A 55,988-nucleotide genomic window follows, 5' to 3' on the forward strand; every position below is an offset into this window, starting at 1 on the left:
ACACCGGGCAAGGTGGTGTTTCAGAACCGGCTGTTCCAACTGATCCAGTACAGCCCGACGACGGAAACGGTGTTCGAAACGCCACTGCTGATCTTCCCGCCATGGATCAACAAATTCTACATCCTCGATCTGACGGCGGAGAAAAGCTTCATCCGCTGGTGTGTCGAACAGGGCATCACCGTGTTCATGGTCAGTTGGAAGAACGCCGACGAGACGCTGGCTGATGCCACGCTCGACACCTATGTCGATGAAGGCATGTTCACGGCGCTGCGGATCGTGCGCGAGATCTGCGATGCGCCGGCCGTGCACACGATCGGTTACTGCGTGGCCGGCACCACGCTGGCGGCGGCGCTGGCGGTGCTGGCGGCGAAGGGCGAGGCCGACAGGATCGCCAGCGCGACCTTCTTCACCGCGCAGGTGGATTTTGCCGATGCCGGTGAATTGAAGATCTTCATCGATGATGCCGGGCTCGACACGATGGCGCGCATCAAGGGCGACAGGTCGGTGATGGACGGCCGCTATCTGGCCAGCACCTTCAACCTGCTGCGATCGAACGACCTGATCTGGAATTATGTGGTGAACAACTACATGCTGGGCAAGGATTATTTCCCGTTCGATCTGCTCTATTGGAACAGCGACGCCACCAACGTGCCGGCGAAATGGCACAGCGCCTATATCCAGCAGATGTACCGCGACAATCTGCTGGTGGTGCCGGGCGCGATCCAAGTGGGCGGCGTGGGCATTGATCTGTCGCTGGTGCAGACGCCTTCCTACATCCAGGGCGGCAAGGAAGACCATATTGCGCCGGCCCGCAGCGCCTTCAAACTCACCAAGGCCTTCAGCGGCGAGACGCGCTTCGTGCTGGCCGGCAGCGGGCATATCGCCGGCGTGGTCAACCCGCCGTCATCGGGCAAATATCAATATTGGACGAATGAGGCCGGCGCAGACTCGCTCGATGCGTTCGTGGCCGGCGCCAAGGAGACCAAGGGCAGTTGGTGGCCGGATTGGCTGGCGTGGCTGACGCCCCGCTCGGGCAGCCAGGTGAAGGCGCGGGTGCCGGGTGCAGGGGCATACAAGGCGATCGAGGATGCGCCTGGGCGGTATGTGAAAGAGCGGATTTGAGCGAGCCATCGGGGGGACGACATGCTGACACGCCGTGACTCATTCGGGGCCGCGGCGGCGTTTGCGCTGCTGCCCGGCTCTGCAGTCGAAGCTGCATCCACGGCCGCGGCCGATGCGGTTTCCAGCATCGGGGCCCGTGCAGACATCATTGCCGAAGATCATTGGGCGACCAAGGGTGATGTGCGGCTGTATATCTATCGCAAGCGGCTGCGCGGTGCGAGGTCCGGTCAGCCTGTGCTGTTTCTGGTGCATGGTTCGAGCTTTTCCGGCCGCGGCGGCTTTGATCTGCAGGTGCCGGACGCCGCCGATCACAGCATGATGAACTGGTTTGCCCAGCGCGGCTTTGATGTATGGACCATGGACCATGAAGGCTATGGCCGCTCCACGCGCACCGGCCGATTATCGGATATCGCGTCGGGTGCCGACGATCTTGCCGCTGCCTTTGCGGTTGTCGAGCGTGAGACCGGCGTGCGCGCGCCCCTGGTTTATGGCCAGTCTTCCGGGGCGCTGCGCGCCGGATTGTTTGTCATGCGCGAACCGCGCCGGGTCGAACGTCTGATTCTCGATGGGTTCACGCACACCGGCAACGGCGCGCCCGAAATCCTGCGGCGCCGCGCCAATGTTGCTGCCTTGCGCGCCACCCCCCATCGGCCCGCCACCGAAGCGACCTATGTCAACATCTTCAGCCGGGATGATCCGACCACGGTGGACCCGGCGGTTCCCAGGGCGCTGGCTCGCTATGAGCTCGCGCTGGGGGACCGCATCCCCAACGGTGCCTATCTCGACATGGCAACCCGGATGCCGATCGTCGACCCGGCCAGCCTGACCATGCCGGTGCTGATGACCCGCGCGGTCCATGACGGCAATGCCACAGAGGCGGACCTGCTGGAATTCTTCGGCAAGCTCCCGTCCCGCGACCGGCAGTTTGCGATCATCGATGGTGTGGCGCATGTCGCCGTGCTGGGTATCAACCGTTTCCGGGTTTTTCACGCCATGCTGGGATTTCTGACGGCGCCGGATCTGGGATTTGCCGGCAAGGATTAGTGCGGCGGCTTGCCGGGAACGAGGCGGCGGTGCTGTCCTTCCCTCCCGCAAGGGGCGAGGGGCCGGCGTGTCGGAACGTTCGGGTGTCAGCTTCGTTGATGCATGTGTACCTCAGGAGAAAGCACATGCGTGCGGTGATGGTGATGATGGCGGGTGCCCTGGTGGTTTCGGGGTGCGCGGCGGGGTTTGACAACCGGCTGCAACGCAACTGGCGCGGCTATGATTACAACCGGCCCGATCCCGGTTATGGCGGCTATGATGCCGGGCGTTATTATCAGGACAATCCGCGCCGGCAGGAGCGGCGCCTGTCGCGCAACGATCGTGTGTATCGCGGGCAGGACGGGCGTTATTATTGCCGGCGCAATGATGGTTCGACCGGGCTGATCATCGGCGCGGTGGGCGGCGGCGTGCTGGGCAATGTGATTGCGCCGGGTGGTTCGGAAGTGCTGGGCACGATCCTGGGCGCGATCGGCGGCGGTGTTGCCGGACGGGCGATCGAGCGCGGCGGCAATCGGAATGACGTGCGCTGCCGGTGAGAGTACGGTGAGGGGGCAACCCCTCACCCCGGGCCGCCTTCGGCGTCTCTCGCCCTCTCCCGCAGCCGCAGGCGACGCCTCTGGCGTCAACGGGAGAGGGGTGGCGCGTGTGGCGGCGCTGGGAACCCCTCTCCCGGGCCGGCTGCGCCGTCTCTCGACCTCTCCCCCAAGGGGAGAGGTGAATCACTCGGCGGCTTCCAGCATGGGCGTCATGGCGTGCGCCTTGCTGAAGACGATCTCGTCGGTCACCGGGCCATCCAGCAGCTCGCGGCGATCATATTTGTAATCGGCGGTGACCACCCATGGCGCGCGGTTGCCGGAGCGGGGCAGGGCGTCGGCGCCGCGTTGGACGTAGCCGCTGGCCAGGTCCATGGCGACGCGTTCGGGCACCACATCCGGCGCGGGCGTTGGCGTGGCGATGTCCATGCCGGTGCGGCGCATGTGCGTGAGCAGCCGGCAGACATATTCGGCGATCAGGTCTGACCGCAGGGTCCAACTGGCGTTGATGTACCCGAAGCTGATCGCCATGTTGGGGAAGCCGGAGAACATCATCCCCTTGTAGGCGAGTGCATCGGCAGTGCGGCGGGGCTGGCCATCGACGGTGACCCCCATGCCGCCCAGCGCCTGCAAGGCCAGCCCGGTGGCGGAAACGATGATGTCGGCCTCAAGCAACTTGCCCGAAACAAGGCGGATGCCGCCGCTTTCGAACCGATCGATCTGATCGGTGGCGATGCTGGCGGTGCCGGCGCTCAGCGCCTGGAACAGATCGGCGTCGGGCACCAGGCACAGGCGCTGATCCCAGGGGTTGTAGCCAGGGGTGAAGTGGGTTTCGAGATCATAATCGGCCGGCAACAGCTTGGCGAGCCGGCCGAGCAGCGCGGTGCGCACCTTGGACGGGTTGGCGCGCGTCTGCTTGTAGAACCACTGGCCCATGGTGACATTTTTCCAGCGGGTGAGGTTGTAGGCGGTTTGGGCCGGCAGCACGGCGCGCAGCAGATTGGCGATGGCATCAGCCGACGGGCGGGAAACCATCCAGGTCGGCGTGCGCTGCAGCATCGTCACATGGGCGGCACGCTTGGCCAGTTCGGGCACCAACGTCACCGCAGTGGCGCCAGAGCCGATCACCACGATGCGCTTGCCGGTATAATCCAGTGATTCCGGCCAGAATTGCGGGTGGATGATCTGGCCGGCAAAATCCGATTCGCCCGGCCAGGTCGGGCGATAGCCCTGCGCATAGTTGTAATAGCCGGAGCACATGTAGAGGAAGCGGGTGGTGAGCGTGACCGGGCCGCTGGCGGTCGTGGCGGTGACCGTCCAGCGCGCGGTGGCGCTGTCCCAGGCGGCATTGGTCACCTTGTGCCCGAACCGGATGTGCGGCGTGATGCCGTGTTCTTGCGCTGTTTCGCGGATATAGCTGCGAATGGAGGGACCATCGGCGATGGCCTTGGCGGCCGTCCACGGCTTGAAGCGATAGCCCAGCGTGTACATGTCGCTGTCCGACCTTATGCCGGGGTAGCGGAACAGATCCCAGGTGCCGCCGATGGCGTCGCGGCCTTCGATGATTGCCCAGCGCTCGTTCGGGCATTTCTGTTTGAGATGCACGGCAGCGCCGATGCCGGACAGGCCGGCACCGACAATCAGGACGTCAAGGTCGGGTAAACTCATTGGTGATCCTCCGCTTTACGTTTGCGTAAAGCGGGCCGCGCCAGCCAACAATGAGGCAAAGTGGCAGCTATTTGCGGATCGGCCCAAAGGTGGTCGGCAACTGGCGCGGGCGATCGCGGCGGGCAACCTGCGCCTGATAGGCGATCAGGCAATGTTCGTTGCAATAGGGGAAGCCCGGCTGGGTGCCCTTGCCGCAGAAGTGGAAATCCGCCTCGCCGGGGTGGCCGATCGGCCATTTGCAGACCTTCTCGTTCAGATCGAGCAAGGTGGTGCGCGCCTGCTTGCCGGATTTGGCCTTGGCCGTGGTGCGCGGCGCTGGCGGCGCGGCGGCAGGAATGGCGGCGGCGGTTGGCGTGGGGGCGGCAGTCGGTGCGGGCGCCGCAGCCGGCGCGGGCGCCGGACGGGCCGGCGCGGCGGCCGGCGGGGCCGCAGCAACGGGGCTGTTGGCCGGTATGCCGGCAGGCGCTGGCGAGCCATCGGTGGCCTTCACCGGCGACGGGCGGCTTTCGAGGCCGAGGCGATGCGCCTTGCCGATCACGGCATTGCGGGTGACGCCTTCGCCCAGCAATTCGGCAATCTGGGTTGCGGTCATGCCGCTTTCCCAGCCATGCTTCAGTTTGGCGATGCGTTCGTCGGTCCAGGCCATGGGCAATATCGATCCAAAGGGCAGGCGGCGCCCACTTGGCAGCCGCAGCGTTCATCCCTAGGTGAGATAGCCATGACGCCCCCAAATAACAAGCCAGAGCGGATTTTCGAACGGGCGGAGCCGGGCGTGACCGTCATTGCCCGCTTCAACACCGAAGGGCTGAAAACGCTCTATCTCAAGGAAGTGCGGCGCTTCTGGAAAGTGCAGTTGCAGACGGTGTGGGCGCCGGCGATCACCACCTTGCTGTTCCTGGTGATCTTTGCTGTTGCGCTCGGACGCAGCGGCAATGCCGTGCTCGGCGTGCCCTATGCCAATTTTCTGGGGCCGGGGCTGATCGTGATGGGCATGATTCAGAACAGCTTTGCCAACACGTCCTCTTCGATCCTGGTGGCCAAGATGCAGGGGTCGATCATCGACGTGCTGATGCCGCCGCTGTCAGCCGGGGAACTGCTGCTGGCCTGGGTGGCTGGCGCACTGACCCGCGCCTGGGCGGTGGGCATTGCGGTGTGGGTGGTGATGGCGCTGGCGCCGGGGGTGGATGTGGTGGTGCACGATCCGTTGCTGATCCTGTATTTCGGCACGATGGGCTCGGTGCTGCTGGCGCTGCTTGGGGTGTTGACCGGGGTGTGGGCGGAGAAATTCGATCATGCCGCTGCGGTGAGCAATTTCGTCATTCAGCCGCTGACATTGCTGTCGGGCACATTTTACGTTGTCGATCGGGTCAGCCCGTTTATGGCGGGCATGGCGCGGGTGAACCCGTTTTTCTATGTGATCGATGGGTTTCGGGCCGGCTTCATCGGCATCAGCGACGGGCATTTGTTGCGGGGCGCGATCGGCCTGGCGATCGTGAATGCACTGTTGTGGTTTATCTGCTATCGCGTGCTCCGTTCCGGCTGGAAGTTGCGCGCCTGAACAAATGTGCGGCATGCGGCAACGACGTATTTGCTTGGCCTGCGCCGGATGATTAACGGCAACTGCGCATCGCCTGCGGGGGAAAGCGGGATAAGCCGCGTATCGGGGTAGGCTGCGTAAGGGTTTGAAGTGCAAGAATATGGTTGATCATCCGAACCTTTCAAATGCCGGTTTGCAGATTGCCGTGCGCACCGGCGCAGGTTTTGCCCTGCTGCTGCTGGCGGCATGCGGCGGCGGCAAGGAAGAATCCGGTCGCCCCGGCGGTCGTCGTGGCGGCATGCAGACCGTGGCGGCGATGGCCGTGCCGATGGAAAATTATGCCCCCACGCTGGTGGCGCTGGGTACGGTGACGCCGCGGCAGAGCGTGGCGGTGCGGCCGCGTGCCGATGGCGAGATTGTCTCCATCGGTTTCAACGAAGGCGATTTTGTCCGCGAAGGCCAGGTGCTGTTCCAACTGGATTCCCGCCAGGCGCAGGCATCGGTGCAGCAGGCCGAGGCCGAGGTGAAGGGCGCCGTTGCCGCCGAGCGCCGTGCAAGGCTTGATTTCGAACGCGCCGAAGCGCTGGTCAGCAAGGGCTTCATCTCGACCGCGATCCGCGACGAGCGCCGGGCTGCGGCCTATTCCGCATTGAGCCAGATCGAGACCACCAAGGCGCAATTGCGCCAGGTGCAGGTGTTGCTGTCCTTCCTGACCGTGCGGGCCCCGATTTCGGGCCGCACCGGCGAACTGGGCCTGCGGCGCGGCGCCAACGTGCGGCAGGGTGATGCGGCGTTGGTGACGATCAACCAATTGTCCCCCATCCATGTGCGCTTTCTGGTGCCGGCCAGCGATATTGCCGCGGCGCGGGCGGTGCTGCGGCAGGGCGGCGGGCGCGTGGTCGCCAAGACAGAGGTTGGCGGCAAGGTGCTCGCCACCGGCAAGCTGGTGTTCCTTGATAACAATGTCGATCCTGGCAACGGCGGCGTGACGGCGCGGGCCGAATTTGCCAATGCCGATGACGGTCTGTGGCCCGGATCGATCGTCAACGTTGAATTCCCGCTGGCCGCGCCGACACCGCATCTGGCGGTGCCTGAGGGTGCAGTGCAGACGGGGCGTGACGCGCCGTTCGTGTGGGCGATCCGCAAAGGCGGCGGCAAGCCAGCGGGCGACGCCGCCAATGCGGGCAGCGCGCCCCCGGGCGTCGGCCGCGGCGGGGCGACCGTACAGATGCGCGATGTCGTGGTTGCGGGTCGGCTGGGCGGCAAGGTCTATCTTGAAAGCGGCGTGAAGGCCGGCGAGCAGGTGGTCGTGGATGCGCTTGCCAAGCTGAAGGACGGGGACACGGTCAGGGTCAAGCCCGCCGGAGATGCCCAGATGGCTGTGCGCCCTGGTGACGAGGCCCGCACGCTGCCGGCCGGAGCGGCAGGCTGATGGGTTTCGTTCGCACCTTTGTCGAACGCCCGGTCGCTACCACGCTGCTGACGCTGGCGATGATTTTCGCCGGCATTTTCGGCTATCGCCAATTGGCGGTTTCGGCATTGCCGGAGGTCGATCTGCCCACCATCCAGATTCAGGCCAGCCTGCCCGGTGCCAACCCCGGCACGATGGCGGCATCGGTGGCCACACCGATCGAGCGCCAGCTTTCGACCATCGCCGGCATCGAGCAGGTGATTTCGACGAGCAACACCGGCAGCACCAATATCACCGTGCAGTTTGCGCTGGATCGCGACATTGATTCGGCCGCGCTCGATGTGCAGTCGGTGCTGTCGGCTGTCACCCGCCGGCTGCCGCCGGAAATGCCGAGCCCGCCCAGCTTCACCAAGGTCAATCCGGCTGACCAGCCGGTGCTGATCCTTTCGGTGCGCGACAAGACGCGGGCGATGAACCAGTTGCAGACGCTGGTGGACACGTTGATGATCCCGCGGCTGTCCACGCTGCGCGGCGCTGGCCAGGTGCAGACCTATGGCGACCGGCGCTTTGCCATCCGCGTTCAGTTCGATCCCGATGCGCTGGCGTCGCGCAATCTGACGGTGGATGAGCTGCGCACGGCGATTGCCAGCGCCAATTCCAACCTGGCGGTCGGCTCGATCACCGGCGGCGCTCGCAATTTCGTGCTGGAGGCGTCGGGCAATCTGGAAAAGCCGGAGGATTTCGCGCGCGTCATCATCGCCACGCGCAATGGCCTCCCCGTGCGCGTCGGTGATGTCGCCAGCGTGATCAGCAGTTACGAACGATTGCGTGGCGGTGCCAAGTTCAATGGCGAACCGGCATTGACCATTGCGGTGTCCCGACAGCCCGGCGCCAATGTCGTCCAGCTGGTCGATGAAATCCGCCGCGTGCTGCCCGCCGTGCGTGATGCGATGCCGCCGTCGGTGGAGATCAGCGAACTCGTCGATCGGTCGGAATCGGTGCGCGAATCGGTGTTCGATTCGCAGGTCACCCTGGTCGGCACGGCGCTGCTGGTCATTCTGGTGATCTATCTGGTGCTGGGTGATGCCCGCGCCACCTTCATTCCGGCGGTGGTGCTGCCGGTCGCGGCGATCGGCACATTTGCCGGCATGTACATGTTCGGCTTCAATCTCGACAATCTTTCGTTGCTCGCGCTCACGCTCGCCACCGGATTTGTGGTTGATGATGCCATCGTTGTGCTGGAGAACATCGTCCGCCACACCGAAGAGGGCGAGGATCCGCGCGCCGCGGCTGTCACTGGCGCCAACGAGATTGCCTTCACCGTGCTGTCGATCTCGGTCAGCCTGGTGGCCGTGTTCATCCCGCTGCTGTTCATGGGCGGCATCATCGGCCGGCTGTTCTTTGAATTTGCCGTTACCATGACCATTTCCATCGCTGTTTCGGCGGTGCTCAGCCTGACGCTGATTCCGATGATTGCCGCGCGCCTGCTGAAGGCCGGCCATCAGGAACCCGGCAGGGTGGCGCGCATCACCACCGGCGCCTTCGACAAGATGGCCCGCGGCTATATGCGCGGCTTTGATTGGACGATGCGTCGCCGCAAGGCGGTGGGCGTGCTCATTGTGGTGTCGATCGGCGTGGCGGTGTGGGGCTTCACCGTGGTTCCCAAGGGCTTTTTCCCGACCGAAGACACCGGCACGATCTTTTTCGGCACCGAGGCTGCGCCCGATGACGGCTATGCCGACATGCAGGCCAAGCAGGACCAGGCGGCCGCCATCGTGCTCAAGGACCCGGCAGTGGCACGGATGAACTCCATTGTCGGTGGCGGCGAATCCAATCGGGGCCGCATGTTCGCCCCGCTGAAGCCGCGCAGCGAACGTGATTCGGCCGAAGTCGTGCAGGCACGGCTGCGCAAATCACTGTCGGGCATTCCCGGCTTCTCGGCCTTCCCCAACATGCCGCAGAATCTCAATCTGGGTGGCCGGCAGAGCCCGACCAATTATCAGTACACGATCAATTCGGTGGACAAGGAAGAACTGTATAATTTCGCGCCCAAGCTTGAAAGCGCGATGCGCGGCCTGCCCGGTCTGGTCGATGTGAACAGCGATTATCAGCGCGGCAGCCGCCAGGCGTTTGTGGAGGTCGATCGCGACGCTGCGGCGCGGTTGGGGGTGCCGGTGGAGGCTGTGCGCCGCGTGCTGCTCGCCGCCTATGGCAACCAGCAGATCAGCCGGATTTTCACCGATGCCGATGATTATCAGGTGATCATGGAAATCAATCAGGCCAGCCAGATGAACCCCGATGCCATCGGCCGGCTGACCGTGCGTGGTGCCAATCAGGGCGGCGGCGGCCAGGTTGGCGGCGGCCAGTTGGTGCCCCTGTCGGCGGTTACCCGCATAAGGGTCGAAGGCGCGCCGCTCACCGTGTCGCACCAGAGCCAGTTGCCGGCGGTGACGCTGTCGTTCAATCTCGCCCCCGGCGTGGCGCTCAGCCAGGTGAAGCCGCTGATCGAAAAGGCTGCGACCGATCTGGGCCAGCCCAGCGGCATTACCGGCGCACTGGGCGGCAATGCGCAGCAGTTCGAAGCCAGCACGGCGACCATGCCGATCCTGTTCCTGGCGGCGATCATCGTCATCTACATCGTGCTGGGTGTGCTGTATGAAAGCTTTGCGCACCCGATCACCATCCTGTCGGGTCTGCCGGCAGCCGGCATCGGCGCGGTGGCCTTCCTGTGGCTGTTCAACATGCCGCTGGATGTGATCGGCATCATCGGCGTCGTGCTGCTGATCGGGATCGTCAAGAAAAACGCCATCATGATGATCGATTTCGCCCTGGCCGGGCAGCGGCAGCATGGCTGGACGCCGGCCTATGCCATTCGCGAAGCTGCGTCCAAGCGCTTCCGCCCGATCATGATGACCACCTTTGCCGCCATGGCCGGCGCCGCGCCGCTGGCCCTGGGCCTGGGTGCCGGCGCCGAACTGCGTCAGCCGTTGGGCATTGCGGTGATGGGCGGGCTGATGGTCAGCCAGGTGCTGACCCTGTTCATCACGCCGGTGGTGTATCTGGGCATCGAAGGCCTGATGGCGCGCTTCCGGTCGCGCGGCGGGGCGGCTGAAATTGCCGAACTGCCGGGCAGCAAGGCCTTCCAGACGGAAGCTGCCGAATAGAGCGCTTTCCGCGATCAGCGGAAGGGCGAGGCGAAGCGGCGGTCTGCGACGAAGTTCGGATCGTTGAAGGTTTGCATGAAGGCCACCAGCGCGGCCTTGTCGGCGGTGGACAGGTTCAGCCGCTGCGGCGCGCCGCCGGGCCCGCGCAGGCGATTGTCCAACGCCGGGCCAGCCTGGATGCCGCTGTTGTAGAATTCGACCACCGCATCCAGCGTGGCAAAGCGGCCATCGTGCATGAAGGCGCGCGACAGGCCGACATTCTTCAGGCTGGGGGATTTGAACACGCGGGTCTCCCCGGCATCAAGGCCATTGCTCTGCGAATTGGCCGCCAGGGCAAAGCTTGGTGGCAGATGGCAGGCCGAACAGCCGGCACCGCCAGCGTTCTGTCCCGTCATGAACAGTTGCCGGCCGCGATTTTCCTGATCGCTGAAGCCGGGCAGCGTGACGTTGAGATTGCGGTTGGGCGCAGCGGCGTTGAACACCTGGGCATAGGCGGTGTCCCACCGGCTGTTGCTGCTGATCATCGCGCGCTGGAACTGCGCCAGCGCCTGGCCAATGCGGGCCTCGCTCACCACGGCCGAGCCAAAGGCAAAGGCGAACAATTCCTGATAATAGGGCAGGGCCTGCAGCCGCGTGACCAGCGCAGCCACACCGCCGGCGGACGCATCCCAGCCCATCTCGATCGGGTTGATGATCGGCTGGATCGCCTGCGCCTCCACCGATGCGGCGCGGCGATCCCAGAACATGGTGCCTGGCCGCCAATAACGGATATTGCCCAGCCGCATGGCGTGGGCGGTGGTGAACTGCACGCCGGAAAAGCCGGTGGAAAACCGGTTCGGATCGTCAAAGCCGTTGTCCTGGCGATGGCATGAGGCGCAGGCCACGGTGGCGCTCACGCTCAACTGCCGATCATGAAACAGCACACGGCCCAAGGTGGCGATCCGATTGTTGATCGCATTGTCGGCAGGCGTGTTGTCGAGCGCGGCGACCGTTGCATCATAATGGGCGGGCAGGACCGGTGCGGCATATTCGGACAGATTGGCAAAATCGATGGTGAGCAGCGCGCTGGCGTTGGGCAAGGCGGTTGGCGTTGGCGTGGGTGTTGGCGTGGGTGTTGGCGTGGGTGTTGGCGTTGCCACGGCCACCGGCGTTGCGGCGGCGGTGTTGGTGGCGGTGGTGTTCCCGCTGCTGCATCCGGCCAATGCCAGAGCCATGACCAGAACCGATGCCGTGCCTCGATAACACATTTTACATTTCCCCTCTGAGAGTGCGATACGCAGGACAGTCGGCTTTCCCCCGCCGCTTGCCAAACATGGCAGGCAGACACACCATATTCTTGCGATAGGATCAGCGCAGAGGAGACCCAGGCCCATGTCTGTTGCTGCCGAGAATCTGTCCCGCTGGCATGCCCATGTGAAAAGCCCCGATCATCAGGCGTTGTGGGACATGTTGCACCCCGATGCGGTGTTCGAAAGCCCGGTCGTGCACACGCCGCAGCGCGGGCGCGAGATCGTGTTCAAATATCTGGCCAGTGCCGACAAGGTGCTGGGCGGGCCGGGCTTCACCTACACTGGCGAATGGCTGAACGCGAACGGCGCGATCCTGGAATTCGAAAACACAATCAACGGCATCAAGGTGAACGGCATCGATATGATCACCTGGGATGATCAGGGCCGCATCGTGCATTTCAAGGTGATGGTGCGGCCGTTGAAGGCGATCCAGATGGTTCATCAGATGATGGGCGAGATGCTGCAAGTGATGGCGGCGAAACCGGCCTGATTTTACACCCGCGACCTCGTGTCGGCGGGGCAGGGCTGCACTGCATCTGCTAGAGCCATTGCCATGCGCTGCCTGCCGTTCCTCGCCCTCATCCCGCTTGCCGCCTGCACGGGCGAACTGGCGCCGGAACAGGTCGCCGCGCAGCGTGCCGAGGCGCTGGTGCAGGGCACCGGCCGGCCCCAGGCGCTGCTGCTGGGGCCGGTGATGGGGCTTGATGCGCGCAGCCAGGCTGGGGTGTGCGGGCTGATCGAAACGCCGAACGGCCCGGTGCGCGTGGTGGTCGATCTGGCCGCCGCGACCGTACGGGTGGGCGTGCCCGCCACCCAAGGCGGCCACCGCGGCGATCTGGGCGAAAGCCGTTTCTGCAGCGAGGCCGCGCGGGCGCGGTGGGATCAGGTCAAACGGGTCGATCCGGTCGGTCTGATGGCGCGGGTGACGGGTTAGACGCGATTGCGTTTTGACCTTTGCACTTTGGCTCCCCGCAAGGGGGAGGGACTTGGACGTTTCAGCAGTATCGCACTCGGTTCTAAGCACCGTAATTCGGCGCGCGCTTCTCCAGAAACGCGGCCAGGCCTTCCTTGAAATCGTCGCTGGCCGCGCACATCAACTGGTTGCGATTTTCCAGTGCGATGGCGGCTTCCAGGCTGGGCGCATCGATGGCGAAGTTCAGGCCTTCCTTGGTCATGCGCAGGCCGATGGGCGAGGTGGCCAGCAGCTCGGCGACCAGCGCTTCGCCGGCGGCTTCCAGTTCGGCATCGGGCACCACCTGGCTGACCAGGCCGGTGGCCAGCGCGCGCGGCGCCGCGATGAAGCGGCCGGTCATCATCAATTCGGCCGCCAGCGAAGCGCCGACCAGACGCGGCAGGAAATAGCTGGTGCCCATGTCGCAACTCGAAAGCCCCAGCTTGATGAAGGCGGCATTCATGCGGGCCGACTCCGCCGCAATGCGGATGTCACTGGCCAGCGTGAAGGCAAAACCGCCACCGCAGGCGGCACCATGGATCAGGCTGATGATCGGCTGCGGGCAGCGCCGCATCTTTACATACACATCCGCCAGCCAGCCCTGAAAGCCGAAGCCGCCGGCGAATGGCGCTTGCCCGGTGCCACCCTGCGCCTTGATATCGAGCCCGGCGCAAAACGCCCGGCCGGCGCCGCGCATCACCACGATGCGCGTGGCTGCGGCATGAGGGAGGCGGCCGAAATAGTCGGACAGATCGGCCACCATCTGGTTGTTGATGCTGTTCAGCGCGTCCGGTCGATTGAGGGTGAGCCAATCGACCGGGCCGCGTTGCTCGATGTGGATGGTTTCGTAGGTCATGACGCAGAGGATGGCACGCTGCGACGCTTGGCCGAATGCTTTGAATGGGGAGGATCGGACGAAGGCGTTTCCACCCCCAGCCCCTCCCGCAAGCGGGAGGGGAGCCGTTCCGTTCTCGCACAACATGCTCCCCTCCCGCTTGCGGGAGGGGCTGGGGGTGGGTGGGTCAAGGACAAATCATCGATTCGATTGCCCGTCATCGATCTTGATCACCGTACCGGTCACCGCCTCACCGGCTGGCGCGACCAGATACAGCAGCGTCGAATCCATCATTGCCGGGTCGCCCAAGCGCTTGCGGCGGAAGCTTTGCGTGATGTCGCCCATGCGCGCCAGCATGCCGTCCATCATCTCGCTGGCAAAGGCGCCCGGCGCGATGGCGTTGACGTTGATCGGATAACGCGCCCATTCGACGGCGAGCACTTCGGTCATCCGCACCACCGCCGCCTTGGTCATGCTGTAGAGCGCCGCGCCATGGCCGCCATATTCGAACGCCGCCATCGATGCGATGTTGACGATGCGCAAGCCGCCGCCATCGGCGATGCGCCGCGCCGCCAGGCTGGTGGAAAGCAGCCACGGCGCGTGCACGTTCACCGCCATCACCTGGTTGAACAATTCGGGCGGCAATTTGTGCGCCCGCGCTGCATCGGGAATGCCGGCATTGTTGATCAGGATCGATACCGGTCCCATGGCACCCTCAACCCGCTCGGCCAGCGCCAGGCATTGCGCCTGATCGGCGACATCGACGGCAAAGGCCTGCGCGCGGCCGCCGGCCGCGGTGATCTCGGCGACCAGCGCGTCGAGCTTGTCCACGCGGCGCGCGCACAGCGCCACCTGCGCGCCCGAAGCGCTGAGCACGCGGGCAAAGCGCGCCCCCAGGCCGGACGATGCGCCGGTGATGATGGCAATCTGGCCGGTCAGATCGTGGCCGGCGTTGGGGAGGGGATAGGTCATGCGGCCAGTGTGGCGCGGATGCCGGCCGCCTTGTATTGCCAGAAGTGACGGGCTGGCCTCAGGCCGCCGCGTTCTGAACGCGTTCAGGCCGCCGCGCTGTGCGCCAGGGCTTCGCGTTCGGCTTTCAGCGCCTCGGCGATCAGGAAGGCCATTTCCAGGCTCTGGCTGGCATTCAAGCGCGGATCGCACTGGGTTTGATAACGGGCGCCCAGGCCTTCATCGGAAATGGCGATGGCGCCGCCGGTGCATTCGGTGACATCCTGGCCTGTCATTTCCAGATGGATGCCGCCGGCGTGGGTGCCTTCGGCGCGGTGGATGGCGAAAAAGCTCTTCACCTCCGAAAGGATGCGATCGAAGGGCCGGGTTTTCAGCCCGCCAGCGGCCTTGATCGTGTTGCCGTGCATCGGATCACAGCTCCAAAGCACGTGCCGGCCTTCGCGTTTCACGGCGCGGATCAGGCGGGGCAGATGCTGATCCACCTTGTCATGGCCAAAGCGCGCGATCAGCGTCAGCCGGCCGGGGGTGTTTCCGGGGTTCAAGGTGTCGCACAGGCGGATCAGATCGTCCGCCTCCAGTGACGGCCCGCATTTCAGGCCGAGCGGATTGCCGACGCCGCGCAGGAATTCCACATGCGCACTGCCGGCGAACCGCGTGCGATCGCCGATCCACAGCATGTGCGCCGAAGTATCGTACCAATCATTGGTCAAACTGTCCTGCCGGGTCATCGCCTCTTCATAGCCGAGCAGCAGCGCTTCGTGGCTGGTGAAGAAACTGGTGCCCTGCATTTGCGGCACGGTTTCCGGCGACAGACCGATGGCGGCCATGAAATCCAGCGCTTCGCCAATGCGATCAGCCAGTTGCGCATATTGATCAGCCCAGGGGCTGCGTGCCGCGAAATCCAGGTTCCATTTGTGGACTTGGTGCAGATTGGCATAGCCGCCGCTGGCAAAGGCGCGCAGCAGGTTCAATGTGGCGGCCGATTGCATATAGCCGCGGATCATGCGCTGCGGATTGGGCACGCGCGCTTCCGGGGTGAATTCATTGTCGTTGACATTGTCGCCGCGATAGCTGGGCAGCGACACGCCGTTGATTTCTTCAAAGTCTCCGGATCGCGGCTTGGCGAACTGTCCCGCCATGCGGCCGACCTTCACGATCGGCATCTTGCTGGCGAAGGTCATCACCACCGCCATCTGCAACAGCACGCGGAACGTGTCGCGGATGGTGTTGGGGTGGAATTCGGCAAAGCTTTCGGCACAATCGCCGCCCTGCAGCAAGAAGGCGTTGCCGGCAGCGGCATCGGCCAACTTGCCGGTCAGGTCCCGCGCTTCACCGGCAAACACCAGCGGCGGATAGGACCGCAACTCGGTTTCCACGGCGTGCAGCGCCGCAGCGTCAGGGTAGGTGGGCAACTGCCGGGCTTCGGCGGCGCGCCAACTGGCGGGGGTCCAAGTCTTGGTCATGACGGACGTGCTTTGCGTTGGTTGCGGTTCCGATGCAAGTCCCGGGCGCGTCAGACCGTGGCGATCCAGTTGCCGTGAAAGCCGAGCGGGACACGTTGCGGCAGGGCGACGCGGGCGATTGCCGGTGCGGCGAGATCGTGCGCATCGAGCACAACAAGATCGGTTGTATCGGCCTGTGGGTCGACCACATAGCCCATCAACCAGCCGTCATCCTCAGCCGCATCGGCGGCGCGCTGCACGAACACAAATTCGCCCGGCACGCGGCCATCGTCGAAATGATGGACGGTGCGCCCGCCGGTCTCCAGATCGTGGCGGATAACCCCTGACGGGCTGCCGGACGGGTCGCCGGCAAGGGTCACGGCATAGGCGTAGCGATAGGGCTTGCCCGTCAACCGTTCATCGAAGCGGGGGAATTCCTGCGGGGTGGTGTCGATGACGCGGCGCTCGACACGGCGGGTCGCCGGGTCGCAGGTCCAGCGTTCGAAGGTGAGCACGGAATCCTCGGGTCCGGTGGGATGATCATTGTCGAAGATCCGATCATGCGCCGCCACATCGATGACGACGCGGCCATCGGGCAGATCATAGGCGTTGCAGGGGTGAAAAACCTGCGCCGGTTCGACATCGCACCAGATGATTTCGTCTGCGCTGCCCTCGCGCGGCAGCAAGCCGACGCGGGCCGGATGATCCTTGTTCCAGCAGTAGGGAAAGCCCACGCCGGCGCGCGCCGCCGGCATTGAAAACGTGACCGGCAGATCGAGGATGATAACGAAGCGCGCGGTCAGGGCGCAATCATGGATCATTGGGCCATCGGTTACAGGAACGGGCAGTTCACGCCGCACCCGGCCATCGGAACCGACGACGACATGACGAATGAAGGCCCTGTTGCCGCCGTTGTAGCAAATGGCGTGGAGCTCGCCGCTGTCAGGGTCGCGATGGGGATGCGCCGAAAAGCCGCCGAGCTGCAGCGTGCCATCGAGATTGCTGTGCGCCACGGTGCCCAGCAGGCTGTCGAGTTCGACCGGGAAGCCCCCAGCTTCGACAAGCGCCAGCAGCTTGCCGGCATGGCCAATGATGTTGGTGTTCACGGTGTCGCTGCGCTCATCACGCGGACCGGGGGCCGCGGCTTCGCCAAGCGCGGCACTGACCCGGTGCGATCGGACGAAGCGGTTGCGATACCACAAGGCCTTGCCGCCCTGCAGTCGGACGCCGTGCACCATGCCGTCGCCCGCAAACCAATGATAGAAGCGCGGGTCGGGCGGCGTTGCCGGATTGGGACCGATCCGCACATACAGGCCATCGAGCGCCGCGGGCAGCGTACCGGTGACGCGCAGCGAATCAACGGTCAATTCGTTGGCCACCGGTGCGTAAGCGCCTTCAAGGAAGGGATTGGTTTCGATCTTCACCTGGCTGGCCATGACATGATCTCCTGTACAGAAGTTTGCTGCTTCAGGGTGGCCCGGTCAAGCGAGCGTCGACTGCAGTTTGATTGAAGCGCCCTGGCTCCCTCCCTTCAAGGGAGGGCGACTCGGCGCCAGCCGAGCGGGGTGGGTGATCCCGTCTGTGGCCACATGTTTCACCCACCCCGGGCCTCGCCTGCGGCTCGTCTCTCGCCCTCCCTTGAAGGGAGGGAACTTGCTTGCTCCAACTTGAACTGGCTCGACCCTAGCGCATCAGCACCAATTCTTCGCTCATCGTCGGGTGCAGCGCCATCGTGTCGTCGAACTGCGCCTTGGTCAGACCGGCCTTCACCGCGATGGCCACGGCCTGCAGGATTTCCGGTGCGTCGGGACCGATCATGTGGGCGCCGACCACCTTGTCGGTGCTGGCGTCCACGATCAACTTATAGAGCGCGCGTTCGTTGCGGCCGGCCAGAACATTGCGCATCGGACGGAAATCGGACGTGAAAACCCGCACTTCACCATGCGCGTCGCGGGCCTGGGCTTCGGTCAGGCCGACGCTGCCAAGCGGCGGGTTTGAGAAGACCGCCGAGGGAATCGCAGTGTAATCGACGCGCCATGGCTTGCCGCCGAACTGGCTGTCGGCAAAGCTGTGGCCTTCGCGGATGGCAACGGGCGTCAATTGCACCCGGTCGGTCACGTCGCCGACCGCGAAGATGCTGGGCACGTTGGTGCGATTTTCGGTGTCCACGGCGATGGCGCCCTTGCTGTCGAGCATGACGCCAGCGGCATCAAGGCCAAGGCCTTCGATGTTGGGCACCCGGCCCAGCGCCCACATCAGTACATCGGTGTCGAGCGTCTTGCCGTCGGTGAAGTGGATGCGCAGACTGCCATCATCCAGCTTTTCAACGCGTTCCAGCCGGCAGTTGAGTTTGAAATTCAGGCCCTTGGCGATGCTGATCTGCAACAGCCGGTCGGCCAGCGCTGGCTCCCAGCCGCGCAGGATGGTCTCGCTGCGGTTGATGAGCGTCACGTCGCTGCCGAACTCGTGGAACACGCCGGCAAATTCGGTGGCGATATAGCCGGCCCCGGCAATGACCATGCGCTTGGGCAGTTCGGGCAGATGGAACACCTCGTTCGATGTGATGCCATGTTCGGCGCCGGGCAGTTCGGGTATATAGGGCCGCGCGCCGCTGGCGATCAGGATGGTCTTGGCGCTGTGGCGCGTGCCATCCACCTCCACCGTATGGGCATCGATGATCTGCGCATGGCCGTGTAAGGTGGTGACCCGGTTGTTGTCCAGCGTGGTCTGGTAAAGGCCGTTCAGGCGATCGACTTCGGCCAGCACATTGTCGCGCAGCGTCACCCAATCAAAGCTGCGCGCGGTGATATTCCAGCCGAAGCGCCGTGCATCTTCCAGATCCTCGGCGAAATGCGATCCATAGACCAGCAGCTTCTTGGGTACGCAGCCGCGGATCACGCAGGTGCCGCCGACGCGATGTTCTTCGGCCACGGCCACGCGTGCGCCATGCCCGGCGGCGATGCGGCTGGCGCGCACCCCGCCGGACCCGGCGCCGATGACGAACAGATCGAAATCAAAATCGCTCATGCGTATCTCCTGAGCGGATCGTTACGGCAGAGCCGTGCGCTGCACCAATCAATTTGGCTGGTCAGGCTGAATGATCGCACCGATCAGCCGGTCAGCCCCCACCAGAGGCGGCCCAGCCGCGCGCCGGCCTGCAGCCCGGTGATGACGAACAGTGGTTGCTTGAAACCATCGTTCGAGGATTTGTGGCGCAGCCATGCCGCCGGGCTGCACAAAGGCCAGGGGGCTGTGATCATGGCCGGCAATTTGGCTTCGCCGCCAAGCGAAGCCATGCCGGGTCAGTCAAGCGCGAGGCCCCAACAGATCAACGCGCCATCCTCATGATCGATGCGGGTGGCGGTGCGCGTGAAGCCGGATTGTTCGAGCACCCGTTGCGACGGCAGATTGTCCAAGGCAGTTTCGGCGGCGACCCGGCTGACCCGCAGGTCATGGCGCGCCCATTCGGCCACCGCCTGTACGCCGGCGCTGGCGTGCCCGTGGCGGCGGCGGCTGGCGGCGATGCCATAGCCGATGTGGATTGTCCCGGCGTCCGGTGGCGCCACCAGCGAGCACAGGCCGACGATTTCGGCATCGTGCACGATCAACCAGGCCGCGGGCGCGAACTGTGGGCGGATCGTTGCGGCGAGATCGCGCAGCATGGCCAGCGCTTCGGGGGATTCGATGCCGCCATCGGCCACGCCGAGGCCCGGCAGCGGCGTGCCGGCGATCAGCGCGGCGAAATGCAGGTCGTCGGCGGTGATGATGCGAACGGCCACGGTTCAGCCGCGCCGGCAGTTCAGCGCGCCATAGCGCGGCACGGCCTGGCGCGCTGCGATCATCGCACAGCCGATGTTGACGCCATCGGCCGTGCAATTGACGACGCGACGGCCATAGCTATCGACGTCCAGCGTTTCGCACCGGACGGCACGGCCGCGGGTGAGGCGCCTGAGATAATCGCGGGCCGCAAAGGGATCGCCGCGCACGCAGCGGCGGCCGGGTTTGCAGGCGCCGGGCATTTCCGGCGCATCGATGCCGTACAGGCGCATCGATCCGGGCACGTTCCGGCACCGGACATTGTCGCCATCATGGTGAGAGGGCGCCGCGCACAGGAAGCTGGCGGCGCTGGCCAGGGCGAGGAACGGCAGGGGCATGTGCGGAAATGTACCGGAAATGTTCCGGTTGGCAAGGGGTGAGGTCGGCTGACGTGCAACCCCTCACCCCGCTCGCCTTCGGCAAGCCGCCCTCTCCCGCAATCGGAGAGCGACTTGTCAGTCGCGGAACGGGTCTTTCACCAGGATGATGTCGTCGCGTTCGGGCGAGGTGCTGACCAACGCCACCGGGCATTCGGTCAATTCCTCGATGCGGCGGATATATTTGATCGCCTGGGCGGGCAGTTGCGCCCAGCTGCGCGCCCCGGCGGTGGATTCGCTCCAGCCTTCGAAACGTTCATAGATCGGCTCGACACGGGCCTGGTCGGACGGGTGCGCGGGCAGGTGATCGAGCACGGCGCCGTCCAGCCGATAACCGGTGCAGATCAGCACTTCATCAAAGCCGTCGAGCACGTCGAGCTTGGTGAGCGCCATGCCGGTGATGCCACCCACCGCCATCGCCTGGCGCACCAGCACCGCATCGAACCAGCCGCAGCGGCGCTTGCGCCCGGTGACCGTGCCGAATTCATGGCCGCGCTGCCCAAGCTTCTCGCCGGCGTCATTGTCCTGCTCGGTGGGGAAAGGGCCGGAACCGACGCGGGTGGTATAGGCCTTGACGATGCCGAGCACATAGCCGGTGGCATCCGGCCCCATGCCGCTGCCCGCCGCGGCCTGGCCAGCGACGACATTGGATGAGGTAACGAACGGCCAGGTGCCATGATCGACATCGAGCAGCACGCCCTGCGCGCCTTCGAACAGGATGCGGTCGCGACGCCAGCGCGCATCGCGCAGCCGTTTCCAGGTCGGCTGAATGAACGGCAGCACGGACGGCGCGACTTCGGCCAATTGCGCGCGCAGTTCATCGGCATCGACCGGCGCGACGCCGAACCCGGCGCGCAGCGCATTGTGGTGGGCAAGCAGGCGCTCAAGCTGCGGCGCGAGTTCATCGAGATGCGCCAGATCGATGACCCGCAGCGCGCGGCGGCCGACCTTGTCTTCATAGGCCGGGCCGATGCCGCGCCGCGTGGTGCCGATCTTGCCGGCGCCCATGGCATCTTCGCGCAAGGCATCGAGATCGCGGTGCAGCGGCAGGATCAGCGGGCAGGTTTCCGAAACGGCCAGATTGTCCGGCGTGATCGACACGCCCATGCCGCTGATGCGTGCCACTTCATCGCGGAAATGCCAGGGATCGAACACCACGCCATTGCCAATGATGGAAAGCGTGCCGCGCACGATGCCCGATGGCAGCAGCGAGAGTTTATACACCTGGTTGCCGACCACCAGCGTGTGGCCGGCGTTGTGGCCACCCTGGAAACGCACCACCACATCGGCGCGCGCCGACAGCCAATCGACTATCTTGCCTTTGCCTTCATCGCCCCATTGGGCGCCGATCACGGTGACGTTGGGCATTGCAGCCTTTCAGATGATACGCGGGCGGCGATTAGGCCCTGAACGGACAAGCGTCAACGCCAGCCCCCTCACCTGACGTAGCTGGCGCCGTTGATGTCGAGCGTTGCCCCGGTCAGGCTGGCCGGAGCGTCGGTGGCCAGCCAGCGGATGGTTTCGGCGACTTCCGCCGCATCGGCCACCCGGCCCAGCGGGATATCGGCCAGCAACTTGTCGCCGCCGCGGCTGGCCAGATATTCTTCCGCCATGCCGGTCATGGTGAAGCCCGGCGTGATGGCGAAGGCCAAGATGCCTTGGGCGGCATAGCCCCGGGCGATCGTCTTGGTCATGGCCAGCACGCCGCCCTTGGCCGCCGCATAATGCCAATGCTTCGGCGAATCGCCGCGATGGCCGGCGCGGCTGGCGACGTTGATGATGCGACCACCACCGTTTTGCTGAAAGTGCAGGACGGCATGGCGGCACAGATCGGCGGCGCTTTGCAGGTTGATGGCGAGACTGCGCGCCCATGTGGCGGCAAAGCCATCTGCGTCGGCCGGATCAGCCGCCTCGAACACGCCGGCATTGTTGACCAGCACATCGATGCGGCCATCGGCCTGTGCCAATGCGGCCTGCCACAGGGCATCGGCGGCTTGGGGTTGCGCGAAATCGGCGGCGATCAGTCCGCCGCCGCCGGCCGTGGATTGGCCGATCACCTGGTGGCCGGCCGTGATGAGGGCATGATGTGCGGCTGCGCCGATGCCGCGTGATGCGCCGGTGAGAAGGATGGTCGCCATGGCGGTGCCTATGGAGTGGCGCTGCCGGCTTTGTCCAGCCGGTGCGTGATGGCGGAGCTTGCAGACGTGCGACGCTGCTGCCAATCGCCTTCGATCAGCACGGCATCCAGCCCACGCGCCGCCAGCTCATCCTCGATTGCAGATTGGAAGGCCAAGCGATCCTGGCCGACGAATTGGCGCGTGCCATCGTCCACCCACGGCGTGTCCGGCGCGAACAGCAGGTGCAGATCGGCGCGCGCCGGGATGGCGGAGATTTCCGGATCGCGGCGCCCATGCAGCATGCGGAACCAGGCGGCGGTGATCACCACATCCGTATCCTCGATCAGCAGCAACGGGCGGGTTGCGCGCAATCGGCCGAGCCGGGCGGCATGTTCGCGGGCGATGTGGCGCAGCGCTTCCGGCGTGAAATCGGTGCCGATCGTTTCGGCATATTCACGGCCATATTCGGGCAGCATCACGCCGCCCATCCTGGGTGCCAGCCGCGCCGCCAGCGTTGATTTTCCGGTCGATTCAACCCCCAGAAAGGCGACGTGAAGCATCAGACCGGCAACGCCCGGCGCCATTCCCGCCAGCTGTAAAATGCGATGGCCAGGAACAGCCCATAGAGCCCGGCCGTCACCCACAAGGCCTGACCGGCATAAAGCGCCACCGAAACGATGTTGATGCCCACCCACAGCGGCCAGCATTCGACCATGCGCAAATTGGTGAGCGCCTGCGCGACCAGCGACCAGGCCGCGACGCTGCCATCGGATATCGGGGCGGCCGCGTCGGTCTGGCGCAGCAGCAGCGCGAAGGCCACTGACAGCACGGCACCCAGGCCGATCACCAGCGGCCAGCGCCCGGTGGGCAGGCGGCGCACGGGCACGCCATCGTCACCTCCGCGGGCCCGGCGCCACGCCCACAGGCCGTGGAACTGCGCAGCGAAAAAGAAGATCTGCAGGCCTGCCACGGCGTACAGGCGGGTCTGAAAGAACAGCACCGCAAAGATCGCCACCATCACCATGCCGCACGGATAGTTCCACGCCGAACGCCGCGCCAGCAGCAGCAGATTGGCCAGCCCGAAGGCCGAGGCGAGCAGTTCCCACGGGTTCATGGCGCGTGATCAAGCATGGCTTGCCGGCAGACACAACTGGCGCTCGTGGCTGCAGCCCCTGCTTGCAGGAACCGCCCGGCAAGTGGCAGAGGATATGCTTTGCAATCGGAAGCACATGCCGCCATGGCCGACTGGGATATCACGAGCGATCGCCTGCTCATCCGCCCGATGCAGGTGGAGGAGGCGTCGGACTGGCACCGCATCCGCGCCAGCGCGCCCTTCGATCCGCTGACCCGCAGCGTGGAGGAAAGCGTCGCGTTGATTGGCGCCATGCAGCGCCGGGTGGCTCCCGATTCCGATGGCTGGCAACAATTTTCCGTTCTGGGCAGGGAAGGCCACATGTTGGGAGACCTGGGCATCCGCTTTTCGCCGCCGTGGAACGCCACGTGTGAAATCGGCTTTGCCGTCGATCCGCGCGAGCGCGGCAAGGGCATCTGTTCCGAAGCGGTGGAGGCCATGGTCAAGCGGCTGTTTCATCGCGGCCGGCGGCGGGTGGTTGCAGTGACCGATATGCGCAACCGTCCGGCGCAGCGCGTGCTGGAACGCAACTGGTTCCGGCTGGAAGGGCGGTTTGTCGAAAGCTGGCGCGATGGCGATTTCTGGCATGACGAATTGTCGTATGCGCGGCTGGTCAGCGATTGATGGCGGTTGTTGATCCCCAAGCGGTTGCGGCGCTGATCGATGCGCCGGTCACGCGGGCGGAGGCACTGTCGGGCGGGGCGTCCTCCGCCACTTATGCGGTCGATGCGCTGCATCGCGATGGCGCGCCTTGGCCGCTGATCCTGCAATGTGCAGCTACCGGCAGCGTGCCCGAAGGCGGGCTGCCGCGCGCCGATCAGGCCCGATTGCAGCAACTGGCCTTCGCCGCCGGGCTGCCAGTGGCCGAGGTGGTGCGGGTGCTGGAACCGGGCGATGGCCTGGGCGAAGGCTTCATCATGGCGCGGCTGCCCGGTGAGGCGCTGGCGTCGAAATGGCTGAAATTGCCGGACTATGCCCCGGCGCGCGCGGTGCTGACCCGGCAATGTGCCGAAGTGCTGGCCCGGTTGCATCAACTGCCGGTCAGCGCCGCCGCCGGGCTGGCGCTGCCAACCGCCAGCACCGCCGACGCGCTGGCGCGGATGTTTGCCAATTACCGGCGCTTCGGCGTGGATTCGCCGGTGTTCGATCTGGCCTTCGCCTGGCTGAAGGAGCGGGTGAGCGACCGGCCGGCGACGACGATTGTCCATGGCGATTTCCGGTCCGGCAATTTCCTGGTGGCGCCGGACGGCCTGGTGGCGGTGCTGGATTGGGAACTGGCGCATCTGGGCGACGGGCACGAGGATCTGGGCTGGCTGTGCTGCAATTCGTGGCGGTTCGGTGTGTGGCAGAACCCGGTCGGCGGCTTCGGCCAGCGCGAGGAACTTTATGCCGCCTATGAAGCGGCCGGCGGCGGGCCGGTGGACCGCGACCGCGCCGCACTGTGGGAGGTGTGGGGCACGTTGAAATGGGGCATGGCGTGCCTGCAACTCGGCGATGACCATGTCTCGGGCCGGCTGAAGTCGGTGGAACGCGCGGCGATCGGCCGGCGGGTGTCGGAGGTCGAGCTCGATCTGATGCATCTGCTGAAATTCGGGGGCATCTGATGGCCGAGCAGATTGAGGCACAGACGCTGATCGAGGCGGTGGCCGGATTCCTGGCCGAGCTGGAAGGCGAATTGTCGGGCCGCCGTGCTTTTCATGCCAAGGTGGCGCAGAACGCGCTGGCCATCGTGGCGCGCGAACTGGCGCAGGCACCGCAGGCGACGGAGCAGGCGCTGCTGGCCGGCGTGATGGTCGCGGATGGCGATCTGGATGGCCTGCGCGCCGGCCTGTGTGCCGATTTGCGCAGCGGCGTAAAGCATGCCGACACGCCGGGGCTGGTCGATGCGCTGCTGGCCGTGGCGCTGGCCAAGTGCGCGGTCGACAATCCGCGCTATGCGACCTTCAAGCGTCTTGCCGCGCCAGCCACGTCCTGAGCAGCGCCAGATACCAGCCGGGATTGTCGAGCATGATGCTGTGCGCCGCGTCGGGTGCCACCGCCATCATCGCGCTGGCGGCACCGGCAAAGCGGGTGATGGTTTCGGGGCGGGCTTCGTCATGTTGCCCGGCGACGAACAATGTGCGGCGTCCATCCAGTTTCGGGAGCAGCGACCGGCCATCGTAGCTTTTCAGCGTGCCGGTGCTGGTGAATTCGGCGCGGCCCCACATATGGTTGTAAAGATTGGCGGCGAACGGCACCGGCAGCGCATCGCGATAGGCGGCAAAGGCCGGCGGCGGGATGACGCGGCGCACATGGCGGGCATAAAAGGCGTCGGTGGCAGCGTCGCAGGCCTTCTGCGGCACGACGCCGGGCGTGTCGCAGCGATCGAGTAGATCACGCACGTCGGCAGGCATGCCGGCCTTGAGTTGCGCGGCGTCCTTCAACCAGAGGTCGGTGGCGACCAGCGGCGATTGCAGCACCAGTCCGGCCAGCGCGGCGGGCCGGGATGCGCCATATTCCAGCGCCAGCGTGCCACCCCAACTGCCACCGAGCACATGCCAGCGCGCGATGCCGAAATGCGCGCGGATCGCCTCGATCTCTGCCAGAAAGCGCGGCACCGTCCAGTTGGCCGGATCGCCGGGCCGGTCGGAGCGGCCGCAATCGAGCTGGTCATACAGGATCACCGCGCGATCATCGGCGAGCGCGGTGGCATTCAGCCAGCCCCAGTGCGAACTGCCCGGCCCGCCGTGGATGAACAGGATCGGCGGTTTGCCGCTCAGCGCGCCGTTGATACGCACATAGATGCGCCCGCCGGGCACCGGCACCATGGCTTCGCGGTCGGGCACCAGCCGGACACCAGGCGCGGTCGCCCCTTGCGGCATCGATTGCGCCGCGGCCGGCCTGGGCAACAGGCTGGCCAGGCCCGCAGCCATCACATCGCGCCGGGTCATCACCGGGCCGCGTCCGATTTGCGGCGAAAGCCGGTGGGATCAAGATGCATGTCGATATCCGGATAATGGCATTGATCGATCGCTTCGTGATCAGTGCCGATGGCAAGGAATACGCACGGCTGTGTCGAACGGTTTTGCAGATGATGGCCATTGGGGGCGCCGGCCGGAAAGCAGGCGACATCGCCGGGGCACAATGTGGTTTCGCTGTCGTCCTCCACCAGCACGGCTTCGCCCGCCAGCATCACTACCATCTCATCCTCGTGGCTGTGCCAATGGCGCTGGCTCGACCAGGCCCCCGGCGCCAACGTCACCAGATTGGCACCGAACTGGCTGAGCCCGCCCGCAGCGCCAAGCGCCTGCCACGCCCGCCCGGCCATCACCGCGCCGTGGGGCGGCAGGTAATTGGAACCGGTGCGAACGGGCAGGGTGGTGGCGTCAATCTTCGGCATCAACGCCGTTCAAGCACAACCGGCAGCTTGCGGAAACCATGCACGAAGCTTTGCCCGACATATTCGGCCGGCCCGGTCTGGCGCGGGAACAGGCCGCGGGCGAGCAGTTCCTCGAACAGCACGGCAATCTGCAACTCTGCCAGCCGCGCGCCGACACAGCGGTGTACGCCAAAGCCGAAGGACAGATGCCGGCGGGCGTTGGCGCGGCAGATATCGAATCGCTCGGCATCGGGGAACACGTCTTCGTCGCGATTGCCGCTGATGTACCACAGCACGATCTTGTCGCCGGCCTTCACCGGAACGCCGGCTATGTCGGCATCCTGAACCGCAGTGCGGCGCATGTGGGCGAGCGGCGTCTGCCAGCGCAGCACTTCGGAAATGGCATTGGAGATCAGGCTGGGGTCGGCCTGCAATTTCGCCCATTCGCCGTCGTAGCGGTTGAAGGCTTCGACCAGGCCGGACATCGAATTGCGCGTGGTATCGTTGCCGCCAACAATCAGCAGGATGTAATTGCCGGTGCGTTCCTGGAACGGCATGTCGCCCATGGCGCCGCTGTGTGCCATGGCGCTGATCAGATCGCCGCTGGGTGGCCGGGCCTTGCGTTCCGCCATCAGCGCGTCAAGCGCGTGGGTCATGTCGATCAGATGCTGCTGACGGATATCCTTGGTGGCCGGGTTGACCGCCGCTTCGATATCACCGCCCCAATCCGACCACAGGGTCAGGTCGCGGCGCTTGGCCCATGGGTAATCGAACAGGATCGCCAGCATGCCGGTGGTCAGTTCGATGGAGACGCGGTCAACCCAATCAAATTCTTCACCAATTGGAAGCCCGTCGAGCAATTCCTTGGTGCGGGCGCGTACTTCGACCGACATGCGGGCGATTTCGGACGGGCCGAAGGCGGGTGCCACCACACGGCGCTGATCGCTATGGCGCGGCCGGTCCATGGCGATGAATTGCGGCAGATTATACTCGCCCAGCAGATCGACGACGGTGATGCCGCCGAATTCATGGCTGCTGGAGAAAATATCGGGCCGGGCCTCCACCGCCATGATGTCGGCATGGCGGTTCACCGACCAGAACGGGCCGAACGGGCTGTTCGGCTGGTGGTGCACTGGCGCTTCGGCGCGCAGGCGATCAAACACCGGCCGCCAGCTATCATTGGCATAGAGGGTGGCGTCGGACGGGTCGATTGCGGACAGCGGCACATCCAGGCCGAACGCAGGTGCGATTGTTGCCATGTGATCCTCCCCTTTTTTGCTGCCGCCATTCGGCGGTCATTCATGCGATGCTATCAAGCATTCCGGTTCTGGCAAAGGGTTCTTCCATGGCGATTCCCGCATTGGGCAATGTCGATACCAGCATCGATCCGACCCGCGATCAGGTGCGGACCTTGCGCGATTCCGGTCGCGATGGCCCGGTGGTGATGCTGAACCTGCTGAAGTTTCGCGGCGTGGCCAATTATCCGCCCGAACTGGGATTGCCGGCGTGCAGCGGGGTGGACGCCTATGCCCGCTATCAGCATGCCTTCACCATCGCGGTGGGCGATATCAGCCAGGCCGAAGTGATCTATGATGGCCCGTGCGAACAGGTCTTCATCGGCCAGGCCGGCACGGCGGAGGCGGATTGGGACAAGGTGCTGATCGTGCGCTACCCGTCGCGGCAGCATTTCCTGAACATGATGGCCGATGGCGGCTATCGCGATGCGCTGGTGCATCGCTATGCCGGGCTGGAACGCACGGTCTTGATCCAATGCGGGCGTTGAACGGCCGCATGGCCCAACCGTTTTTGGCAGGCGTCGTGTCGCGGCTGTTGCACCGCAGCGCCAGCAGAGTATGAACGGCAAACAACATGCGCCACCGGTTTCGGGTCGGCGCGAGGGGGTATAATGGCTTCTCGTCCGATTGCGCCGCCGCCAAGGCCTTTGTCGCCGCACCTGACCATCTGGAAATGGCGGGTGCACATGGCGGTTTCGATCCTGAACCGCGTCACCGGCCATGCGCTGGCCTTTGGGGCCGTACTGATCTTTGCCTGGTGGCTGGCGGCGCTGGCCAGCGGGCCGGAGTATTTCCGTTTCTTCCAATCGATCGTGGTGTCGCCGTTTGGTGCGCTGGTCGGCATCGGCCTCACCTGGGCGATGTTCATGCACATGGGCATGGGCATCCGCCACTTCATCATGGATGCCGGCGAAGGCTTTGATCTGGTCACCTCGCGCCGCACGGCCTGGGCGGCGATCATCTTTGGCGTGATTGCCACGGCGCTGCTGTGGGGCATCATCCTGCTGGGCAAGGGGCTGTAACCATGGGCAATGGTACGCAATTGGGCAAGGTGCGCGGCCTGGGCGCCGCGGGTGGCGGCATCGTCCATCACTGGTGGGTGCAGCGCGTGACAGCGGTGGCCAATTTGTTCCTGGTGCTGTGGTTCGTCCTCAGCCTGGTCCGGCTGCCCAGCCTTGATTACGGCAGCACCATCCTGTGGCTGCGCCAGCCGCTGGTGGCGGTCCCGATGTGCCTTCTGATCGTCACGGTGTTCTGGCATTTCCGGCTGGGCGTGCAGGTCATGCTGGAAGATTATCTGCATGGGTCAAAGCGCGTCATCGCCATGCTGGCGCTGAATTTCTACACATTCGCCCTCGCAGCCCTCGCACTGTTTTCAGTGCTGAAGGTGGCGCTGGGCACTGCTGCCTGAGACGATGGGAAATACACGTGGCTGAAGCCTATCAGATCATCGATCATGTTTATGATGCTGTCGTGGTGGGGGCCGGCGGCTCCGGCCTGCGCGCGGCGATGGGCATTGCCGAGGCCGGCCTGAAAACCGCCTGCATCACCAAGGTGTTCCCCACCCGCAGCCACACGGTCGCGGCACAGGGCGGCATTGCCGCCGCGCTGGGCAACATGGGTCCGGATCACTGGACCTGGCACATGTATGATACGGTGAAGGGCAGCGACTGGCTCGGCGATCAGGACGCCATCGAGTATCTCTGCAAGGAAGCGCCCGCCGCAGTTTATGAGCTGGAGCATTTCGGCGTGCCGTTCAGCCGCACTGAGGCGGGGCGCATCTATCAGCGGCCGTTCGGTGGCATGATGCAGAACATGGGCAATGGCCCGCCGGCCCAGCGCACCTGCGCCGCCGCAGATCGCACCGGCCACGCCATGCTGCACGCGCTCTATCAACAGAGCCTGAAGTACAGCACGGATTTCTACATCGAATATTTCGCCATCGATCTGATCATGGTGAATGGCGAGTGCAAGGGCGTGATCGCCATCAACATGGAAGATGGCAGCATCCACCGCTTCCGCAGCCACCAGACAGTGCTGGCCACCGGCGGTTATGGCCGCTGCTATTTCTCGGCGACCTCGGCCCACACCTCCACCGGTGACGGCGGCGGCATGGCGATCCGCGCCGGCGTGGCCATGCAGGACATGGAATTCGTGCAGTTCCACCCCACCGGCATCTATGGCGCCGGCGTGCTGATCACCGAAGGCGCGCGCGGGGAGGGCGGTTATCTGACCAACTCGGCCGGCGAACGCTTCATGGAACGTTACGCACCGTCGGCCAAGGATCTGGCGTCGCGCGACGTGGTCAGCCGTTCGATGGCGATGGAAATTCGCCAGGGCCGCGGCGTCGGTGCCGAAGGCGACCATATCCACCTGCATTTGAACCACATCGATCCGGCCGTGCTGCACCAGCGCCTGCCGGGCATTTCGGAAACCGCCAAGGTGTTTGCCGGCGTCGATGTGACCAAGGCGCCGATCCCGGTGGTGCCGACGGTGCATTACAACATGGGCGGCATCCCGACCAATTATCACGGCGAAGTCGTCACCCTGAAGGATGGCAACCCCGACAGTGTGGTACCCGGCCTGTTCGCTGTCGGCGAAGCCGCCTGCGTGTCGGTGCACGGCGCCAACCGCCTGGGTTCGAACAGTCTGATCGATCTCGTCGTGTTCGGCCGCGCCACTGCGCACCGCGTGGCGGCGATCCAGACGGCCAACGCCGCGCACCAGGCGCTGCCCAAGGACAACGCCGATTTCGCGCTGGGCCGCCTCGACGGCTTCCGCAATGCCAAGGGCGGCAGCAGTACCGCCGAAGTGCGCCTGGCCATGCAGAAGACGATGCAGGCCAACGCCGGCGTGTTCCGCACCAGCGAAATCCTGGATGAAGGCGTGCGCAAGATCGACGCCGTCTATCAACGCATGGCCGATATCGGCACCACCGATCGTTCGATGGTGTTCAACACCGATCTGATCGAGACGCTGGAGCTCGACAACATGATCGGCCAGGCCGTGCTGACCGTGCACATGGCGCAAGCCCGCCACGAAAGCCGCGGCGCCCACATGCACGAGGATTTCCCCACCCGCGATGACGACAACTGGATGGTGCACTCGCTGGGCTGGTTCCGCGATGGATCAGTGGAACTGGCGGCGCGGCCGGTGCACACCTACACGCTGTCGGACGATATCGAGTATATCAAGCCGAAGGCGCGGACCTATTGATGACAAACATCGAGCCAAGGCAGCAAATCAATCAGCTTTCCCGGAAGCTTGAGACGCAAGACCAAGTCGTTCGTGAGTTGGGACGCAATGGCATGATTGTGAATAAGGCTCTTCTAGATGGCTGAATTTTCTCTCCCCCCGAACAGCGTCATCAAGGGTGGCGGCAAGTCCTATCCGGCGCCGGCAGGGGCGGCGCGGACCAAGAGTTTCAAGATCTATCGCTGGAACCCGGATGATGGGCAAAATCCGCGCTATGACAGCTACAGCCTCGATCTCGATGCCACCGGGCCGATGGTGCTGGATGCGCTGATCAAGATCAAGAATGAGGTGGACGCCACGCTCACCTTCCGCCGGTCGTGCCGGGAAGGCATTTGCGGGTCGTGCTCGATGAACATCGATGGCACCAACACGCTGGCCTGCACCATGCCGATTGCCGATGTGAAGGGGGAGGTGGTGATCACGCCGCTGCCGCACATGGAGGTCATCAAGGACCTGGTGCCGGACTTCAAGCATTTCTACGCCCAATATGCCTCGATCAAGCCGTGGTTGCAGACCGTGACCGCTGCCCCTTCGGGCGAGGAGCGCGTGCAGAGCCCGGAGCAGCGCGAGCAACTGGATGGCCTGTATGAATGCATCCTGTGCGCCTGCTGCTCGACCGCCTGCCCATCCTATTGGTGGAACAGCGACAAGTTCCTTGGCCCCGCCATCTTGCTGCAGGCCTATCGCTGGCTGGCCGACAGCCGCGATGAGATGACCGGGGAGCGTCTGGACGCGCTGGAGGACCCGTTCCGTGTCTATCGCTGTCACACCATCATGAACTGCGCCAATGTCTGCCCCAAGGGCCTCAATCCCGCCAAGGCGATCGCCGAGATCAAGCTGATGATGCTGGAAAGGGCTGGGTGACGCTGCCGGCTGCGCATGGGGTGCTATGCGCTGTATCTTGCAGCGCAGCATCAGCCTTGATATGGGCAATTGCGCGGGCATGCAGCCGTTAATTGGCAGGTGTTTCGGTGGTGGAAGGGTGACGACGTGAATTCGACTCTGACCACGAGATCGGCCTTGATGCGGCAAGGGCAACGTATCCTGCCCGAATATTCCAGTGTGGAACATCAACGCTGGTGGCTGGCGGCCAAGGTGTTCGCGGTTGCCTCGCTGGTGTTTTTCTCCATGTTCATTGGCTTGTTGACGGCGGCCGGCGGCGTCAAGGCCATCGGATTCATGGCCGTACCGCTTGCGGCGCTGTTTGGCCTGGTGTTGTGGCTGTTGCCCGATGTCGATCGGGTCAGCAATCCACCGATCTACAAGCTTTCTGTCGCCTATTTGGTTGCGACAGTGGCATGGCCAAATTACATCGCCCTGGCATTGCCCGGATTGCCATGGATCACCCCGTCACGGCTTATTCTGGGTGCTCTGCTGGTTATCATGGTTTTGCATTTTGCCCAGCATGCCGATAGTCGCCGAACTGTTGCCAATATCATTGGATACGACAAGATCGCGCTGGGTCTGTACGCCCTGTATTTGGCGACGGTGGTGTGGACCTTGCCATTGGCCGAGCATCCGGTGGAAACCGTGCGCTATGCCGTCCTGCAAGAGGTGTTGTATCTGACCCCGATGATTGCCGTTGCGTGGGCTTTGGCCGATATGCGGCGACTGAAGCCGATGATGGTGGCCCTCAGTTTGACGTGCATCTTCACGATGTTGGTATCGGTGCTGGAGAACTGGATGCAACAACCGCCCTGGTTGAACATCATTCCATCCTTCTTGCGCGTGGATCCCATGCTGCTGGAGACTTATCTTGGGTCTCAGGCGCGGGTGGGTGACGGTCGCTACCGTATTCGATCCACCTTTGGCATCGTCATCTTTTATTCGCAGTATCTCTGTTTGGTCGTGCCGTTGTTGTTCGAAGAAATCCGCCGGATGCGCGGAACGAAAATTGTTGTTGGCGTTTTATTGGTTGCGCTTGTTTTGCAGACCGTATGGTTTTCAAACAGCCGAACGTCCACCTTGGCATTGCTGATCCCGTTCTTTGGCGGTGCAGCCCTGTATGGTCTTCGCCTGATCGCGTACCGTCGCGGCGGTGATCCGTTCAAGTCGCTGGTTGTGCTGGTTTTCGTGATCGGCGCAGTGGTCGCTCTGGTCGGTGCCATTGCCAGCAGCCACAGACTGCAAATGTATACCATTGGCGGCAAGCAGCATGCTGGCAGCGATGAAGTGCGCGAAGAGCAATGGTCCAATGCCAGAAGCCAGATTGTAAAAAATCCAGTCGGGGCTGGTGCCGGCAATAGCGGACCTTTGGTGGGCAAACTCAGCCCTCAGGGTGTTTACATCATCGACAGCCTCTACATCAATTATCTCGTCGATTTCGGACCGTTGGGTTTTCTCGGCTTTTTTGGCTGCCTGGCCAGATTGTCGTGGCTTGGTGTCATGACCTATCTTCGCGCCGAGGATGAGACGGATGAACTGGCCGGACCGCTGGCGTTGGGGCTTATCAGCTTCATAATTGCGGCTTACGTTATCAGTAATACCGACAATAACTTCATCGCCATGGCCTTTGGCGCGTTTATCCTGGCCCTGTATCGACGCCAGGAAATGCGCAGGGCCACCGTCATTGCAAGAGGCGGGCCCGTCAGCACGTCATCGGCAGTGGTCCTCGCTGCCCGCACTTGAAATGTCCACTGGATTGCAAGTTGGTGTGTGGGCTACCATCTCACATGGATCGGTAGCCTCGCATGTTTGCTAAGTCCCTGAAGCGTCTGACATCGCCGCGCATGCTCCGTGATCTCTCGACGTACGGGATCAAATTCTTCAACATCATTGCCGCGTTCGTGGTCACGTTGCTGCTGGCGCGATCGGGGGGACCAGCCGTACTCGGCAGCTATGCATTGGTCATTCAAACCGTTCAATTGCTCACGGTTGTTGCGGTGTTCGGAATGGATCAGATCCTCATCCGGGAAGTCGCAAGTCGGATACGAACGAGTGAATTTGGTGAGGCCGCGGCCCATGTAAGGGCACATCTGCGTTTTGTTTGGCCTATCGTGGCTGGGGTCGTCGCCATATCGGCGATTGCGACGTTTGCATTCACCAATTTTGGACATCCATTGGCGGATACTGCGACGCTGTTGGTGGCGTGTGGCTTTCTGGTGATCAACGCCGTGTATATCCTTGGGTTGGCCTTGATGCGCAGCCTGGGGAACCAATTGCGCGCTCAGATTTTTGATGGCCTGCATAGTTGGCCACTGGCAATCCTGTTGGGCGTGGCCGTGCTTGCAGGTTGGCACCCGAACTCGGCCGAGGCGCTTTTGCTGGCGAGCCTGTGCCTGATGGCGACAGTGGGAATCATGGTGGTGATGTTGCTGCGGGCCGTTCGGCGTTGGGGTCCACCCAGCAGCATTCCTGTTGCCAGTGGCTTTGGGGTCGGCGCGCCGTTCATGGCCATCTCCTTGCTGATTGCGTTTTCGAACTGGTGGCCGTTGTTTCTTGTCGGTGTTGCAGGCTCCGTCGCCGATGCAGGACAATTGCGCATCGCGTTTCAGCTTGCCATGCCGATCACGGTCATCCTGGCGACAACCTCGACATTTCTGGCACCCGCCATGGCCGGTGACTTCCGCCTGGGCCGCAAGGATCTGGTGCGGGACCGCTTTCGGCGGGCGGCACTTCAGGCCCTCGTGATCTCCGCCCCGCTTGTGCTGCCACTGCTGATCTGGCCAGAGATCATATTGCGAACATTGTTCGGGGCAGAATTCGCCGCCGGCGCGGATAGCCTGCGTGCGATTGTTGCCGGGCAGGCGCTTGTCATGGTGATCGGCGGGCCATCGGGGGCCATTCTGATCATGGCTGGCAGCGAACGGCTGTCCCTATGGTTTACCGTGGGAAGCGCGTTGTTGCTGTTGATTCTTTCGGCATTGCTGCTGCCACGGTGCGGCGCATTCGGGATGGCACTGGCCTTTGCCATCAGCGAGGTTGGTCGCGCAATCGCGATCAGAACGACCGCCGAGCGATTGATGAAATGACACGATTTACATGCGAACGGCGATCGATCCGCTGGCTCTGACCGGGCGCAGATGGAAGGCGGAGCGGCTTGGCGCAGGGCTTGGCTGGCTCGGGTAGATCATTCATCCCACAGGATGCGCACCCTGATGGAAACCATTCCGGATAGCGGCCCTCAACGACGAAGGGCGGCAAGCAACCAGTCCGCTGCAGCTTTGGGCTGCCAAGGCTGAAGCCGCAATGCCGCCGCACAATGCTTGCGGGCGGCGCCGAAATTGCCGACCTTGCGATGCTGCGAACCAAGCACGATGTGGTGGAATGCCAGCACCGCCGGGCGCGCAGCAAAAAGCGCGGCGTGTTTGGCGATGATCATCTCGCGGGCCTGGATGCGCTTGGAGACGTTGCGCGTCATGCTGTCGGCGCTGTCGTGGGCTATCGCCATCGCGGTTGGAATATAATGAAAGCGGCAGCCATTGGCGGCAAGCCGCAGCACAAATTCCCAGTCTTCCAACGCCGGCAAGCTTTCATCCGGGCCGCCAACACGCTCGACGATACTTTTCCGCATCGCCATCGTCTGGGAGGAGATGATGTTGCCGTTCATCAATTCCCCCAGCATATCGTCCACCGGGTGCCAGCCCGTCGGCGGAAACAGGCGACCAACCTCGCCAAAGCGCTGGTCGAGCTGGCAGAAGGAGAAATCGGCGTCGGCAAGTCCGGCGACATGGGCCGCCAGCAGTTCAGGCGCCATTTCGTCGTCACTGTCGAAGAATGCCACCAGCGGTGCCCGTGCCACCCTGATGCCGGAATTGCGGGCTGCCCCCAGGCCGCTGTTCTTGACGTGCTTCCACACGGCAATCCGGGGGTCTTGATAAGTCTCCATCAGTTCGAGCGTGTTGTCGCTGGAGCCATCATCCAGGATCACCAGCTCGAAGCTGTGCAGGGTCTGCGCCAGCACGGTCTGCAAGGCGCGCTCGAGGATCCAGGCGCGATTATACGTGCACAGCACCACCGATATTTCCGGCGAGGCAATGGTGGATGGACGAATGCAGACGGTTTCCAAATTATATCCCCTGGCGGGAAAAGCGGACATCCATCTCGGCAGTTCAGTCTTTATAGACCACGACCATATTGTTGTTGGTGCGCTCGTCCTGATGGCGGTGCAGGCGGGCGACCTGAACGCGATGTCCGGCAGCACCCAAAACGTCCTTGAAGCGCTTCAAATCGAAAATATTGACATCTTCGATGATATAGATGCCACCCTTGGCCAGCCGATGAACGCTGTTTTCGAACAGGCACAGGCCTGCATCGAACGTGTGCAAGCCATCATCGATCATCAGGTCGAAATCGTCGCCGCCGACCTGCTCCCACAATGCCCGCACCGATTTTGCATCGGTCTGATCCACGTAAAAGGTGCTGATTCGATCTTCCTTGAACAGCACGTCGCGATCGATATCGGCACCCACAACATCGGCATTGGGGAAATAATCCCGCCACATGCGGTGCGAAGCACCCGGCTTGCCGTGCACTCCCATGCTCGACGGCAGATCGGGGTTGTTTGTACCAAGCCCGCATTCGAACACACGGCGGACATGGGCCCGGCGATGCGCAAACAGCAGGCCGTAGAGTTCGGTGTAACTATGTGCCGGCCAAACATAGGGCTTGGTCGAGGCATCAATATTGCCCTTGTCGGAGCCATATTTGTCGCACAGCAGCGGCAATTCCGGATTCTGGTGCAGCGTATTGTAGATTTCCATCCGGTGGACCGCGCCGCTTTCAAGCGCCAACGACGTTTTTGCCACGGCCCGGCGATACCACCAGCCCTGCAGAGCCCCGTTCAGCAGCGCCTTGTCGAGCGACTTAACAATCGACTTCATCTCGGATCCTCTTTCGCGTTGGTGTCCGTCCTCAGACCGTTCTGCCGGGGGTGCGACGCAGGCGATCTGTCGCGCGAGCCAACTATTTGGTTTGACGGTAAACGGCAAGCCTCAACAATTTAAAATTATCGCCATTTGTTTATGGTCGGCAGGGCTTCGTCCAGCGTGGCTGGCCCGATCCGTGGCTGCATATCCCTGCGGCGCGGGCATGGCGTGGGTGCCCGTTCCCGGCCCACCCCGCTGGGGTTACGGGAAGGCGGCATTCACCAGCGACTGCGCCTTTTGCCACAATTTTTCCAGTTTGGTTTCGGCTGCGGGCCCAATGACAGCTGGAGCGGCAGCCGCCAGCGACAGTGCCTCCTGCCACAATTTTTCGACGTTGGTTTCCGCTGCTGCTGGCCCAATGGCGGCCGGATCGGCGCCTTGGCGATTGCGGCCGGCCTTGGTATCGGGCCGTATCGCAAAGGCACTTGCCGGATAGTCATTGGCTTCAAACCGTCCCGCAAAGCGTTTGCCCGGATTGATGCCGTCGGCCGACGCTCGCGGCGTGTAGATGAAATTGTTGCTGTTTCGCACGGTGGCCGTGGGTTCAATCAACAGACCGCTGCTGATGTTGCCGTTCAACACGCCGCTGCTGCTGCGGCGAAACATGATGGCTGGCACATAACCTGAACCGGTGCGCCCGGTCGGATCGGCGGGTTGTGTGCCAACGAACGCATGCGGCGCGGCGATCACCGTGTTGTTTTCAACCACGGCATCGCGAACATCGCTCATCGAGATGCCGTGCGGCGACGATCCGTAATAGATGTTGTTGATGATCCGGAAGTCGCGGTGAAAGCCCAGCGGAAGCGTTCCGGATTCGAAATCCTCGGCCCGCGCGAAAATGCCCTGAACCGACTGATCGAGCCCGCTCATGAACAGATTGCCACGGATCTCGACCGCCGACGATCCCGTCGGCCGATCACGGGTCCAGAACTGGATCATGTCCGGATGCTCGCCCCGATCATATCGCGGCTGAAATCCCTGAAACTGGTTTTGGCGAATGGCCAGTCCATGGCAATTGCTGATCTGGATCCCTTCACGCAAATCCAGAAACCTGTTGCCGGAAACAACAACACCAGCCGTGTCCATCAGGGCAATGGCGGTTCGGATATGGCGAATTTCCGTTCCAGCCAACAGGATGGCGCGCGCGCCTTGTGCCCGGATGCCAACGCCTTCCTCATCACGCGGCCCCTGAGCTTCTGTGGTGCCGACAATCAGCAGATTGCGCAACTGGATGCGACTGGCTTTGGTGATCTGCACGCCCACGGTCAATCCGGGGCCGGTGTTCAGGATGGTCATGCCCTCCAGCGCCCAGCCCTGCGCCTTGGTGCCGAACCCGACGCCATCAATGCGGGCACCACGCGGCCCGGATATGGTCACCACTGCGCCATTGGTGCCGGCATTGATCAGCAATTTTGGATAGTAACCGGGTGCAAGCACGATGCGACTGCCCGGCGCGGCCGATCTTACCGCTGAGGCCAGATCATCGCCGGTCGCAACATTGATCACGGCGTTGGCATCCGCGCTGGCGGCGGTTGCGCCACCAAGCTGGCCGCAACCCGTCAGCAACGTCAGCGTTGCCAGCAGTATGAAGGGCGCTGGCAACAATCGACCTGGATGCTGTTTCATGGCGGAAAGTAATAGGGCCATGGCACCAAATTGTCACGCATGGACTGTCTGGACGGTCGCTGTTCTGGGCGCTAACCGTGGCAATCATGGCACGCGAAACTTTCACCGATGGCCCCAATGCTGGCTGGACCTGCTGGCGCCGTGATCCCGATGGGCGCTTCGCCTCGATGCTGGGCGATTTCTTTTTCCGCGAAGGGCTGCGCGGGGTGGAATGCCGCATGGAAACCGCGCGCAAGCACAGCAACGGCCTGGGCTATCTGCATGGCGGCTTCATCATGTCATTCATCGACATGGCGATGTTCGCCTTCATTTTCCGCCAGTTGGAAAACAGCGCCGCGGTCACGCTCAGCTGCGCCACCGATTTCCTGTCGGCCGGCATCGTCGGCAAGCCGATCGAGGCCCACGGCGAAATCCTGAAGGAAACCGGCAAGATGCTGTTCGTGCGCGGGCTGGTGACCCAGGACGGTGTCAATCTGGCCAGCTTCACCGGCACGATGCGCAAGATCCCGCGTGTGGCGCGGCCCAGCGGCGAAGGCCATGCGACACGGCCGGGAGAACAGCAGTTGCGGGAAACCCAGGTTGACTGATGTTCAGGGCCGTTATCAGGCGCTGCTGGCATCGGGCGAACTGAAGGCCGACGCGGCGCAGGCCGGCGTGGTGGCGCAATTGGCCGCGCTGGAATCCGCATTGGCGCAGCCGGTGGCAACGCCGGGCCTGTTCGGCCGCCTGTTGGGCAAATCGCCGCCGCCGGCGCCGGCGGGCCTCTATATCTGGGGTGGGGTGGGTCGCGGCAAATCCATGCTGATGGATCTGTTCTTCGCTGCCTCCAGCGTCCGCCCCAAGCGCCGGGCGCATTTTCATGAATTCATGGCCGATGTGCATGGCGCCATCCACGCCCGCCGCCAGGCCGGCGATGCCGACCCGTTGATCAGTGTGGCACAGGCCATTGCGGCATCGGCGCGGCTGTTGTGCTTCGATGAAATGCAGGTGAAGGATATCGCCGACGCCGCCATCCTATCGCGCCTGTTCACCGCCTTGCTGGCACGCGGTGTGACGGTGGTGACGACCAGCAACCGGCCGCCGGCCGATCTCTACAAGGATGGTCTCAACCGCCATCTGTTCCTGCCGTTCATCGATCTGCTGCAGGCGCAGATGCAGGTGATCACCCTGGATGGTCCGACCGATTATCGCCTGGCACGCCTGTCCGGCACGCAGACCTGGCATGTGCCGAACGGCCCAGCGGCCAGCGCCGCGCTGTCTGCGGCCTTTTTCCGGATGACGGATTATCCGCCGGAAGACCGCGCGCATGTGCCGACGGCCGAACTGGAATTGCCTGGCGGGCGGACGTTGCATGTGCCCAAATCGCTGAAAGGCGCCGCCGTGTTCAGCTTTGCGCGGTTGTGCCGGCAACCGCTGGGCGCGGCCGATTATCTGGCCATTGCGCGGCATTATCATACCGTCTTCATCGTCGGGATTCCCAGGCTGGGGCCGGAAAACCGCAATGAAGCGATCCGCTTCATCCACCTGATCGACGCGCTTTACGAGCAGAAGGTCAAGCTCGTCGCCGCCGCCGATGCGCGACCAGACCAGCTTTACCCGTCGGGCGATTCCAGCTTCGAATTCGAGCGCACGGCGAGCCGGTTGATGGAGATGCAGTCGGCGGATTATCTGGCGCTGGGCCATGGCGGCTGATTGGCCCAACCCCACAAGAGGATGGGTCATGCTGAACTTGTTTCAGCATCCATGGGACAATTGCCTCGCCAAGTGCGCATCGGGAGGCGCTGGCATCATGGATGCTGAAACAAGTTCAGCATGACTGGTTTCCCTTGAAGAGTGCCCGCTGCCTGCCAAATTCATGCGGATGAAGCATGCTGCGGTTGCACACAGCGCCGTGCCGCTCTATCCAGCCTGCGACATTCTGACCAACGCAACGGAAAGGCCCATTCCCATGGCTCGCAAGAAAATCGCCCTGATCGGCGCCGGCAACATCGGCGGCACGCTGGCGCACCTGGCGGCGCAGCGCGCGCTTGGCGATATTGTGTTGTTCGACGTGGTCGATGGCGTGCCGCAGGGCAAGGCGCTCGATCTGGCCCAGTGCGGCCCCGTCGAAGGCTTTGATGTCAGCCTGAAGGGCAGCAATGATTATGCCGACATCGCCGGCGCCGATGTGATCATCGTCACCGCCGGTGTCGCCCGCAAGCCGGGCATGAGCCGCGACGATCTGCTCGGCATCAACCTGAAGGTGATGAAGGCGGTGGGCGAAGGCATCAAGGCCAATGCGCCCGGCGCCTTCGTGATCTGCATCACCAATCCGCTCGATGCGATGGTGTGGGCGCTGCGCGAATTTTCTGGCCTGCCGCATCACATGGTGGTCGGCATGGCCGGCGTGCTCGATTCGGCGCGCTTCCGGCATTTCCTGGCCGACGAGTTCAAGGTGAGCGTGCGTGATGTGAACGCCTTCGTGCTCGGTGGCCATGGCGACACGATGGTGCCGGTGATCGAATATTCCACCGTCGCCGGCATCCCTGTGCCCGATCTGATCAAGATGGGCTGGTCCACCAAGGAGCGCATCGATGCCATCGTGCAGCGCACGCGTTCGGGCGGCGGCGAGATCGTCGCCCTGCTGAAAACCGGCAGCGCCTATTATGCCCCCGCCACCAGCGGCATCGAAATGGCCGAGGCCTATCTGTACGATCAGAAGCGCCTGTTGCCGTGCGCCGCGAACCTGTCCGGTCAATATGGCGTGAACGATCTTTATGTCGGCGTGCCAGTGGTGATCGGTGCCGGCGGCGTCGAGCGCGTGGTGGAAATCGCGCTGTCGGATGAGGCCCAGGCCAATTTCACGGTGAGCGTGGATGCGGTGAAGGAACTGCTCACCGCCTGCCGCGCCATTGATCCGTCGCTGGCATAAGGTCGGGATATACGGTATATACGGACCATGCCCAGCACAACCGCCCGCACGTTCAAATCCGGCAACAGCGAAGCCGTGCGCCTGCCCAAGGGCTATGGCTTTGGGCCGGGCACCGAAGTGCGGATCGAGCGAGAGGGTGGCCGCGTGGTGCTCACGCCCATCGACAGCGAGGCTGCGCTGTCGGAAAAGCGTCGGCGGTTTGATGCGATGATAGCCAGGATGGTTGCACTGGGGCCGGTGCCGGGCGGGGCGCAGCAGCGTGATGAATTCGAAGCCCCGGATCGTCCAGGGCTTTGATTTTCGTCGATACCAACGTTGCCATCGAATTGCGCGATGATGCCGCCAGTGCCGGTCCGCGTTTGGCAAGGATCACGCCGCAACCAGTCTTCTCGTTGATCACACGGATCGAGCTTGAAGCAGGTGTCGAACGGGTTGCTGTGCTGGCTGCGATGCGGCGCCAATTGCTCAACGAATTGCTTGCAGAAATAGAGGTTGTCATGCTGACCGCAGCCGATGTTGCCAGCTATGGCCGTATCATTGCGCAGTCCGGCTACGATCGGCGGCGGGTGCTTGATCGCCTCATTGCAGCCCAAGCCATCACCCGCAACGCCAGCCTGGTCACGGCCAACACCGCCGATTTCGCCGAAATCCCCGGCCTGAAACTGATCGCATGGTGAGGCTTGCCCGCATCATGCTGCACCGCCATAACCCCCACGCAGCGATTCAGCATTTGAGGCAGATTGCATGAACATCCACGAATATCAGGCCAAGGAATTGTTGGCCAAATTTGGCGTCCCGGTGCCAATCGGCTTCGCAGCGCTCAGCGTCGATGAGGCCGTGGCCGCCGTCGGCCAGCTGCCTGGCCCGCTCTATATTGTGAAGGCGCAGATCCACGCTGGTGGGCGCGGCAAGGGCAGGTTTGTCGAGCTGCCGCCGGAAGCCAAGGGTGGTGTTCGCCTGGCGCGGTCGGCTGACGACGTGCGCAAGGCGGCCACCGAGATGCTGGGCAACACGCTGGTCACCATCCAGACCGGTGCGGCCGGCAAGCAGGTCAACCGCCTGTATGTGACCGACGGCGTCGATATCGCCAAGGAACTGTATCTGGCCATGCTGGTCGACCGGGCGACCGGGCGCATCGCCATCGTCGCCAGCACCGAAGGCGGCATGGATATCGAGGATGTGGCCCACCACCACCCCGAAAAGATCCACACCATCGCCATCGATCCGGCAACCGGCATCATGCCCCACCATGGCCGCGCCGTCGCTGCCGCGCTGGGCCTGACCGGCGATCTTGCCAAGCAGGCCGAGAATGTCACCACCAAGCTGTATGGCGCCTTCATCGGCACCGATGCCAGCCAGATGGAAATCAACCCGCTCGCCGTCACCGATGATGGCAAGCTGCTGGTGCTCGATGCCAAGGTCGGCTTTGATCCCAACGCGCTCTATCGCCACCCCGATCTGGTCGCGCTGCGCGATCTGACCGAGGAAGACCCGGCGGAAGTGGAAGCCAGCAAGTACGACCTGGCCTTCATCAAGCTCGATGGCAACATCGGCTGCCTGGTCAATGGTGCCGGCCTCGCCATGGCGACTATGGACATCATCAAGCTGAACGGCGCCGAGCCGGCAAACTTCCTCGATGTCGGCGGCGGCGCCGACAAGGAAAAGGTGACCAACGCCTTCAAGCTGATCCTGAAGGATCCGGCGGTGCAGGGCATTCTCGTCAACATTTTCGGCGGCATCATGCGCTGCGATATCATTGCCGAAGGCATCATCGCGGCGGCCAAGGAAGTGCAGCTTTCCGTGCCGCTGGTGGTGCGCTTGGAAGGCACCAACGTGGAACTGGGCAAGGAAATCCTCGCCAGTTCCGGTTTGCCGATCGTGTCGGCAGACAATCTGGGGGATGCGGCGGCCAAGATCGTCGCCGAAGTGAAGAAGGCCGCCTGAGATGAGCATCCTGGTCAACGCAAACACCCGCGTCATCACGCAGGGTTTCACCGGCAAGCAGGGCACGTTCCACAGCGAACAGGCCATCGCCTATGGCACCAAGGTCGTCGGCGGCACCGCACCGGGCAAGGGCGGGCAGACCCACCTGGGCCTGCCGGTGTTCGATACCGTGGCGCAGGCGCGGGAAGCCACTGGCGCGGATGCGTCGGTGGTTTATGTGCCGCCGCCAGGCGCGGCAGACGCGATCTGTGAAGCCATTGCCGCGGAAATCCCGCTGGTGGTGTGCATCACCGAAGGCATTCCGGTGCTGGACATGGTGCGCGTCAAGCGCGCGCTGCAGGGCAGCAAGACCCGCCTGATCGGGCCGAACTGCCCCGGCGTGTTGACGCCCGGCGAATGCAAGATCGGCATCATGCCCGGCAATATCTTCCGCAAGGGCAGTGTGGGCGTCGTCTCGCGCTCCGGCACGCTTACCTATGAAGCCGTGCACCAGACCAGTGCGGTCGGCCTGGGCCAGACCACAGCCGTGGGCATTGGCGGCGATCCGGTGAACGGCACCAATTTCATCGACATGCTGGAATTGTTCCTCGCGGATGAGGCTACCCAGTCGATCATCATGATCGGCGAAATCGGCGGCGACGCCGAGGAGCAGGCCGCCCAGTTCCTGATCGACGAAGCCAAGCGTGGCCGCAAGAAGCCGATGGTCGGCTTCATCGCCGGCACCACCGCGCCGCCCGGCCGCCGCATGGGCCATGCCGGCGCGATCGTTTCCGGCGGCAAGGGCGACGCCGCATCCAAGATGGCTGCGATGGAAGCCGCTGGCATCCGGGTGTCACCGTCGCCGTCCTTGCTCGGTGAAACCCTGATCGAGGTGCTGAAGGGCTGAATTGGCGATGCCCGCCATGTTGGGGAAACATGGCGGGCATGCGGCAGTTTGTCATGACATGTGGTTCATGTGCCGTTACAGACAAAATGACGACGCGTTCGAGGAAGTGAAGATGGATATCGAAGCCCTGCTGCCAGGCCCCGAAGATCGGCCGGGGCCAAGCTGGGCTCGGCCGAACTGGCCGATCCTGCCGGGCGATGATCTGACCCGGGGGTTGGATGCCGCGGGGATGTTTGCCGACAATCCCGCCAAGGTGGCAGCGCGCGCGGCCGGCGTGGCGGCGGCCAGCGGCGCCAGCCCGGCCGATGTGGCGCGGGCAGCGCAGGATTCGATCAGCGCGATGATGCTGCTGCGCACCTATCGCGTGCGTGGGCACCTGGCGGCCAATCTCGATCCGCTCGGGCTTTCCACGCGCGATCTGCCAGCCGATCTGACGCCCGGCTGGCATGGCTTTGGCCCGAACGATCTTGATCGCCCTGTCCATATCGGCGGCGCCCTGGGGTTGCAGACTGCCACCATCCGCGAACTGGTCGCGATCCTGCAGCGCAATTACTGCGGCAATGTCGGCCTCGAATATATGCACATCAACGATGTGGAGGAGCGGCGCTTTCTGCAGGAAAAGTTCGAAGGCCGTGACAAGGACATCAACTTCACCGCCAACGGCAAGCGCGCCATCCTGAACAAGCTGCTGGAAGCCGAACAGTTTGAAAAGTTCCTCGGCCGCAAGTTTGTCGGGACCAAGCGCTTCGGTCTGGACGGCGGCGAATCGATGATCCCGGCGATGGAATCGATCATCAAGGTCGGTGGCCAATTGGGCATCACGGAAATGGTGTTCGGCATGCCGCATCGCGGCCGGCTGAACATGCTGGCCAATGTGATGCAGAAACCGTTCCGCACCATCTTCCATGAATTTGCCGGCGGATCGTCCAATCCCGATGATGTCGGTGGATCGGGTGATGTGAAATATCACCTCGGCACCAGCACCGATCGCGAATTCGATGGCAACAAGGTGCATCTGTCGCTGGTCGCCAACCCGTCGCATCTTGAAGCTGTCGACCCCGTCGTGCTCGGCAAGGTGCGCGCCATCCAGGATCTGGTCGGCGATACCGATCGTCGCAAGGTGATGCCGGTGTTGCTGCACGGCGACGCGGCGTTTGCCGGGCAGGGCATTGTTGCCGAATGCTTCGGCTTTTCCGGCCTGATCGGTTATGGCACCGGCGGCACCATCCATTATGTGGTGAACAATCAGGTCGGCTTCACCACCAGCCCGCAGTTTGCGCGATCATCGCCTTATCCGTCGGACATGGCGAAGATCGTGCAGGCGCCGATCTTCCACGTGAATGGCGATGATCCCGAAGCCGTGACCTTCGCCACCAAGGTCGCCACTGAATTCCGCCAGCGCTTTGGCCGCGACGTGGTGATCGACATGTGGTGCTATCGCCGGTTCGGTCACAACGAAAGCGATGAGCCGAGCTTCACCCAGCCGCTGATGTATGCCGCCATCGGCAAGAAGAAGGCCGTGAGCGAGCTTTATGCCGAGCGTCTGGCGCGCGAAGGCGTGCTCACGGCTGGTGATTATCAGGCGATGATCGACCAGTATGTGAACATGCTGGAGGATGAGTTTGATGCCGCCGCCGGCTTCAAGGCCAACGAAGCCGACTGGTTCGGCGGGCGCTGGGCCGGGTTGGGCCGGCCCAAGGAAGGCATTGCCAGCCGCCGCGTCGCGATGACCGGCGAATCCATCACGCAATTGCGCGAGATCGGCAAGGCGCTGACGCAGGTGCCGGATGGCTTCAACATTCACCGCACGCTGGCGCGTGTCCTCGATGCCAAGGCCGAAATGTTTGCCACCGGTGCCAACGTCGACTGGGCGACCGGCGAGGCGCTGGCGTTTGGTACCTTGCTGAAAGACGGGATCAATGTGCGTCTGTCGGGCCAGGATGTCGGCCGCGGCACCTTCAGCCAACGCCATTCGGTGTGGACCGACCAGAAGGACGGCAGCCGTTATGTGCCGCTGAAATCGGTGGGTCCGGGCTTTGATGTGCTCGACAGCCCGCTGTCGGAATTCGGCGTGCTCGGCTTTGAATATGGCTATGCGCTGGCCGATCCCAAGACGCTGACCCTGTGGGAAGCGCAGTTCGGCGATTTCGTGAACGGCGCGCAGACCATCATCGATCAGTTCATCGTGTCGGGCGAAATCAAATGGTTGCGCGCCAACGGGCTCGTCATGCTGTTGCCGCACGGCTATGAAGGGCAGGGGCCGGAGCATAGCTCGGCGCGCATGGAGCGCTTCCTGAGCCTTTGCGCCGAAGACAATATCCAGGTCGCCAATTGCACGACGCCGGCGAATTTCTTCCATCTGCTGCGCCGGCAGATGCTGCGCGATTTCCGCAAGCCGTTGGTGGTATTCACGCCCAAATCGTTGCTGCGCCACAAGCGCGCGGTGTCGACCCTGGCCGACATGGGGCCGGCGACGACCTTCCACCGCTGCCTTGACGATCTGGCACCCTGCAGCCCGGAAAAGATCCGCCGGCTCGTGCTGTGCACCGGCAAGGTCTATTATGATCTGCTCGATGCGCGCGAAAAGGAAAGCCGCGACGATGTCTATCTGCTGCGGGTGGAGCAACTCTATCCGTTCCCCGGCGACGTGGTCAGCGAATATGCCGCGAAGTTCCCCAATCTGGAACAGGTGGTATGGGCGCAGGAAGAGCCGCAGAATGGCGGCGCCTGGAGCTTCGCGGCGCCTTTGATCGAGGCCTGCCTGGGCCGCCGCCCGCTGTATGCCGGCCGCGCGCCGGCGGCGGCGACAGCCACCGGCCTGCTCAAGCGCCACAATGCCGAACAGGCCAAGCTGGTCGCCGAAGCGCTGGGGGCCACCAACACGCAAGTTGCTGCCGCAATCCGCAGCGGCGCGACGGAAAATTGAGAGAGCATAGATCATGGCCGTTGACGTTGTTGTGCCCACCCTGGGCGAATCCATCACCGAAGCCAGTGTTGGCCAGTGGCTGAAGCAGCCCGGCGATGCGGTGGCCGCCGATGAGGCCATCGTGGCGCTGGAAACCGACAAGGTGGCGGTGGAAGTGCCGTCGCCCGTCGCTGGCGTGATGGGCGAGCAATATCACCAGACCGGCGATACGGTGACCGTGGGTGCGCTGCTGGCGCGGATCGAGGCCGGCGCCGCGGTGGCGAGCGCGCCACCAGCCCCGGCAGCGTCCGCACCAGCCGTCACCGTCGAATCCGTGGTGCCGGAACTGGCCGCGTCCGATGCGATGATCGCCACCGGCCATGCCGCCGCACAGGCCGGCACCGCGCATGAAGCGATCAGCCCGGCGGTGCGTGGCTTGATCGACAGCTATAATCTCGATCCCGCCAGCATCAGCGGCACCGGCAAGGATGGCCGCTTGACCAAGGGCGATGTGCTGGCCGCGATCGAGGCCGGCACGGCGCGGGTCAATGCCCCGGCAAGGGCTGCGGCTCCGGTGGCCGCAGCGCCTGCTGTCGTCTCCGCTGCCCCTGCCGCGCGCCGGGAAGAGCGCGTGCGGATGACCCGCCTGCGCCAGACCATCGCGCGCCGCCTGAAGGAAGCGCAGAACAGCGCCGCCATGCTGACCACATTCAATGATGTGGACATGAGCGCGGTGATCGAGGCGCGCGCCCGGTACAAGGATATGTTCGAGAAGAAGCACGGCGTGCGCCTCGGCTTCATGTCGTTCTTTGCCAAGGCGGTGGTGCTGGCGCTGAAGGATGTGCCGTCGGTGGGTGCTGCGATCGAAGGCGACGAGATCGTCTACAAGGATTATGCCGATCTGGGCGTGGCGGTGTCGTCGCCCGGCGGCCTTGTGGTGCCGATCCTGAAGGATGCGCAGGCCAAGAGCTTTGCCACGATCGAAAAGGAAATCGCCGATTTCGGCCGCCGCGCCCAGGCCGGCACGCTGACCATCGCCGACATGCAGGGCGGCAATTTCACCATTTCCAATGGCGGCGTGTTCGGCTCGCTGCTGTCCACGCCGATCCTCAACCCGCCGCAATCGGGCGTGCTCGGCCTCCACCGCATCGAGGACCGGCCGGTGGTGCGCGATGGCGCCGTGGTGGTCCGCCCGATGATGTACATGGCGCTGAGCTATGACCATCGCCTGATCGATGGCCGCGAGGCGGTGACCTTCCTGGTGCGGGTGAAGGAAGCCATTGAAGACCCGGCGCGGCTGCTGATCGACCTCTGACAGAAAGGGCCTGACCATGGCCACTGAATTTGACGTGTGCGTCATCGGCGGCGGCCCTGGCGGCTATGTGGCGGCCATTCGCGCGGCGCAACATGGCCTGAACGTGGCGTGCATCGAAAAGCGTGCCGCGCTGGGCGGCACCTGCCTGAATGTCGGCTGCATCCCATCGAAGGCGCTGCTGAACGGCAGCCATCTCTATGAGGAACTGGCTGGCGGCCATCTCGCCAAGTTCGGCGTGAAGGCCGACAATGTCTCCTTCGATCTCTCCACCTTGCTGGGGGAGAAGGACAAGGCGGTGAAGGAACTGACCGGCGGCATCGCCATGTTGTTCAAGAAGAACAAGGTGGAATGGATCAAGGGTGCGGCCAGCTTCGTCGATGCCAAATCGGTGCAGGTGGACGGCCGCACCATCACCGCGAAGAATTTCATCATCGCCACCGGTTCCGAAGTCGCGCTGCTGCCCGGCATCACGCCGGATGGGGAGGTGATCATCACCTCCACCGAAGCGCTGGCGCTGCCAAAGGTGCCCGGCCATCTGGTGGTGATCGGCGGCGGCTATATCGGCCTGGAAATGGGCAGTGTCTGGCGGCGGCTTGGCGCCAAGGTGACCGTGGTGGAGTATGCGCCTCGCATTGTGCCGGCGATGGATATCGAAGTTGCGGATGCGTTCGCGAAGATCTTGAAGAAACAGGGCCTTGAGCTGAAGACCTCAACCAAGGTGGTGAGCGTGGCGCGTGATGGCGGCGGCGCGGTGGTGACGGTGGAGCCAGCGGCGGGCGGCAACAGCGAGACCATCGCGGCCGATATCGTGTTGCTCTCGATCGGTCGGCGGCCCAACACCGATGGCCTCAATCTGGGCGCGACCGGCCTGGCGGTGGACGCCAAGGGCCGCATCCCCATCGATCACCATTTCGCCACCAACGTGCCCGGCATCTGGGCGATCGGCGATGTGGTGGAAGGCCCGATGCTGGCGCACAAGGCCGAAGACGAAGGCTTGGCCTGCGCCGACAATATCGCTGGCCTCGCCGGCTATGTGAACCATGATGTGATCCCGGCCGTGGTCTACACCCACCCGGAGGTCGGCACGGTCGGCAAGACCGAGGAAGAGCTGAAAGCCGCGGGCGTCGCCTACAAGGTCGGCAAATTCCTGTTCGCCGCCAACAGCCGCGCCAAGACCAACCGCGACACCGATGGCTTCGTGAAGATACTGGCCGATGCGAAGACCGATCGCGTGCTGGGCGTACACATCATCGGCGCCTTGGCCGGCACGATGATCGCCCAAGCCGCGCAGGCGATGGAGTTTGGTGCGTCTTCCGAGGACATTGCGCTGACCTGCCATGCGCATCCGACGCATTCGGAGGCGCTGAAGGAGGCGGCGATGGCGGTGACGGGCAAGCCCATCCACATGTGATGGTGGTGGGCCGCGAAGAGTTGGAACGGGATGGCTGCCTGCTGGTCAGTGCAGCTGTGGCCAGTCCAGCACTCACGTGGCTTGCGGATCATTTCGGAGCGGTGAGGGCAGGCGCGCGGGTTTCGATCAGCGACACCGCACTGGGCGAAGTGCTGGCCGCGATCACTGGCATTGTAGCGCCGCTGCTGCCGGGGGCCCGGGCCGTACGCGCCGTCTGGTTCGACAAGACGCCGGATGCAAACTGGCTGGTGCCCTGGCATCAGGATCGCACCATCGCCGTGCGCGAACGCCGCGACATTCCCGGTTATGGCCCGTGGTCGGTGAAGCAGGGCATTTGCCATGTCGAACCGCCCTTTCACCTGCTGGCGGCGATGTTGACGGTGCGCCTGCACATTGATGATTGCCCGGCCGACAATGCGCCGCTGGAAGTCGCCGTCGGCTCGCATCACAAGCGGGTCACTGCCGGCGCAAGTGCCAATCAGGCCGAGCAATATCCACGGCAACTGTGCCTGGCAACGCCCGGCGACCTGTGGGTATATCGCACGCCGATCCTTCACCGATCCGCGCGGGCCATATCGCCGGGCCGGCGGCGCGTGCTGCAAATCGATTTTTGTGCGGTTGAATTGCCGGCTGGGTTGAACTGGGCAGATTGAAAGCCGACCGCATTTGAGTCGATCGGAGATCAGGCCTTTGCGCAACCCAAATGACGCTGCGTTTGGTCCGGAGGGCGTCGCCAGTCTTGAATTCAGAGCCAGCCAAAGGCGCGGGCAATGAAGGCTTGTCCGTCATCCAGCACGGGCGGTGCGTGCGCCATCACGACTTTGTCTGCCGGCCAGATCAGGACGCGATTGATCGATGCGCGGGCAGCGGCGCGATCAATGAAGGCAGCGCGGAACTTGCGCGGCACCTGCGGTTCAGCTTCGGTCATGAGATCGAGCCGCGCCACAAGCGCCCGCCACCCGGCCAACGATCCAGGCGCGAATTGCTGGATCAGATCGGTGAACAGCACCGTGCGGCTTGCAAAGTGAAAGAATACAACCTCGGTGGTGATCAAGTTGCCGCGGATCACGACCTGATCAAGATCGGCCGCCCATGGCGAACCGCCGCCATCGACCAGATCGCCATCAAAGGCGACATCGGGGCGCTTTTTGCGAAGGCCCGGCGGTGCGTGGACCTTGGCCTTCGGGTAGGCAACTTGCCACTCGTGCAGGAACAGGTGGTGCAGGCTGTTGGGCGCCACGAGGTGGCGGACCTCGTCGAGCGCTTCGACCTCGGCACGCAAAGCCGACGTCAGCGCCACCGGTGACCACACCAGAAGGCCGCCGCTCGACAGGCGAACTATGGCTGCCCGCGTTGGGTAGCGGAAGCCAGCCACATCCACTTCCACGCCATCGGCAAGCCAGATGCCATCGCCGAACTGCTGTAACGCTGGAGTGGGCGTTTCCATGAGCGCCGTTTATCGACCGCGTGACCTTGTCTTGCAAGCGCGGGCCAGGCGTTGATCTCAACTGACGGGGACTGGCACCCATTCCCGTCGTACGGCGGTGGCGCGCCAAGGCGACGCAGAGGTGACGGGCCGCGCCGGCCCCGCTACACCCACCTTATGCTCTCCCCCCGCGCCACCCGCACCGTTCGTTGGCTCCATCTGTGGACTGGCGTGATCATTGGTATTCAGATCATCCTGTGGGTGGCGTCTGGCCTGGTGATGGTGGTGCGCCCGCTGGAGGTGGTGCGCGGCGATGACGTGCGGCGTGACAAGCCCGCGCTCATCATGCCAGTCGGGCTGCCGGCGCTGACGGGCGTCGAGAAACTGGAACTGGGCCAATTGCTGGGCAAGCCGGTTTGGAAAGTGACGGACGGGCAGGGCAAGCGGCTGCTGGATGCGGTGACGGGCCAGCCCATCGCCATCACCACCGCGCAGGCTGAGGCTATTGCTCGCGCTGGCACCACGCTGACCGGGCCGGTCACGGTGACGGCGATCACCCCCGCCAACCCGGCCAGCGACTGGCGGGATACGGCGGGATACCGCGTGGAATTTGCCGACGACATCCGCGTCTATATCAACAGCCAGGGCGAGATCGGCGCGGTGCGGACGCCGTGGTGGCGCTTCTATGATCTGTTCTGGGGCCTGCACATCATGGATTGGCAGGATCGCGAGAACACGCACGGGCCAGTGATCATCGCGGCTACATTGGTGGCGCTGGGCGTCGTGCTCTCGGGCGCGCTGCTGACGATCAAGCATTTCTGGCGGCGCCGCTGATGGCCCCTCCGCTGCCGCTGCCGCCGCTGGAGCCTTTGCTGGCCGTGCTCGACATGGCTGGCGTCGCGGTGTTTGCCGTGTCCGGTGCGCTGGCCGCCGCGCGGATCAAGCAGACCATCGTGACCTTCGCCTTCTTCGCGGCGGTCACCGGCATTGGCGGCGGCACGCTCAGGGATCTGTTGATCGGCGCGCCGGTGTTCTGGGTGGGGCGGTCGGACTATCTCGGCATCTGCTTGGTGGGCGCAGCGGCGGTGTGGCTGCTGCGCGCCGATCGCTGGCGTCTGAATGCGCTGCTGTGGTTCGACGCCGTCGGTCTGGGTGCCTATGCCGTGTTGGGGGCGGCCAAGGCGCTGAGTTACGGCGTGCCGGCGTTGCCGGCGGTGGGCATGGGCGTGCTCACCGCTAGTTTCGGCGGCATCGTGCGCGATCTGCTGGCCGGCGAGCCGTCGATCCTGCTGAGCAAGGAAATCTATGTCTCCGCCGCCGCGCTGGGGGCCGGGACCTATGTGGGCCTGACCCTGCTGGGCTTGGGCCTGTGGCCGGCGGCGATCATCGGTGCCACAGCCGGCTTTGGCCTGCGCGCGCTGGCAATTGCCACCGGGCTGTCGTTGCCGGGTTACCGGGACGATTGAGCCAGGGCGGCGAGTTTGCTGACCGTATCGGCGCTGGCGCGCGCCGTGGCCGGGCGCGGGCTGCCGGCGGCAGAACATTCCAGGCAGGCCGCCTGGATCGTGGCGCCGCGGCCTGATGCCAGGAAAGCGAAATCCGCCATGCTGCTCAGCAGGCGCTGGCGTGAGGCCAGCAGCAGCCTTGCCCACGGATCGCGCGCCTGTTGTTCGGTCTCGCTGCTGCCAAAGTTCTTCAGCGCCTTGACCCAGGCCGGTTCCGGCTTTTCGATATCGATCACCCGCACCTCGCCCTTGATGCCGGCCTTGCGCGCCGCAGCGGCGATGGCCGCATCCAGCCCGCCCATCGTGTCGACCAGCTTCAGGCGCTGCGCCTCCGTGCCGGCCCACACGCGGCCCTGCGCGATGCGATCGACTTCGGCCACGGGCAATTTTCGCGCCTTGGCGACAAGATTGATGAACTGCTGATAGGTGTTTTCAACGCCCATCTGCAGCACCTGGCGCACTTCGGGCGACAGGCCGGCGACCACATCGGGTTCACCGCTGTAGGGGGTGGTCTTCACGCCATCGCTGTTGATGCCCAGATCGTTCAGGGCCCGCGGGAAGCTGGGCAGGATGGCGAACACGCCAATCGAACCCGTGATGGTGGACGGCTGCGCGAAAATCTCGTCTGCCGCGGTGCCCACCCAATAGCCGCCGCTGGCCGCCACCGGGCCAAAGCTGGCGACCACCGGCAGGCCACCGGCCTTGGCGCTGATCAGGGCAGCACGGATTTCCTCCGATGCCGTCACCGAACCGCCACCCGAATCGACGCGCACCACCAGCGCCTTGATGCCGGGGTTTTCGTTGAGGGCTTCTTCCAGGGCATGGCGGATGGTGGTGCTGCCGGCGGTGCCACGCGGCGCTTCGCCATCGACGATGTTGCCGCTGACATAGACGACGCCGACCGCGTCGCCGCCGTTCTTGTCCTGGCTGGCGGTGGCGCTGAGATAATCGGTGAGCGTAACGCCAGCGTAATGGCCCCAATATTCAAGATCGCCGTCGCCAACCAGCTTGACCATTGCGGCATCAAAATCGTCACGGCTGGCGAGTTGATCGACCAGCTTGGCATTCAGCGCCGCGCGGGCACCATCGCCGCCGGCCTGGCCGAGCCGCTGCGGCAGTTGCGCGATGAACGACGGCACATCGGCCGTGGGGCGCAAGCGCTTCACATCGGCGAGCCAACTGTTCCACAGGCTGCTGGCCAGCGCCTGATCGGCGGCCTTGGCTTCGGGGGAAGCGCTGGCGCGGGTGTAGGGCTCCACGAAGCTCTTGTAGGTGCCGACGCGGAACACGTTGACATCGATCTGCAATTTTTCGAGCGCGCGGGCGAAATACAGCCGCGATCCGCCCGGGCCGGTGAAAATCACGCCGCCCAGCGGATTGAGCCAGATGCGGTTTGCACCCGCGGCCAGCAGCCAACTGTCATCGGAATAGGCGGTCGCCCAGGCGTGCACCGGCTTGCCGCTCTTGCGGAACCGGCCGATGGCTTCGGTCACCGCGGCGATATTGGCCTGGCCGCCGCCGGCAAACAGATCGAGATCGAGCACCAGCGCCTTGATGCGGCTGTCAGCGGCGGCGCGATCGATGCCGCGCACGATATCGCGCAGCTGCGCTTCGCTGCCGACATTGCCGCTGACCGTGTCGAACGGCGACGTCTCGCTGCCTTGATCCACGATGGCGCCATCCAGCGACACCACCAGTGCGCCGCTTTCCGGCACGGTGGCCGGCGAAGCGCCGGACAGCGCCGCCGAAACCGCGATGAAGAAAACCACCAGCAGGGCAAGGACCAAGAGATCCTTGATGCCAACGATGAAGCGCCAGATCAGGCCAAGTGTTTTCAAGAGAGCGTGCCTTCAGAACCGAATGTAGACCAGTGTCCTAGCAGGCTCGCACGCCTCGCCGCAACCGGCCCGCGCGTCATGCCGCAGCGGCGGGTTACAACCGGACGCCTTGCGCGCCGGCCTGTTCCACCGTGAACTGCCAAGCCACCCGCCCGGATCGTGCGCCGCGCGCCATTGCCCAGGCCAGCGCGGCAGCAGGATCAAACGCCAGGCCATGTGCCGCCGCATAGGCCGCACACATCGCCAGATACTGCGGTTGATCACAGGGGTGGAAGCCCAGCCGCAACCCGAAGCGATCGGCCAATGCCAGATGATCATCGGCGACATCGCGCGGGTTGATCGCATCGCCTTCATTTTCTTGCAGTGATCGCGGCACCAGATGGCGGCGGTTGCTGGTGACGATCAGGCGCAGATGGTCGGGCCGCGCCTGCACGCCACCATCGAGCAGCGAGCGCAAGGCATGGACGTCCGCCGCATCGGCGCCCAGCGAGACATCATCGAGGAACAGCAGAAACGGCCGATTCACCTGGGCCAGATGGCGGAACAGCAGGGGCAGGGTCGGCAACGCCGGCAGCATCAGTTGCACCAGGGCCAGATCATCGCCTTTGGCGAGCAGCTCGGCAACGACGCTGCGCGCCAGGCTGGATTTGCCCATGCCGCGCGCACCCCACAGCAGCACATCATGCGCCGGCAAGCGCTGGGCGTGGCGGCGGCTGTTTTCCAGCAGTGCCTGCGCCTGGGGGGCCACGCCCTGATACAGCGCCAGCGGCGTGGTACGTGCCGGCGGCAACGCCAGCAGGCCGGTGCCATCCCAGCCGAACCAGTGGCCAATTGTCGGATCGGCTGCCGGCGCCGGGGCCGGTGACAGGCGTTCCAGGGCGGCGGCGATGCGGGCCAGATGGGCGGCTTGGATTTCCATGCCCATCCGATAGCCAAAGCATCGCCACATGGGAACTGCCACCCGCCGGGGCCTGTGCGCCACGGTTGCGTGGCATGGTTGCGTGAGTGTGGGCAAGCCGCTAGAGCCCATGCCATCCG

Annotated in this window: 56 protein-coding genes (1 of these 56 only partly in view); 32 read left to right on the forward strand and 24 right to left on the reverse strand. The window is 64.1% G+C overall.

Features of this window, described 5'->3' with window-relative positions; genetic code table 11:
• The 3 genes from ABWP22_RS03845 to ABWP22_RS03855 form a co-directional block, all read left to right on the forward strand.
• Window positions 1–1,122: the 3' portion of a PHA/PHB synthase family protein gene (locus tag ABWP22_RS03845; protein WP_353198623.1), read on the forward strand. The gene continues 669 nt to the left of window position 1, outside the view; 1,122 of the gene's 1,791 nt are visible here — the last part of the coding sequence; its start codon lies off the left edge, out of view; it ends in the stop codon at window positions 1,120–1,122.
• Window positions 1,123–1,143: 21 nt separating this feature from the next.
• The gene (locus tag ABWP22_RS03850; RefSeq protein WP_353198624.1) at window positions 1,144–2,166 is read left to right on the forward strand and encodes an alpha/beta hydrolase; all 1,023 of its coding nucleotides are present in this window, start codon (window positions 1,144–1,146) and stop codon (window positions 2,164–2,166) included.
• A 125-nt stretch (window positions 2,167–2,291) separates the two neighbouring features.
• Window positions 2,292–2,702 carry a glycine zipper 2TM domain-containing protein gene (locus ABWP22_RS03855; protein ID WP_353198625.1) on the forward strand — a complete coding sequence of 137 codons (411 nt, stop codon included), beginning with the start codon at window positions 2,292–2,294 and terminating at the stop codon, window positions 2,700–2,702.
• 183 nt (window positions 2,703–2,885) lie between these two features.
• On the opposite strand, the gene ABWP22_RS03860 is transcribed toward ABWP22_RS03855, so the two are convergent.
• Both ABWP22_RS03860 and ABWP22_RS03865 read right to left on the reverse strand, forming a co-directional pair.
• Window positions 2,886–4,367, reverse strand: coding sequence for a flavin-containing monooxygenase (locus ABWP22_RS03860; protein WP_353198626.1), 1,482 nt, complete (start codon window positions 4,365–4,367; stop codon window positions 2,886–2,888).
• Window positions 4,368–4,434: 67 nt separating this feature from the next.
• Entirely contained in the window at window positions 4,435–5,013 is a 579-nt protein-coding gene (locus ABWP22_RS03865) for a GcrA family cell cycle regulator (protein ID WP_353198627.1), read from the reverse strand.
• 72 nt (window positions 5,014–5,085) lie between these two features.
• Between ABWP22_RS03865 and ABWP22_RS03870 the strand changes: the two genes are divergently transcribed.
• The 3 genes from ABWP22_RS03870 (at window position 5,086) to ABWP22_RS03880 (ending at window position 10,479) form a co-directional block, all read left to right on the forward strand.
• Window positions 5,086–5,925, forward strand: coding sequence for an ABC transporter permease (locus tag ABWP22_RS03870; protein WP_353198628.1), 840 nt, complete (start codon window positions 5,086–5,088; stop codon window positions 5,923–5,925).
• A 139-nt stretch (window positions 5,926–6,064) separates the two neighbouring features.
• On the forward strand, window positions 6,065–7,336 hold the full coding sequence (locus ABWP22_RS03875; RefSeq protein ID WP_353198629.1) for an efflux RND transporter periplasmic adaptor subunit: 1,272 nt from the start codon (window positions 6,065–6,067) through the stop codon (window positions 7,334–7,336).
• Window positions 7,336–10,479, forward strand: a complete 3,144-nt coding sequence (locus ABWP22_RS03880) for an efflux RND transporter permease subunit (RefSeq protein ID WP_353198630.1) — start codon at window positions 7,336–7,338, stop codon at window positions 10,477–10,479. The genes ABWP22_RS03875 and ABWP22_RS03880 overlap by 1 nt, the downstream gene beginning before the upstream one ends.
• A gap of 14 nt (window positions 10,480–10,493) precedes the next feature.
• Here the strand turns inward: ABWP22_RS03880 and ABWP22_RS03885 are convergent, their stop codons facing one another.
• A complete protein-coding gene (locus ABWP22_RS03885; protein WP_353198631.1) occupies window positions 10,494–11,558 on the reverse strand; it encodes a cytochrome-c peroxidase in 1,065 nt (354 codons plus the stop codon).
• Here ABWP22_RS03885 and ABWP22_RS03890 point away from each other — a divergent pair.
• The 3 genes from ABWP22_RS03890 to ABWP22_RS03900 all read left to right on the forward strand — a co-directional run bounded on the left by ABWP22_RS03890 (window position 11,533) and on the right by ABWP22_RS03900 (window position 12,702).
• Window positions 11,533–11,721 carry a hypothetical protein gene (locus tag ABWP22_RS03890; protein WP_353198632.1) on the forward strand — a complete coding sequence of 63 codons (189 nt, stop codon included), beginning with the start codon at window positions 11,533–11,535 and terminating at the stop codon, window positions 11,719–11,721. The genes ABWP22_RS03885 and ABWP22_RS03890 overlap by 26 nt on opposite strands.
• Before the next feature lie 129 nt (window positions 11,722–11,850).
• Window positions 11,851–12,258 (forward strand): nuclear transport factor 2 family protein, encoded by a 408-nt coding sequence (locus ABWP22_RS03895; RefSeq protein ID WP_353198633.1) that lies wholly within the window; start codon window positions 11,851–11,853, stop codon window positions 12,256–12,258.
• A gap of 63 nt (window positions 12,259–12,321) precedes the next feature.
• Window positions 12,322–12,702 (forward strand): hypothetical protein, encoded by a 381-nt coding sequence (locus ABWP22_RS03900; protein WP_353198634.1) that lies wholly within the window; start codon window positions 12,322–12,324, stop codon window positions 12,700–12,702.
• Window positions 12,703–12,784: 82 nt separating this feature from the next.
• Here ABWP22_RS03900 and ABWP22_RS03905 read toward each other — a convergent pair whose 3' ends face one another.
• From ABWP22_RS03905 to pnuC, 12 genes are all read right to left on the reverse strand, one after another.
• Entirely contained in the window at window positions 12,785–13,576 is a 792-nt protein-coding gene (locus ABWP22_RS03905) for an enoyl-CoA hydratase/isomerase family protein (protein WP_353198635.1), read from the reverse strand.
• Window positions 13,577–13,753: 177 nt separating this feature from the next.
• Window positions 13,754–14,527 (reverse strand): SDR family NAD(P)-dependent oxidoreductase, encoded by a 774-nt coding sequence (locus ABWP22_RS03910; RefSeq protein ID WP_353198636.1) that lies wholly within the window; start codon window positions 14,525–14,527, stop codon window positions 13,754–13,756.
• An 83-nt stretch (window positions 14,528–14,610) separates the two neighbouring features.
• On the reverse strand, window positions 14,611–15,987 hold the full coding sequence (locus ABWP22_RS03915) for a class II 3-deoxy-7-phosphoheptulonate synthase (protein WP_353198637.1): 1,377 nt from the start codon (window positions 15,985–15,987) through the stop codon (window positions 14,611–14,613).
• 50 nt (window positions 15,988–16,037) lie between these two features.
• Window positions 16,038–17,402 carry an 8'-apo-carotenoid 13,14-cleaving dioxygenase gene (locus ABWP22_RS03920; RefSeq protein WP_353198638.1) on the reverse strand — a complete coding sequence of 455 codons (1,365 nt, stop codon included), beginning with the start codon at window positions 17,400–17,402 and terminating at the stop codon, window positions 16,038–16,040.
• 247 nt (window positions 17,403–17,649) lie between these two features.
• Window positions 17,650–18,993: a glutathione-disulfide reductase gene (gene gorA / locus ABWP22_RS03925; RefSeq protein ID WP_353198639.1), complete on the reverse strand. Its 1,344-nt coding sequence runs from the start codon at window positions 18,991–18,993 to the stop codon at window positions 17,650–17,652.
• An 83-nt stretch (window positions 18,994–19,076) separates the two neighbouring features.
• A complete protein-coding gene (locus ABWP22_RS03930; RefSeq protein WP_353198640.1) occupies window positions 19,077–19,226 on the reverse strand; it encodes a hypothetical protein in 150 nt (49 codons plus the stop codon).
• A gap of 42 nt (window positions 19,227–19,268) precedes the next feature.
• On the reverse strand, window positions 19,269–19,745 hold the full coding sequence (locus tag ABWP22_RS03935) for a GNAT family N-acetyltransferase (protein ID WP_353198641.1): 477 nt from the start codon (window positions 19,743–19,745) through the stop codon (window positions 19,269–19,271).
• A gap of 3 nt (window positions 19,746–19,748) precedes the next feature.
• Window positions 19,749–20,120, reverse strand: a complete 372-nt coding sequence (locus ABWP22_RS03940; RefSeq protein ID WP_353198642.1) for a thermonuclease family protein — start codon at window positions 20,118–20,120, stop codon at window positions 19,749–19,751.
• 117 nt (window positions 20,121–20,237) lie between these two features.
• Window positions 20,238–21,527 carry an adenylosuccinate synthase gene (locus tag ABWP22_RS03945; RefSeq protein ID WP_353198643.1) on the reverse strand — a complete coding sequence of 430 codons (1,290 nt, stop codon included), beginning with the start codon at window positions 21,525–21,527 and terminating at the stop codon, window positions 20,238–20,240.
• Window positions 21,528–21,595: 68 nt separating this feature from the next.
• Entirely contained in the window at window positions 21,596–22,297 is a 702-nt protein-coding gene (locus ABWP22_RS03950) for an SDR family NAD(P)-dependent oxidoreductase (protein WP_353198644.1), read from the reverse strand.
• 8 nt (window positions 22,298–22,305) lie between these two features.
• Window positions 22,306–22,836, reverse strand: a complete 531-nt coding sequence (locus ABWP22_RS03955; protein ID WP_353198645.1) for an AAA family ATPase — start codon at window positions 22,834–22,836, stop codon at window positions 22,306–22,308.
• On the reverse strand, window positions 22,836–23,390 hold the full coding sequence (pnuC, locus tag ABWP22_RS03960) for a nicotinamide riboside transporter PnuC (protein ID WP_353198646.1): 555 nt from the start codon (window positions 23,388–23,390) through the stop codon (window positions 22,836–22,838). Before pnuC ends, ABWP22_RS03955 begins: the two co-directional genes overlap by 1 nt.
• Window positions 23,391–23,513: 123 nt before the next feature.
• On the opposite strand from pnuC, the gene ABWP22_RS03965 reads away from it, so the two are divergent.
• From ABWP22_RS03965 to ABWP22_RS03975, 3 genes are read left to right on the forward strand one after another with little or no spacing between them, the layout of a single operon-like run.
• Window positions 23,514–24,032: a GNAT family N-acetyltransferase gene (locus ABWP22_RS03965; protein ID WP_353198647.1), complete on the forward strand. Its 519-nt coding sequence runs from the start codon at window positions 23,514–23,516 to the stop codon at window positions 24,030–24,032.
• Entirely contained in the window at window positions 24,032–25,012 is a 981-nt protein-coding gene (locus ABWP22_RS03970) for a phosphotransferase family protein (RefSeq protein WP_353198648.1), read from the forward strand. Before ABWP22_RS03965 ends, ABWP22_RS03970 begins: the two co-directional genes overlap by 1 nt.
• Window positions 25,012–25,383: a DUF6285 domain-containing protein gene (locus tag ABWP22_RS03975; RefSeq protein WP_353198649.1), complete on the forward strand. Its 372-nt coding sequence runs from the start codon at window positions 25,012–25,014 to the stop codon at window positions 25,381–25,383. The genes ABWP22_RS03970 and ABWP22_RS03975 overlap by 1 nt, the downstream gene beginning before the upstream one ends.
• Here the strand turns inward: ABWP22_RS03975 and ABWP22_RS03980 are convergent.
• From ABWP22_RS03980 to ABWP22_RS03990, 3 genes are read right to left on the reverse strand one after another with little or no spacing between them, the layout of a single operon-like run.
• Window positions 25,352–26,338, reverse strand: coding sequence for a proline iminopeptidase-family hydrolase (locus ABWP22_RS03980; protein ID WP_353198650.1), 987 nt, complete (start codon window positions 26,336–26,338; stop codon window positions 25,352–25,354). The genes ABWP22_RS03975 and ABWP22_RS03980 overlap by 32 nt on opposite strands.
• Window positions 26,338–26,787 (reverse strand): cupin domain-containing protein, encoded by a 450-nt coding sequence (locus ABWP22_RS03985; RefSeq protein ID WP_353198651.1) that lies wholly within the window; start codon window positions 26,785–26,787, stop codon window positions 26,338–26,340. The genes ABWP22_RS03980 and ABWP22_RS03985 overlap by 1 nt, the downstream gene beginning before the upstream one ends.
• Window positions 26,787–28,025, reverse strand: a complete 1,239-nt coding sequence (locus ABWP22_RS03990; protein WP_353198652.1) for a cytochrome P450 — start codon at window positions 28,023–28,025, stop codon at window positions 26,787–26,789. The genes ABWP22_RS03985 and ABWP22_RS03990 overlap by 1 nt, the downstream gene beginning before the upstream one ends.
• A gap of 86 nt (window positions 28,026–28,111) precedes the next feature.
• On the opposite strand from ABWP22_RS03990, the gene ABWP22_RS03995 reads away from it, so the two are divergent.
• The 7 genes from ABWP22_RS03995 (at window position 28,112) to ABWP22_RS04025 (ending at window position 35,287) form a co-directional block, all read left to right on the forward strand.
• Window positions 28,112–28,549: a hypothetical protein gene (locus ABWP22_RS03995; protein ID WP_353198653.1), complete on the forward strand. Its 438-nt coding sequence runs from the start codon at window positions 28,112–28,114 to the stop codon at window positions 28,547–28,549.
• Between the two features lie 123 nt (window positions 28,550–28,672).
• Window positions 28,673–29,083, forward strand: coding sequence for a succinate dehydrogenase, cytochrome b556 subunit (gene sdhC / locus ABWP22_RS04000; RefSeq protein WP_353198654.1), 411 nt, complete (start codon window positions 28,673–28,675; stop codon window positions 29,081–29,083).
• Between the two features lie 2 nt (window positions 29,084–29,085).
• Window positions 29,086–29,472 (forward strand): succinate dehydrogenase, hydrophobic membrane anchor protein, encoded by a 387-nt coding sequence (gene sdhD / locus ABWP22_RS04005; RefSeq protein WP_353198655.1) that lies wholly within the window; start codon window positions 29,086–29,088, stop codon window positions 29,470–29,472.
• A 17-nt stretch (window positions 29,473–29,489) separates the two neighbouring features.
• Window positions 29,490–31,277 (forward strand): succinate dehydrogenase flavoprotein subunit, encoded by a 1,788-nt coding sequence (sdhA, locus tag ABWP22_RS04010; RefSeq protein WP_353198656.1) that lies wholly within the window; start codon window positions 29,490–29,492, stop codon window positions 31,275–31,277.
• A gap of 117 nt (window positions 31,278–31,394) precedes the next feature.
• Window positions 31,395–32,180, forward strand: coding sequence for a succinate dehydrogenase iron-sulfur subunit (locus ABWP22_RS04015; RefSeq protein WP_353198657.1), 786 nt, complete (start codon window positions 31,395–31,397; stop codon window positions 32,178–32,180).
• A 126-nt stretch (window positions 32,181–32,306) separates the two neighbouring features.
• On the forward strand, window positions 32,307–33,944 hold the full coding sequence (locus ABWP22_RS04020; RefSeq protein WP_353198658.1) for an O-antigen ligase family protein: 1,638 nt from the start codon (window positions 32,307–32,309) through the stop codon (window positions 33,942–33,944).
• Window positions 33,945–34,045: 101 nt separating this feature from the next.
• Entirely contained in the window at window positions 34,046–35,287 is a 1,242-nt protein-coding gene (locus ABWP22_RS04025) for an oligosaccharide flippase family protein (protein ID WP_353198659.1), read from the forward strand.
• A 152-nt stretch (window positions 35,288–35,439) separates the two neighbouring features.
• On the opposite strand, the gene ABWP22_RS04030 is transcribed toward ABWP22_RS04025, so the two are convergent.
• The 3 genes from ABWP22_RS04030 to ABWP22_RS04040 all read right to left on the reverse strand — a co-directional run bounded on the left by ABWP22_RS04030 (window position 35,440) and on the right by ABWP22_RS04040 (window position 38,809).
• Complete coding sequence (locus ABWP22_RS04030) at window positions 35,440–36,459, reverse strand: glycosyltransferase family 2 protein (RefSeq protein ID WP_353198660.1); 1,020 nt, start codon at window positions 36,457–36,459, stop codon at window positions 35,440–35,442.
• Window positions 36,368–37,246, reverse strand: coding sequence for a hypothetical protein (locus ABWP22_RS04035; protein WP_353198661.1), 879 nt, complete (start codon window positions 37,244–37,246; stop codon window positions 36,368–36,370). The genes ABWP22_RS04030 and ABWP22_RS04035 overlap by 92 nt, the downstream gene beginning before the upstream one ends.
• Before the next feature lie 138 nt (window positions 37,247–37,384).
• Window positions 37,385–38,809, reverse strand: coding sequence for a right-handed parallel beta-helix repeat-containing protein (locus tag ABWP22_RS04040; RefSeq protein WP_353198662.1), 1,425 nt, complete (start codon window positions 38,807–38,809; stop codon window positions 37,385–37,387).
• 86 nt (window positions 38,810–38,895) lie between these two features.
• On the opposite strand from ABWP22_RS04040, the gene ABWP22_RS04045 reads away from it, so the two are divergent.
• The 11 genes from ABWP22_RS04045 to ABWP22_RS04095 all read left to right on the forward strand — a co-directional run bounded on the left by ABWP22_RS04045 (window position 38,896) and on the right by ABWP22_RS04095 (window position 50,834).
• Complete coding sequence (locus ABWP22_RS04045; RefSeq protein WP_353198663.1) at window positions 38,896–39,396, forward strand: PaaI family thioesterase; 501 nt, start codon at window positions 38,896–38,898, stop codon at window positions 39,394–39,396.
• Window positions 39,389–40,501, forward strand: coding sequence for a cell division protein ZapE (gene zapE, locus ABWP22_RS04050; RefSeq protein ID WP_353198664.1), 1,113 nt, complete (start codon window positions 39,389–39,391; stop codon window positions 40,499–40,501). The genes ABWP22_RS04045 and zapE overlap by 8 nt, the downstream gene beginning before the upstream one ends.
• Before the next feature lie 256 nt (window positions 40,502–40,757).
• Window positions 40,758–41,720 (forward strand): malate dehydrogenase, encoded by a 963-nt coding sequence (gene mdh / locus ABWP22_RS04055; RefSeq protein WP_353198665.1) that lies wholly within the window; start codon window positions 40,758–40,760, stop codon window positions 41,718–41,720.
• A gap of 27 nt (window positions 41,721–41,747) precedes the next feature.
• Window positions 41,748–42,017, forward strand: coding sequence for an antitoxin (locus tag ABWP22_RS04060; RefSeq protein WP_353198666.1), 270 nt, complete (start codon window positions 41,748–41,750; stop codon window positions 42,015–42,017).
• Window positions 42,014–42,397: a PIN domain-containing protein gene (locus ABWP22_RS04065; RefSeq protein WP_353198667.1), complete on the forward strand. Its 384-nt coding sequence runs from the start codon at window positions 42,014–42,016 to the stop codon at window positions 42,395–42,397. The genes ABWP22_RS04060 and ABWP22_RS04065 overlap by 4 nt, the downstream gene beginning before the upstream one ends.
• A 67-nt stretch (window positions 42,398–42,464) precedes the next feature.
• The gene (gene sucC / locus ABWP22_RS04070) at window positions 42,465–43,664 is read left to right on the forward strand and encodes an ADP-forming succinate--CoA ligase subunit beta (protein WP_353198668.1); all 1,200 of its coding nucleotides are present in this window, start codon (window positions 42,465–42,467) and stop codon (window positions 43,662–43,664) included.
• A gap of 1 nt (window position 43,665) precedes the next feature.
• Window positions 43,666–44,550, forward strand: coding sequence for a succinate--CoA ligase subunit alpha (gene sucD, locus ABWP22_RS04075; RefSeq protein ID WP_353198669.1), 885 nt, complete (start codon window positions 43,666–43,668; stop codon window positions 44,548–44,550).
• Between the two features lie 112 nt (window positions 44,551–44,662).
• The gene (locus tag ABWP22_RS04080; protein WP_353198670.1) at window positions 44,663–47,476 is read left to right on the forward strand and encodes a 2-oxoglutarate dehydrogenase E1 component; all 2,814 of its coding nucleotides are present in this window, start codon (window positions 44,663–44,665) and stop codon (window positions 47,474–47,476) included.
• Between the two features lie 13 nt (window positions 47,477–47,489).
• Window positions 47,490–48,770 carry a 2-oxoglutarate dehydrogenase complex dihydrolipoyllysine-residue succinyltransferase gene (gene odhB, locus ABWP22_RS04085; RefSeq protein ID WP_353198671.1) on the forward strand — a complete coding sequence of 427 codons (1,281 nt, stop codon included), beginning with the start codon at window positions 47,490–47,492 and terminating at the stop codon, window positions 48,768–48,770.
• Window positions 48,771–48,786: 16 nt separating this feature from the next.
• Window positions 48,787–50,181 carry a dihydrolipoyl dehydrogenase gene (lpdA, locus tag ABWP22_RS04090; RefSeq protein ID WP_353198672.1) on the forward strand — a complete coding sequence of 465 codons (1,395 nt, stop codon included), beginning with the start codon at window positions 48,787–48,789 and terminating at the stop codon, window positions 50,179–50,181.
• A gap of 101 nt (window positions 50,182–50,282) precedes the next feature.
• Window positions 50,283–50,834, forward strand: a complete 552-nt coding sequence (locus ABWP22_RS04095; RefSeq protein ID WP_353198673.1) for a phytanoyl-CoA dioxygenase family protein — start codon at window positions 50,283–50,285, stop codon at window positions 50,832–50,834.
• Between the two features lie 92 nt (window positions 50,835–50,926).
• Here the strand turns inward: ABWP22_RS04095 and ABWP22_RS04100 are convergent, their stop codons facing one another.
• Window positions 50,927–51,628 (reverse strand): DUF4336 domain-containing protein, encoded by a 702-nt coding sequence (locus tag ABWP22_RS04100; protein WP_353198674.1) that lies wholly within the window; start codon window positions 51,626–51,628, stop codon window positions 50,927–50,929.
• Between the two features lie 210 nt (window positions 51,629–51,838).
• Here ABWP22_RS04100 and ABWP22_RS04105 point away from each other — a divergent pair, with 210 nt between their 5' ends.
• On the forward strand, window positions 51,839–52,441 hold the full coding sequence (locus ABWP22_RS04105) for a hypothetical protein (protein WP_502951081.1): 603 nt from the start codon (window positions 51,839–51,841) through the stop codon (window positions 52,439–52,441).
• Window positions 52,441–53,073, forward strand: a complete 633-nt coding sequence (locus ABWP22_RS04110) for a trimeric intracellular cation channel family protein (RefSeq protein WP_353198676.1) — start codon at window positions 52,441–52,443, stop codon at window positions 53,071–53,073. The genes ABWP22_RS04105 and ABWP22_RS04110 overlap by 1 nt, the downstream gene beginning before the upstream one ends.
• Here the strand turns inward: ABWP22_RS04110 and sppA are convergent.
• Both sppA and ABWP22_RS04120 read right to left on the reverse strand, forming a co-directional pair.
• Complete coding sequence (gene sppA, locus ABWP22_RS04115; RefSeq protein WP_353198677.1) at window positions 53,058–54,950, reverse strand: signal peptide peptidase SppA; 1,893 nt, start codon at window positions 54,948–54,950, stop codon at window positions 53,058–53,060. The genes ABWP22_RS04110 and sppA overlap by 16 nt on opposite strands.
• Window positions 54,951–55,044: 94 nt before the next feature.
• Window positions 55,045–55,869: a DUF815 domain-containing protein gene (locus tag ABWP22_RS04120; protein WP_502951082.1), complete on the reverse strand. Its 825-nt coding sequence runs from the start codon at window positions 55,867–55,869 to the stop codon at window positions 55,045–55,047.
• Window positions 55,870–55,988: the final 119 nt, after the last annotated feature.

Source organism: Sandarakinorhabdus sp. (assembly GCF_040398665.1).
Taxonomy (GTDB): domain Bacteria; phylum Pseudomonadota; class Alphaproteobacteria; order Sphingomonadales; family Sphingomonadaceae; genus Sandarakinorhabdus.

Bases quoted from the DNA above. Each gene is read 5' to 3' on its own strand.
- sdhC (WP_353198654.1), top strand. From the start codon at position 28,673: ATGGCTTCTCGTCCGATTGCGCCGCCGCCAAGGCCTTTGTCGCCGCAC.
- ABWP22_RS04120 (WP_502951082.1), bottom strand. From the start codon at position 55,869: ATGGAAATCCAAGCCGCCCATCTGGCCCGCATCGCCGCCGCCCTGGAA.
- ABWP22_RS03850 (WP_353198624.1), top strand. From the start codon at position 1,144: ATGCTGACACGCCGTGACTCATTCGGGGCCGCGGCGGCGTTTGCGCTG.
- ABWP22_RS04040 (WP_353198662.1), bottom strand. From the start codon at position 38,809: ATGAAACAGCATCCAGGTCGATTGTTGCCAGCGCCCTTCATACTGCTG.
- ABWP22_RS03860 (WP_353198626.1), bottom strand. From the start codon at position 4,367: ATGAGTTTACCCGACCTTGACGTCCTGATTGTCGGTGCCGGCCTGTCC.
- ABWP22_RS03910 (WP_353198636.1), bottom strand. From the start codon at position 14,527: ATGACCTATCCCCTCCCCAACGCCGGCCACGATCTGACCGGCCAGATT.
- ABWP22_RS03900 (WP_353198634.1), top strand. From the start codon at position 12,322: ATGCGCTGCCTGCCGTTCCTCGCCCTCATCCCGCTTGCCGCCTGCACG.
- gorA (WP_353198639.1), bottom strand. From the start codon at position 18,993: ATGAGCGATTTTGATTTCGATCTGTTCGTCATCGGCGCCGGGTCCGGC.
- odhB (WP_353198671.1), top strand. From the start codon at position 47,490: ATGGCCGTTGACGTTGTTGTGCCCACCCTGGGCGAATCCATCACCGAA.
- ABWP22_RS03970 (WP_353198648.1), top strand. From the start codon at position 24,032: ATGGCGGTTGTTGATCCCCAAGCGGTTGCGGCGCTGATCGATGCGCCG.
- sdhD (WP_353198655.1), top strand. From the start codon at position 29,086: ATGGGCAATGGTACGCAATTGGGCAAGGTGCGCGGCCTGGGCGCCGCG.
- ABWP22_RS03955 (WP_353198645.1), bottom strand. From the start codon at position 22,836: ATGCTTCACGTCGCCTTTCTGGGGGTTGAATCGACCGGAAAATCAACG.
- ABWP22_RS03920 (WP_353198638.1), bottom strand. From the start codon at position 17,402: ATGGCCAGCCAGGTGAAGATCGAAACCAATCCCTTCCTTGAAGGCGCT.
- ABWP22_RS03855 (WP_353198625.1), top strand. From the start codon at position 2,292: ATGCGTGCGGTGATGGTGATGATGGCGGGTGCCCTGGTGGTTTCGGGG.
- ABWP22_RS04025 (WP_353198659.1), top strand. From the start codon at position 34,046: ATGCTCCGTGATCTCTCGACGTACGGGATCAAATTCTTCAACATCATT.
- ABWP22_RS03985 (WP_353198651.1), bottom strand. From the start codon at position 26,787: ATGCCGAAGATTGACGCCACCACCCTGCCCGTTCGCACCGGTTCCAAT.
- ABWP22_RS03875 (WP_353198629.1), top strand. From the start codon at position 6,065: ATGGTTGATCATCCGAACCTTTCAAATGCCGGTTTGCAGATTGCCGTG.
- lpdA (WP_353198672.1), top strand. From the start codon at position 48,787: ATGGCCACTGAATTTGACGTGTGCGTCATCGGCGGCGGCCCTGGCGGC.
- ABWP22_RS03975 (WP_353198649.1), top strand. From the start codon at position 25,012: ATGGCCGAGCAGATTGAGGCACAGACGCTGATCGAGGCGGTGGCCGGA.
- ABWP22_RS03945 (WP_353198643.1), bottom strand. From the start codon at position 21,527: ATGCCCAACGTCACCGTGATCGGCGCCCAATGGGGCGATGAAGGCAAA.
- ABWP22_RS03980 (WP_353198650.1), bottom strand. From the start codon at position 26,338: ATGACCCGGCGCGATGTGATGGCTGCGGGCCTGGCCAGCCTGTTGCCC.
- ABWP22_RS04100 (WP_353198674.1), bottom strand. From the start codon at position 51,628: ATGGAAACGCCCACTCCAGCGTTACAGCAGTTCGGCGATGGCATCTGG.
- ABWP22_RS03915 (WP_353198637.1), bottom strand. From the start codon at position 15,987: ATGACCAAGACTTGGACCCCCGCCAGTTGGCGCGCCGCCGAAGCCCGG.
- ABWP22_RS03950 (WP_353198644.1), bottom strand. From the start codon at position 22,297: ATGGCGACCATCCTTCTCACCGGCGCATCACGCGGCATCGGCGCAGCC.
- ABWP22_RS03870 (WP_353198628.1), top strand. From the start codon at position 5,086: ATGACGCCCCCAAATAACAAGCCAGAGCGGATTTTCGAACGGGCGGAG.
- sucC (WP_353198668.1), top strand. From the start codon at position 42,465: ATGAACATCCACGAATATCAGGCCAAGGAATTGTTGGCCAAATTTGGC.
- ABWP22_RS03965 (WP_353198647.1), top strand. From the start codon at position 23,514: ATGGCCGACTGGGATATCACGAGCGATCGCCTGCTCATCCGCCCGATG.
- sucD (WP_353198669.1), top strand. From the start codon at position 43,666: ATGAGCATCCTGGTCAACGCAAACACCCGCGTCATCACGCAGGGTTTC.
- ABWP22_RS03940 (WP_353198642.1), bottom strand. From the start codon at position 20,120: ATGCCCCTGCCGTTCCTCGCCCTGGCCAGCGCCGCCAGCTTCCTGTGC.
- ABWP22_RS04015 (WP_353198657.1), top strand. From the start codon at position 31,395: ATGGCTGAATTTTCTCTCCCCCCGAACAGCGTCATCAAGGGTGGCGGC.
- ABWP22_RS03995 (WP_353198653.1), top strand. From the start codon at position 28,112: ATGGCGATTCCCGCATTGGGCAATGTCGATACCAGCATCGATCCGACC.
- ABWP22_RS04045 (WP_353198663.1), top strand. From the start codon at position 38,896: ATGGCACGCGAAACTTTCACCGATGGCCCCAATGCTGGCTGGACCTGC.
- ABWP22_RS03905 (WP_353198635.1), bottom strand. From the start codon at position 13,576: ATGACCTACGAAACCATCCACATCGAGCAACGCGGCCCGGTCGATTGG.
- ABWP22_RS03880 (WP_353198630.1), top strand. From the start codon at position 7,336: ATGGGTTTCGTTCGCACCTTTGTCGAACGCCCGGTCGCTACCACGCTG.
- ABWP22_RS04110 (WP_353198676.1), top strand. From the start codon at position 52,441: ATGGCCCCTCCGCTGCCGCTGCCGCCGCTGGAGCCTTTGCTGGCCGTG.
- ABWP22_RS03930 (WP_353198640.1), bottom strand. From the start codon at position 19,226: ATGATCACAGCCCCCTGGCCTTTGTGCAGCCCGGCGGCATGGCTGCGC.
- ABWP22_RS03990 (WP_353198652.1), bottom strand. From the start codon at position 28,025: ATGGCAACAATCGCACCTGCGTTCGGCCTGGATGTGCCGCTGTCCGCA.
- ABWP22_RS03865 (WP_353198627.1), bottom strand. From the start codon at position 5,013: ATGGCCTGGACCGACGAACGCATCGCCAAACTGAAGCATGGCTGGGAA.
- pnuC (WP_353198646.1), bottom strand. From the start codon at position 23,390: ATGAACCCGTGGGAACTGCTCGCCTCGGCCTTCGGGCTGGCCAATCTG.
- ABWP22_RS04060 (WP_353198666.1), top strand. From the start codon at position 41,748: ATGCCCAGCACAACCGCCCGCACGTTCAAATCCGGCAACAGCGAAGCC.
- mdh (WP_353198665.1), top strand. From the start codon at position 40,758: ATGGCTCGCAAGAAAATCGCCCTGATCGGCGCCGGCAACATCGGCGGC.
- ABWP22_RS03895 (WP_353198633.1), top strand. From the start codon at position 11,851: ATGTCTGTTGCTGCCGAGAATCTGTCCCGCTGGCATGCCCATGTGAAA.
- ABWP22_RS04080 (WP_353198670.1), top strand. From the start codon at position 44,663: ATGGATATCGAAGCCCTGCTGCCAGGCCCCGAAGATCGGCCGGGGCCA.